This window comes from Halomarina ordinaria (assembly GCF_030553305.1).
Taxonomy (GTDB): Archaea; Halobacteriota; Halobacteria; order Halobacteriales; family Haloarculaceae; genus Halomarina; species Halomarina ordinaria.
In genome coordinates this window covers 169,361-224,401 of the sequence record NZ_JARRAH010000003.1, presented here as the reverse complement: position 1 = coordinate 224,401, position 55,041 = coordinate 169,361, and the positions used below count along the sequence as shown (strand labels likewise).

General features: G+C 70.2%; 52 protein-coding genes and 2 pseudogenes (2 of these 54 only partly in view). 23 read left to right on the top strand and 31 right to left on the bottom strand.

Going from position 1 to position 55,041, the window contains the following annotated elements; translation table 11 throughout:
- Positions 1-668, top strand: partial view of an alcohol dehydrogenase gene (locus P1Y20_RS17055; protein WP_304449931.1) — the 3' portion only. Its footprint begins 337 nt before the window's first position; the window shows 668 of its 1,005 coding nt (coding positions 338-1,005); the start codon falls outside the window, past its left edge; the stop codon is at positions 666-668.
- 54 nt (positions 669-722) lie between these two features.
- On the opposite strand, the gene P1Y20_RS17050 is transcribed toward P1Y20_RS17055, so the two are convergent.
- Positions 723-2,768, bottom strand: a complete 2,046-nt coding sequence (locus P1Y20_RS17050) for a primary-amine oxidase (RefSeq protein ID WP_304449913.1) — start codon at positions 2,766-2,768, stop codon at positions 723-725.
- Between the two features lie 226 nt (positions 2,769-2,994).
- Here P1Y20_RS17050 and P1Y20_RS17045 point away from each other — a divergent pair, with 226 nt between their 5' ends.
- Both P1Y20_RS17045 and P1Y20_RS17040 read left to right on the top strand, forming a co-directional pair.
- A complete protein-coding gene (locus tag P1Y20_RS17045) occupies positions 2,995-3,597 on the top strand; it encodes a plastocyanin/azurin family copper-binding protein (RefSeq protein WP_304449912.1) in 603 nt (200 codons plus the stop codon).
- Between the two features lie 160 nt (positions 3,598-3,757).
- Positions 3,758-4,156, top strand: a complete 399-nt coding sequence (locus P1Y20_RS17040) for a hypothetical protein (protein WP_304449911.1) — start codon at positions 3,758-3,760, stop codon at positions 4,154-4,156.
- Positions 4,157-4,162: 6 nt separating this feature from the next.
- Here the strand turns inward: P1Y20_RS17040 and P1Y20_RS17035 are convergent, their stop codons facing one another.
- Complete coding sequence (locus P1Y20_RS17035) at positions 4,163-4,327, bottom strand: hypothetical protein (protein WP_304449910.1); 165 nt, start codon at positions 4,325-4,327, stop codon at positions 4,163-4,165.
- Between P1Y20_RS17035 and P1Y20_RS17030 the strand changes: the two genes are divergently transcribed.
- Complete coding sequence (locus tag P1Y20_RS17030; protein ID WP_304449909.1) at positions 4,317-4,757, top strand: pyridoxamine 5'-phosphate oxidase family protein; 441 nt, start codon at positions 4,317-4,319, stop codon at positions 4,755-4,757. The genes P1Y20_RS17035 and P1Y20_RS17030 overlap by 11 nt on opposite strands.
- Positions 4,758-4,761: 4 nt before the next feature.
- Here P1Y20_RS17030 and P1Y20_RS17025 read toward each other — a convergent pair whose 3' ends face one another.
- The 5 genes from P1Y20_RS17025 to P1Y20_RS17005 form a co-directional block, all read right to left on the bottom strand.
- Positions 4,762-5,634, bottom strand: a complete 873-nt coding sequence (locus P1Y20_RS17025) for a universal stress protein (protein ID WP_304449908.1) — start codon at positions 5,632-5,634, stop codon at positions 4,762-4,764.
- Positions 5,635-5,777: 143 nt separating this feature from the next.
- Positions 5,778-6,326 carry a hypothetical protein gene (locus P1Y20_RS17020; RefSeq protein ID WP_304449907.1) on the bottom strand — a complete coding sequence of 183 codons (549 nt, stop codon included), beginning with the start codon at positions 6,324-6,326 and terminating at the stop codon, positions 5,778-5,780.
- 71 nt (positions 6,327-6,397) lie between these two features.
- Positions 6,398-6,673, bottom strand: a complete 276-nt coding sequence (locus P1Y20_RS17015) for a hypothetical protein (RefSeq protein ID WP_304449906.1) — start codon at positions 6,671-6,673, stop codon at positions 6,398-6,400.
- 59 nt (positions 6,674-6,732) lie between these two features.
- Entirely contained in the window at positions 6,733-8,283 is a 1,551-nt protein-coding gene (locus P1Y20_RS17010) for an FAD-dependent oxidoreductase (RefSeq protein ID WP_304449905.1), read from the bottom strand.
- A 96-nt stretch (positions 8,284-8,379) separates the two neighbouring features.
- Positions 8,380-8,517, bottom strand: coding sequence for a hypothetical protein (locus P1Y20_RS17005; RefSeq protein ID WP_304449904.1), 138 nt, complete (start codon positions 8,515-8,517; stop codon positions 8,380-8,382).
- A gap of 255 nt (positions 8,518-8,772) precedes the next feature.
- On the opposite strand from P1Y20_RS17005, the gene P1Y20_RS17000 reads away from it, so the two are divergent.
- Complete coding sequence (locus P1Y20_RS17000) at positions 8,773-9,687, top strand: DUF4399 domain-containing protein (RefSeq protein WP_304449903.1); 915 nt, start codon at positions 8,773-8,775, stop codon at positions 9,685-9,687.
- 305 nt (positions 9,688-9,992) lie between these two features.
- Here the strand turns inward: P1Y20_RS17000 and P1Y20_RS16995 are convergent, their stop codons facing one another.
- Entirely contained in the window at positions 9,993-10,412 is a 420-nt protein-coding gene (locus P1Y20_RS16995) for a Rieske (2Fe-2S) protein (protein WP_304449902.1), read from the bottom strand.
- Between the two features lie 27 nt (positions 10,413-10,439).
- Between P1Y20_RS16995 and P1Y20_RS16990 the strand changes: the two genes are divergently transcribed.
- The 4 genes from P1Y20_RS16990 to P1Y20_RS16975 all read left to right on the top strand — a co-directional run bounded on the left by P1Y20_RS16990 (position 10,440) and on the right by P1Y20_RS16975 (position 15,190).
- The gene (locus P1Y20_RS16990) at positions 10,440-10,589 is read left to right on the top strand and encodes a hypothetical protein (RefSeq protein WP_304449901.1); all 150 of its coding nucleotides are present in this window, start codon (positions 10,440-10,442) and stop codon (positions 10,587-10,589) included.
- 87 nt (positions 10,590-10,676) lie between these two features.
- Positions 10,677-12,857, top strand: a complete 2,181-nt coding sequence (gene katG, locus P1Y20_RS16985) for a catalase/peroxidase HPI (RefSeq protein ID WP_304449900.1) — start codon at positions 10,677-10,679, stop codon at positions 12,855-12,857.
- Positions 12,858-12,925: 68 nt separating this feature from the next.
- Positions 12,926-14,098 (top strand): MFS transporter, encoded by a 1,173-nt coding sequence (locus P1Y20_RS16980; RefSeq protein ID WP_304449899.1) that lies wholly within the window; start codon positions 12,926-12,928, stop codon positions 14,096-14,098.
- Positions 14,099-14,131: 33 nt separating this feature from the next.
- Positions 14,132-15,190, top strand: coding sequence for a zinc-dependent alcohol dehydrogenase family protein (locus tag P1Y20_RS16975; RefSeq protein WP_304449898.1), 1,059 nt, complete (start codon positions 14,132-14,134; stop codon positions 15,188-15,190).
- 1 nt (position 15,191) lies between these two features.
- Here the strand turns inward: P1Y20_RS16975 and P1Y20_RS16970 are convergent, their stop codons facing one another.
- The 3 genes from P1Y20_RS16970 to P1Y20_RS16960 form a co-directional block, all read right to left on the bottom strand.
- A complete protein-coding gene (locus P1Y20_RS16970; protein ID WP_304449897.1) occupies positions 15,192-16,103 on the bottom strand; it encodes an MBL fold metallo-hydrolase in 912 nt (303 codons plus the stop codon).
- Positions 16,104-16,170: 67 nt separating this feature from the next.
- Positions 16,171-18,774: a heavy metal translocating P-type ATPase gene (locus P1Y20_RS16965; protein WP_304449896.1), complete on the bottom strand. Its 2,604-nt coding sequence runs from the start codon at positions 18,772-18,774 to the stop codon at positions 16,171-16,173.
- Positions 18,775-18,840: 66 nt separating this feature from the next.
- Positions 18,841-19,650, bottom strand: a complete 810-nt coding sequence (locus P1Y20_RS16960) for a hypothetical protein (RefSeq protein WP_304449895.1) — start codon at positions 19,648-19,650, stop codon at positions 18,841-18,843.
- Positions 19,651-19,760: 110 nt separating this feature from the next.
- Between P1Y20_RS16960 and P1Y20_RS16955 the strand changes: the two genes are divergently transcribed.
- The gene (locus P1Y20_RS16955) at positions 19,761-20,684 is read left to right on the top strand and encodes a hypothetical protein (RefSeq protein ID WP_304449894.1); all 924 of its coding nucleotides are present in this window, start codon (positions 19,761-19,763) and stop codon (positions 20,682-20,684) included.
- A gap of 346 nt (positions 20,685-21,030) precedes the next feature.
- On the opposite strand, the gene P1Y20_RS16950 is transcribed toward P1Y20_RS16955, so the two are convergent.
- The 4 genes from P1Y20_RS16950 to P1Y20_RS16935 all read right to left on the bottom strand — a co-directional run bounded on the left by P1Y20_RS16950 (position 21,031) and on the right by P1Y20_RS16935 (position 25,693).
- A complete protein-coding gene (locus tag P1Y20_RS16950; RefSeq protein WP_304449893.1) occupies positions 21,031-22,467 on the bottom strand; it encodes an MATE family efflux transporter in 1,437 nt (478 codons plus the stop codon).
- 203 nt (positions 22,468-22,670) lie between these two features.
- A complete protein-coding gene (locus P1Y20_RS16945; RefSeq protein ID WP_304449892.1) occupies positions 22,671-24,101 on the bottom strand; it encodes an aldehyde dehydrogenase family protein in 1,431 nt (476 codons plus the stop codon).
- Positions 24,102-24,432: 331 nt separating this feature from the next.
- A complete protein-coding gene (locus P1Y20_RS16940; RefSeq protein WP_304449891.1) occupies positions 24,433-24,642 on the bottom strand; it encodes a hypothetical protein in 210 nt (69 codons plus the stop codon).
- A gap of 73 nt (positions 24,643-24,715) precedes the next feature.
- Entirely contained in the window at positions 24,716-25,693 is a 978-nt protein-coding gene (locus P1Y20_RS16935) for an aldo/keto reductase (RefSeq protein ID WP_304449890.1), read from the bottom strand.
- A 170-nt stretch (positions 25,694-25,863) separates the two neighbouring features.
- On the opposite strand from P1Y20_RS16935, the gene P1Y20_RS16930 reads away from it, so the two are divergent.
- The 3 genes and pseudogenes from P1Y20_RS16930 to P1Y20_RS16920 form a co-directional block, all read left to right on the top strand.
- The gene (locus tag P1Y20_RS16930; RefSeq protein ID WP_304449889.1) at positions 25,864-27,264 is read left to right on the top strand and encodes an MATE family efflux transporter; all 1,401 of its coding nucleotides are present in this window, start codon (positions 25,864-25,866) and stop codon (positions 27,262-27,264) included.
- A gap of 194 nt (positions 27,265-27,458) precedes the next feature.
- The gene (locus P1Y20_RS16925) at positions 27,459-27,689 is read left to right on the top strand and encodes a hypothetical protein (RefSeq protein WP_304449888.1); all 231 of its coding nucleotides are present in this window, start codon (positions 27,459-27,461) and stop codon (positions 27,687-27,689) included.
- A gap of 72 nt (positions 27,690-27,761) precedes the next feature.
- Positions 27,762-28,124, top strand: a pseudogene (locus P1Y20_RS16920) (methylglyoxal synthase); the annotation flags it as partial.
- Positions 28,125-28,227: 103 nt separating this feature from the next.
- On the opposite strand, the gene P1Y20_RS16915 reads toward P1Y20_RS16920, so the two are convergent.
- Both P1Y20_RS16915 and P1Y20_RS16910 read right to left on the bottom strand, forming a co-directional pair.
- Entirely contained in the window at positions 28,228-28,386 is a 159-nt protein-coding gene (locus P1Y20_RS16915) for a hypothetical protein (protein ID WP_304449887.1), read from the bottom strand.
- Between the two features lie 44 nt (positions 28,387-28,430).
- On the bottom strand, positions 28,431-29,153 hold the full coding sequence (locus P1Y20_RS16910) for a helix-turn-helix domain-containing protein (RefSeq protein ID WP_304449886.1): 723 nt from the start codon (positions 29,151-29,153) through the stop codon (positions 28,431-28,433).
- A gap of 261 nt (positions 29,154-29,414) precedes the next feature.
- On the opposite strand from P1Y20_RS16910, the gene P1Y20_RS16905 reads away from it, so the two are divergent.
- Both P1Y20_RS16905 and P1Y20_RS16900 read left to right on the top strand, forming a co-directional pair.
- Complete coding sequence (locus tag P1Y20_RS16905) at positions 29,415-30,362, top strand: transcription initiation factor IIB (protein ID WP_304449930.1); 948 nt, start codon at positions 29,415-29,417, stop codon at positions 30,360-30,362.
- The gene (locus tag P1Y20_RS16900) at positions 30,359-30,766 is read left to right on the top strand and encodes a hypothetical protein (protein ID WP_304449885.1); all 408 of its coding nucleotides are present in this window, start codon (positions 30,359-30,361) and stop codon (positions 30,764-30,766) included. Before P1Y20_RS16905 ends, P1Y20_RS16900 begins: the two co-directional genes overlap by 4 nt.
- 466 nt (positions 30,767-31,232) lie before the next feature.
- Here the strand turns inward: P1Y20_RS16900 and P1Y20_RS16895 are convergent, their stop codons facing one another.
- The 3 genes from P1Y20_RS16895 to P1Y20_RS16885 form a co-directional block, all read right to left on the bottom strand.
- Positions 31,233-32,078: a VOC family protein gene (locus P1Y20_RS16895; RefSeq protein WP_304449884.1), complete on the bottom strand. Its 846-nt coding sequence runs from the start codon at positions 32,076-32,078 to the stop codon at positions 31,233-31,235.
- 46 nt (positions 32,079-32,124) lie between these two features.
- A complete protein-coding gene (locus P1Y20_RS16890; RefSeq protein ID WP_304449883.1) occupies positions 32,125-32,403 on the bottom strand; it encodes a hypothetical protein in 279 nt (92 codons plus the stop codon).
- A gap of 290 nt (positions 32,404-32,693) precedes the next feature.
- Positions 32,694-33,911, bottom strand: a complete 1,218-nt coding sequence (locus P1Y20_RS16885) for a Cdc6/Cdc18 family protein (protein ID WP_304449882.1) — start codon at positions 33,909-33,911, stop codon at positions 32,694-32,696.
- 1,687 nt (positions 33,912-35,598) lie between these two features.
- Between P1Y20_RS16885 and P1Y20_RS16880 the strand changes: the two genes are divergently transcribed.
- The gene (locus tag P1Y20_RS16880; RefSeq protein ID WP_304449881.1) at positions 35,599-35,961 is read left to right on the top strand and encodes a hypothetical protein; all 363 of its coding nucleotides are present in this window, start codon (positions 35,599-35,601) and stop codon (positions 35,959-35,961) included.
- An 18-nt stretch (positions 35,962-35,979) separates the two neighbouring features.
- On the opposite strand, the gene P1Y20_RS16875 is transcribed toward P1Y20_RS16880, so the two are convergent.
- Complete coding sequence (locus P1Y20_RS16875) at positions 35,980-36,636, bottom strand: helix-turn-helix domain-containing protein (protein ID WP_304449880.1); 657 nt, start codon at positions 36,634-36,636, stop codon at positions 35,980-35,982.
- A 149-nt stretch (positions 36,637-36,785) separates the two neighbouring features.
- Here P1Y20_RS16875 and P1Y20_RS16870 point away from each other — a divergent pair, with 149 nt between their 5' ends.
- Positions 36,786-37,742, top strand: coding sequence for a TIGR03557 family F420-dependent LLM class oxidoreductase (locus P1Y20_RS16870; protein ID WP_304449879.1), 957 nt, complete (start codon positions 36,786-36,788; stop codon positions 37,740-37,742).
- Positions 37,743-37,822: 80 nt separating this feature from the next.
- On the top strand, positions 37,823-38,353 hold the full coding sequence (locus P1Y20_RS16865; RefSeq protein ID WP_304449878.1) for a hypothetical protein: 531 nt from the start codon (positions 37,823-37,825) through the stop codon (positions 38,351-38,353).
- Positions 38,354-38,538: 185 nt separating this feature from the next.
- Here P1Y20_RS16865 and P1Y20_RS16860 read toward each other — a convergent pair whose 3' ends face one another.
- Positions 38,539-39,948 carry an FAD-dependent oxidoreductase gene (locus P1Y20_RS16860; protein WP_304449877.1) on the bottom strand — a complete coding sequence of 470 codons (1,410 nt, stop codon included), beginning with the start codon at positions 39,946-39,948 and terminating at the stop codon, positions 38,539-38,541.
- A gap of 101 nt (positions 39,949-40,049) precedes the next feature.
- On the opposite strand from P1Y20_RS16860, the gene P1Y20_RS16855 reads away from it, so the two are divergent.
- Positions 40,050-41,006 (top strand): YncE family protein, encoded by a 957-nt coding sequence (locus P1Y20_RS16855; RefSeq protein WP_304449876.1) that lies wholly within the window; start codon positions 40,050-40,052, stop codon positions 41,004-41,006.
- A 69-nt stretch (positions 41,007-41,075) separates the two neighbouring features.
- Here P1Y20_RS16855 and P1Y20_RS16850 read toward each other — a convergent pair whose 3' ends face one another.
- Both P1Y20_RS16850 and P1Y20_RS16845 read right to left on the bottom strand, forming a co-directional pair.
- Positions 41,076-41,645, bottom strand: a complete 570-nt coding sequence (locus P1Y20_RS16850) for a MaoC family dehydratase (RefSeq protein WP_304449875.1) — start codon at positions 41,643-41,645, stop codon at positions 41,076-41,078.
- A gap of 60 nt (positions 41,646-41,705) precedes the next feature.
- A complete protein-coding gene (locus tag P1Y20_RS16845) occupies positions 41,706-42,884 on the bottom strand; it encodes a CaiB/BaiF CoA transferase family protein (protein WP_304449874.1) in 1,179 nt (392 codons plus the stop codon).
- Between the two features lie 153 nt (positions 42,885-43,037).
- Here P1Y20_RS16845 and P1Y20_RS16840 point away from each other — a divergent pair, with 153 nt between their 5' ends.
- Entirely contained in the window at positions 43,038-43,427 is a 390-nt protein-coding gene (locus tag P1Y20_RS16840; RefSeq protein WP_304449873.1) for an acyl-CoA thioesterase, read from the top strand.
- A gap of 171 nt (positions 43,428-43,598) precedes the next feature.
- On the opposite strand, the gene P1Y20_RS16835 is transcribed toward P1Y20_RS16840, so the two are convergent.
- The 5 genes from P1Y20_RS16835 to P1Y20_RS16815 form a co-directional block, all read right to left on the bottom strand.
- Positions 43,599-44,738, bottom strand: a complete 1,140-nt coding sequence (locus P1Y20_RS16835; protein ID WP_304449872.1) for an acyl-CoA dehydrogenase family protein — start codon at positions 44,736-44,738, stop codon at positions 43,599-43,601.
- Positions 44,739-44,780: 42 nt separating this feature from the next.
- Entirely contained in the window at positions 44,781-46,136 is a 1,356-nt protein-coding gene (locus P1Y20_RS16830) for an MmgE/PrpD family protein (RefSeq protein ID WP_304449871.1), read from the bottom strand.
- 91 nt (positions 46,137-46,227) lie between these two features.
- A complete protein-coding gene (locus P1Y20_RS16825) occupies positions 46,228-47,433 on the bottom strand; it encodes an acyl-CoA dehydrogenase family protein (RefSeq protein ID WP_304449870.1) in 1,206 nt (401 codons plus the stop codon).
- Positions 47,434-47,972: 539 nt separating this feature from the next.
- A complete protein-coding gene (locus tag P1Y20_RS16820) occupies positions 47,973-48,761 on the bottom strand; it encodes an IclR family transcriptional regulator (RefSeq protein WP_304449869.1) in 789 nt (262 codons plus the stop codon).
- Between the two features lie 131 nt (positions 48,762-48,892).
- Positions 48,893-49,774, bottom strand: coding sequence for a 3-hydroxyacyl-CoA dehydrogenase family protein (locus P1Y20_RS16815; protein ID WP_304449868.1), 882 nt, complete (start codon positions 49,772-49,774; stop codon positions 48,893-48,895).
- Between the two features lie 127 nt (positions 49,775-49,901).
- Here P1Y20_RS16815 and P1Y20_RS16810 point away from each other — a divergent pair, with 127 nt between their 5' ends.
- The 3 genes from P1Y20_RS16810 to P1Y20_RS16800 are packed head-to-tail and all read left to right on the top strand — an operon-like array spanning position 49,902 to position 52,437.
- Complete coding sequence (locus tag P1Y20_RS16810; RefSeq protein ID WP_304449867.1) at positions 49,902-51,071, top strand: thiolase domain-containing protein; 1,170 nt, start codon at positions 49,902-49,904, stop codon at positions 51,069-51,071.
- Entirely contained in the window at positions 51,068-52,024 is a 957-nt protein-coding gene (locus P1Y20_RS16805; RefSeq protein WP_304449866.1) for a hypothetical protein, read from the top strand. Before P1Y20_RS16810 ends, P1Y20_RS16805 begins: the two co-directional genes overlap by 4 nt.
- A complete protein-coding gene (locus P1Y20_RS16800; protein WP_304449865.1) occupies positions 52,024-52,437 on the top strand; it encodes a Zn-ribbon domain-containing OB-fold protein in 414 nt (137 codons plus the stop codon). Before P1Y20_RS16805 ends, P1Y20_RS16800 begins: the two co-directional genes overlap by 1 nt.
- A 94-nt stretch (positions 52,438-52,531) precedes the next feature.
- On the opposite strand, the pseudogene P1Y20_RS16795 reads toward P1Y20_RS16800, so the two are convergent.
- Positions 52,532-54,420: pseudogene (locus P1Y20_RS16795) on the bottom strand (archaea-specific SMC-related protein).
- 75 nt (positions 54,421-54,495) lie between these two features.
- A protein-coding gene (gene rdfA / locus P1Y20_RS16790) for a rod-determining factor RdfA (RefSeq protein ID WP_304449864.1) crosses the window boundary here: on the bottom strand, positions 54,496-55,041 show its 3' portion. 90 nt of this gene lie beyond the right edge of the window; the window shows 546 of its 636 coding nt (coding positions 91-636); its start codon lies off the right edge, out of view; the stop codon is at positions 54,496-54,498.

Below are 55,041 nucleotides of genomic sequence, written 5' to 3'. Positions count from 1 at the left end.
TCACCTTCGACGGCGGCTACGCCGAGTACGCCGCCGTCCCGGCCGAGGCGCTCGCGCGCATCCCCGACGACCTCGCGGCCGTCGACGCCGCGCCGCTGCTCTGTGCCGGTATCACCACCTACAACGCGCTGCGCAACAGCGGCGCGCACGCCGGTGACCTCGTCGCCGTCCAGGGTATCGGTGGTCTGGGCCACCTCGCGCTCCAGTACGCCCACGCCGCGGGCTTCGAGACGGTCGCCCTCTCGCACAGCCCCGACAAGCGCGACCTGGCGCTCGACCTCGGCGCGGACCACTTCGTCGACACCGCCGAGGAGGACCCCGCGGCAGCCCTGCAGGACCTCGGCGGCGCGCGCGTCGTCCTCGGGACGGCGCCGTCGAGCGACGCCATCGAGTCCGTCGTCGGCGGCCTCGGCAACGACGGCGAACTGGTGGTCGTCGGCGTCCCCGGCGACCCGGTGAGCGTCGACGTCCAGTACCTCGTCGGTACGCGCGGCGACGTCGGCGGGTGGGGGTCGGGCCACGCCCGCGACTCGCAGGACACCCTGGAGTTCAGCGACCTGCGCGGAATCGCCCCCCGGACGGAGACGTACCCGCTGGCGGAGGTCTCCGCGGCGTACGACCGGATGCTCTCGAACGACGCCCGGTTCCGCGTCGTCCTCGAACCCTAACCCGGGTCGTCGAACGACGCCGGGTCGGGCGCGACGCCGGAAGGGGTGTCGCGGTCAGTCGTCCTCGGCGCGCTGTCTGGAGACGCTGTCGGGGTCCTCGTACTTCGCGGCGCGGCGCTCGTGGATGTCCTTGATGGCGTGTTCGGGCGGGACGTCCATCGCGGGGTTCTCGTCGAAGAAGTTCACCGGCTCCAGTTTGAAACTGGCGAGGTGGGCGGGGAGGATGGGCCAGTCCTCGGGGCGGTCGACGTGGTTCACGCCGAGGGTGTACCAGAGGACGATGTCCTCGCCGTCGAGCGAGCGGTCGGCCTCGGTCCACTCGGGGAGGCCCGCGCCGCCGGCGTGCTGGTTGGGGTACTCGCCGGCCGGGAAGCGCTCGTCGGGTCGGTAGGGAGTCGCCCACAGGTGCTTCGAGATGAACGTCGCGCGCTCGTTGACGCTCGAATCCAGTTGCGCGCACGACTCGACGTTCTCGCCGGGGACGAGGCGGTAGCCAACGGGGCGGTCGAGGGAGTTCGTCCGTTCGGGGTTCTCTATCTGCCAGTACCGTCCCTTGCGCGAGTCGATGAGGTCCTGGGCCTCCTGTTCGCTCGCCAGTTGCACCTTCTCGGCGTAGAAGGCGGCGCCGGTCGGGTTCACCTCGCCGGTGTCCTCGACGCCGTTCCACGTGATGTCCGCGTTCGGCCCCTTCGGGATGGGCCGGTTCTGCCGCCGGTAGAGTTCGTTCGTCCGGCCGTCGATATCCACGTCGAGACGGAAGTTGAAGAAGTGCTGGTGGACCATCCCCTTCACGTGGGGGGCCATCATCTCGTAGTAGCCGGGCGGTTGCTCCTCGCCGGGCGCGACGAGGCCGTTGCTGTTGATGCCCGTGAGTCGGACTTGCGGTTGCATCGAGCCGTCCTGGTAGAAGTACCAGTTGAACTCGTAGTCGTAGTTGCCGACGGTGGCGACGAAGGAGACGACGAGCCGTCGCGAGCGGCGCACCTCCGTGTTCTCGGTCCGCCAGTCGGTGTGCTTCCAGAGCGTACCGAAGTCCTCCTCGTGGACGCAGACGGCGTTGGGGACGACGTTCACCTCGCCGGAGGCGTCGTTCATCACCGCGTCGAAGTAGTGCATGTAACCGAGGCAGTCACAGCCCTCCATGAGCGGGTTCGCCAGGCGGCCGATGTTGTACTCGCCGACGTCGAAGGCGTTCTTCCAGTTGTGGTTCGGGTCCGGGTCGCCGTAGGGAACGGACATCTCGACGCAGGAGGCGCGGTTGACGACCGAGCGCACCTCGCCGTCGTCCTCGTAGCCGATGTCGTGGAGGACGAGGCCCTCGCGCTGGGTCCACCCCACCCGCAGGTGCCACTTCTGCCACTCTATCTTCCGGCCGTCGACCTCCCAGCTCGGCCCCTCCGGCTGGTCGACGTTGTACGGCTTCAGGTCCGTCCGCAGGTCGCGCTCGGACTCGCGGTAGGGGGCGTCCTCCAGGTCGTTCACCACGTCGTCTATCTTCGTCCCCCGGTCGAGCACCTTCACCACGGTCATCTCGTCCAGGTCGACCCAGGCGTGGATACCGTCGAGGGGGCGGGCGTAGCCGTTGTCCTCCTCGCTCGTGCGAATCCACGACATCGCGTGGGCGAGCCTGCGCTCCCGGTCGACGTCGTCGGGAACGAGGTGGTGGCCGGCCGACCAGGGGTCGACGATGGCGAGGTCGAAGTCCTCGACGCCGCGCTTCGCCGCCGCCTCCCGCCACTCCTCGTTCGCCTTGACCACCCGCTCGCACTCGTCGAACTCCTCCAGGGTGATGGAGGGCTGGACGCCGGGGACCTCCTCCCACGAGACGACCGTCTCCCCGTCGAGCGAGACGACCGCCTCGTACGTCGTCCGCGCCTCGCGGTCGCGGACGATGACGAACGCCCGGCGGTCGACGGACTCGTCCTCGGCTTCGTACGCCGCGAGGTCGTCCTTCGCGGGTTCGTCGAGGACGATCTTCACGTACCGACTCTCCGGTGCGACGTCGCGCGCGTCCTCGAGGAGTTCGCGCGCGGCGGTTATCTCCTCGCGCGTCAACGGGTCCAGCGGATGGTCGACGCGGCTTCGAGTTTCTGTCGCCATGACGTCCAGATACGTGGATGGTTCCCACAAGTAACTTCGCCTCCTGTTAACAGGTACCGTGAATTATCGTCAGCCCGGGCCGTTCGCACGGGGGCCGACCCAGAAGCGGGGGTCGATGTCCCGGAGCCATCGCTTCGCCGACCGGACTCTTCCGTTCACCGGGACAGTACCCGTTCGTGACCGTTCGTCGACACGTTTTCGGGCCGGGGGGTGGTAGGTCCGGGGCATGGCCGTTCGAGAGCGGGGAGGCGACGGACTGTCGCGACGCGCGTTCGTCCGGGGGACGCTGGGCGTGGGAGCACTCGGCGGGGCGGCGAGCGCGAGTGCGACGGGAGAAGCGAGCGCCCAGGCGGGCAGCGAGACCGTCGACATGACCGACGAACTCGTCTTCGACCCCGAGGAACTCAGCGTCGCACCCGGGACGACCGTCACCTGGGAGAACGTCGGGACCGTGGGCCACTCGGTGACGGCGTACGAGGACGAGATACCGCCGGCGGCGACCTACTTCGCGAGCGGCGGCTTCGAGGGCGAGGAGGCGGCGCGGGACGCCTATCCGGAGGGTGACGTCCCGGGCGGCGAGCGTTACGAGTACACGTTCGAGGTCGAGGGGGTGTACGACTACTTCTGCATCCCGCACGAGTCGGTGGGGATGGTGGCGACGGTGGAGGTGACGGCGGGGGGTGGGGGCGGTGACGAGGAAGAAGGGGTCATCCCCGGCGTCCCGAACGCCGCGCGGACCATCGGCCTCGCGCTCGCCGCCCTCGTCGCGGGGTTCGTCGGTCTGGCCTACTTCTTCCTCAAGTACGGCGACGACTACGAGGGCGAGTGACGGTCCACAACGAGGGACGCACGCGCGCGGTGACGTCGCCGCAGGGCTATTTGCCGTCGAGGCCCACCCACCCACCGATGACCGACGTCACCACCACACGTCTCGACGAGGACCGAACGCGGAGGAACGGCCGCGAACGGGCCGCCGCCGGAGGACGACGATGACCGACGAGCGCACGCGAACACTCGAACTCCCGGTCGAGGAGGCGTTGCTCGACGCCCTCGCGACGGAGGCGCGGACGCTCGGGTTCGACGACCGCGAGGCGTACGTCCGCTGGCTGCTCGGCCGCCGCGACGAGGTCGTCGAGAACGCGGACCGGGAGGGGACCAGGGAGGTCGTCGAGGGCCTGACCCCGACGGAGAGCGAGTTCGTCGAGGAGTACGTCGAGGGCCACGACGCGCCCGGCGGGGAGTACACCGACGAGTACGCCCGCGCCGAAGGGTGGTCCTCGCCGCTCGACGCCCGGGTCAGCGCCCTGGAGAAACGGGTGAAGGCGCTCGAAGCGCGACGCGACCGGCCGTCGGACCCGAGCGACGGGGAGGCGAACCAGGGGGAGTGAGCCCGGTCACGACTCCTCTCGGGACGTCGTGAGCCGTTCGGCGCCGCGCTCGAAGTGCGAGAAGTCGGGGTGGTCGACGACGAGTTCGTCGAGTCCACGGAGACGTGACGCCGCGGCCCGGGCCATCACTTGATTTCGGTGCGCGACGAACGCTCGGACGATGGAGCACATCGAATTCGTGTACACGATGGGGATGGACGAGGCCGACGTCGAGCGACGACTCCGCGACGCCGAGGCCGGCGTCCTCTCGCTCGCCGACGGGGACGACGCCTACGCCGTCCCCGTCTCGCACCACTACGAGGACGGCTCGGTGTTCTTCCGGTTGAGCGACGACGCGCACAGCGAGAAACTGGCGTTCGTCGAGACCACCCGGCGAGCGTGCTTCGTGGTCTACGGCGTCGAGGGGGCTGACGAGTCGTGGAGCGTCGTGGCGACCGGCACGCTCCGTCCGGTGGAGGGGGCGGCCGCCGAGCGCTTCGACGCGGCCGGCATCAACGACCGCTTCGGCCCGCTGCGCGTGTTCGACGAGGCCATCGACGAGGTGGACGTCGTCGTCCTCGAACTCGACGTCGAGGAGGTGACGGGCCGCCGGACGACCTGAGCCGTCACGCGTCGAGCGTCCGCACCGTCAACACGGGCAGGTCCGACGCCTGGACGACGCGCATCGCGACGCTCCCGACGGCGAGGCGTTCGACGCCGCTGCGGCCGTGCGTCCCGACGACGACGAGGTCGACCCCCTCGCCCGCCGCGTGCGCGAGCAGTTCCTCGTGGGGGACGCCGTCGAGGAGCGCCGTCGAACAGCGGACCCCCTCGCCCGCCGCGCGCGCCCGGACCCGGTCGAGTTCGCGCTCCCCCTGCTGACCGAGGAACTCGCGCAGCGCGACCGAGCGGGCGTGGCGCGTCTCGACGACGTAGGCAACGTGGAGCGTCGCCCCGTAGGCCGCCGCGATGTCCACCGCCTGCGCGGTCGCTCGCGTCGACCCGGGGGTGCCGTCGGTCGCGACGAGGACGTCCTCGTACGCCGTCCGCGGCGTCTCTGTCCCCCGCCGGAGCGTCAGGACAGGGGCAGGCGAGGCACGAACCACGCCGTCGGTCGTGCTCCCGAGGAAGAACCGACGGAGCCGTGAGCGCCCGTGGGTACCCATCGCCACGAGGTCGACGTCGTTGTCGTCGACGTACTCGAGGATGACCCGGGTCGGCGAGCCGTGGGGCACCGCCGAGACGACCCGGAGGTCGGCGTCGGTCTCGCGCGCGCGGGTCTCGACGGCCTCGACGGCCCGCTCGGCCTCGCGCTCTTCGACCTCGTAGACGTCGGCCCACGCCGACTCGTCCCGGAAGTCCTCGCGCGCGTACGGCAGGTCGACGACCGAGAGCGCGTGGACCGTCGCGCCGAAGCGCGACGCGAGCGCGAGGCCGTGGTCGATAGCCGGTACCGCCTCCTCGCTCCCGTCAGTGGGGAGTAACACGTTCTCGTACACGGGCGTCCCTCGCTTGGTACTCAGCCGACGGACGTTTAGTTATGGAGCGGGGCGGCCGGCGGTGACGGTCGGTCTCCATCGCACGGCGCGCGTAATCGGGCCTGAATCGAGGCTGTCTCGACGTGGACGACGACCGCTCGGCCTCACGTCCGCGACCCTCGCGGGGTGTTCGACCCGAACCAGGTACCGAGCGTGAGGCCGTAGACGACGTGCCCGAGGTGGAAGACGAACGCCTCGTCGTCGTCGAGGTCGAGGTGGAGGAGACGGTCCATCAGTACGACGCTCCCGAACGCGGAGAGCAGGAGGCCGTAGCACAGGCCGAGGAGCGACCCGCGCCGCTCGCGCTCGTAGTCGGACTCCGCCTCGATGGCGGGCGCGAGCGCACCGAAGGCGCCCCCCGCGAGGACGCCGTAGACGAGGTGGAGGGCGAACCCCTCGATGGGGTAGTCCTCGGGGGCACCCTCCCCGGCGACGTACAGCGCCCACAGGCGGGCGGGCGGCGGCGGTGCCCGCGAGAGCGGAACGCGAAAGCACGACATCACGACCGTCGCGATGGCCCCCGCGACGAGGCCCGTCACCACGCGCCGGACCGGTCGCCGGTCGAACAGTGCCGCCACGAGCGTCTCGTCGCCGGGGGGTGACGCCGCCCCCGTTCGCGGTTCGGTCCGTGTCGTGGAGAGGAAGTGTCGCACGGGAGGCCGTTTCCCGGGAGCGCCGATAAGGGTTCACCGGGCACGTGCACCGTCCGGGGAGGTGAACCGGCTCAGGACTCGATGTCGTCGACGATGTCGCGGGCGCGGGCCGTCGCCTCGTCCTCGTCGTCGACGGCGTCGACCGGGACGAGCACGCTCTGTAGCTCCCAGTCGTCGTCGCCCGACTCGCGGCCGGTCCGGACCTCGCTGCCGTCGACGACGGACCCCGCGGCGTTCCCGGCCCAGTCGGGCGTTCGAATCTCGTCGAACTCGTCCGGGTCGCGGAACCGCACGTGGTAGTAGTCGTCGCCGCGCTCCGTCCCCTCGACGGTGGGTTCGTCTGTCATCGTCGGACGCTGGACGTCGAGGGACGAAAGGCGAGCGCCGGCGACCGCAAGGGGCCGGGTCACTCCTCGTCCGGCCGCCGCGGGAGGTCCTCGACCGCCGGGCCGTCGAGGACGCGCCCGTCGGGCGCGAAGCGCGAGCCGTGACAGGGACAGTCCCACGACTCCTCCGCCGGGTTCCAGTCGACGACGCAGTCCATGTGGGTACAGACCGCGGAGACGGCGTGTAACTCGCCGCCGCGGTCGCGGGAGACGGCGACGGGCGTCGCGCCGCGCCTGACCACCCGACCCTCGCCGGGCGCCGGCGTCGGCCCCGACCCGGTCACGCCCGCCGCCCACCCGCCGACGAACTCCCGCGTCGTCTCGGCGTTGTGCGAGAGGAGGGTCCGGAGCGCCGAGAGCGAGAGTCGGCGTGGGTCGTACAGCTCCCGGTAGGGGTTCGGGCGGTCGAGGACGAGGTCCGCGAGCAGTCGGCCCGCGGCCGTCCCGTTGCTCATCCCCCATCCGCCGAAGCCGGTGGCGATGTACACCTCGTCGGTGACCGGCCCGGCGCGACCGACGAACGGCACCCCGTCGGGCGTCGAGAGGTCCTGCGTCGACCAGCGGTAGGGGACCGCCTCGACGTCGAAGCGGTCGCGGGCGTAGTGCGCGAGCCGTCGGTAGCTCGCCTCGGGGTCGCCCTGACCCGTCCGGTGGCCCTCGCCGCCGACGATGAGGGAGTTCTCCCGATCCGTGACGCCCGTCCGGAGCGAGCGGGTCGCGTTGCCGCCGACCCGGTAGTACATCCCCTCGGTCGGCGCGTCGCTCGCCTCGACGACGAGCGCGTACGAGCGGTGGGGGGTCAGCCGCGCGAAGAGGAAGCGCCGGTCGCGGACGGGGAAGTGCGTCGCGACGACGACGGCGTCGGCCCGCACCGTCCCGCGGTCGGTGACGACCCGCGGGCGTCCGCCGGGGGCGACGTCGGTCGCCCGGGTGTGCTCGAAGACGCGCCCGCCGGTGTCGACGACGTGCTCGGCCAGCGCGAGCAGGTACGCGCGCGGGTGGAACCGTGCCTGCTCGTCGACCCGGACGGCGGCCTCCACGTCGAAGGGGAGGGGCGTCTCGTCGCCCTCGACGTGGTGGGCCGGGAGGCCGAATCGCCGTGCGGCCTCGACCTCGGCCTCGATAGCGTCGCGCTTCTCCGGGGTCTGGGTGTACGTGTAGGCCGGCGTCCGCGCGAAGTCGCAGACCACGTCGAGGCGGTCGACGCGCTCGGCGACGTCGGCGATGGCCTGCTGGTTCGCCTCGGCGTAGCGCCGGGCCAGTTCGTCGCCGAGGGTGTCGGCCAGGTCGGCGTAGACGAGTCCGTGCTGTGCGGTGAGCTTCGCGGTCGTGTTGCCGGTGACGCCCTCGACGATGCGGTCGCGTTCGACGATGGCGACGCGCTCGCCGGCGTCGACCAGTTCGGCCGCCGCCGTCACTCCGACGATACCGCCCCCGACGACGCAGACGTCGACGTCCGTGTCGCCGGGGAGCGGGTCGTAGGCCGTCTCGGGCGTCGTGTCCAGCCAGACCGACTCGGTCGGTGGCAGTACGTCCCCCTCGCTCGTCGCGCGCGTGGTGTCGTCGGTCATGGGAGCGTCCCGGTGGGTGCTCGGAACAGGTCGTGGTCAACGGCTCCGAGAATAAACACACGGGCGGCAGACGCAAGACGGGCGCCGGGCGCGCGGTCAGTCGTACATCGGCGTCACGGCGTCGAGCGCGTCCAGCAGCCCGTTCGACCCGTTCAGTGCCCGCATCGTCTTCCGGGCCGTCCCGTAGTCGAGGACGATGTCCCGCTCGACGGGAGTGGGGTCCTCACCCGGCATGGTTGGAGGCGACCGGTTGCGTCCCCGGGTCGGGGCGACCACCCGTGACGAAGGACTCGTCGTTCTGACATCGGTGCATATCACGAACGACACGGGCGTTCCCCTTACACGGTCTGCTTGCACGTGTCACGTACCTCGTCGCCGCGCCGAACGGTCACGACGTCGACATGGTTCGTGGAGGGAGATGTCGGAACACCCGGCGACGGGGACCCGTCCGGAGGCGTTATCCGCTCGACCGGACTACGGGTCGACGACATGGGACAGTCACGACGACGATACCTGACGCTCCTCGGAACCGTCGGGCTGGGAACGCTCGCCGGGTGCTCGGGCGTCGACGACGGCACGTCGGGCGGGAACGGGAGCGCGGACGACGGGGAGACCCCGGCGGAGAACGCGTCGTCCGGGAGTGGGTCGGCGGGCGCGTCGGACGCGCCGGGCGAGAACGGGTCGGACGCGAACGAGACGGGGAACGAGACGACACCGGAGGAGCCGCCGGTGGCGCGCTACGACGAGGCGGCGAGCGTCTCGTTCGTCCTCCCGAACGATGGCGGGACGGCCCACACCTCACCGACGGTGCTCGTCGACGCGTCGGGGTTCGCCGTCGAGGCGGCCGGCGAGCGCGTCGACGGGGAGGGTCACCTCCACCTGCTCGTCGACGCCGACCCCGTCCCCGCGGGCGAGCCGATGCCCGAGGACGACGCGCACGTCCACCTCGACGACGGGAGCGTCGAGACGGTGCTCGACCTCGACGAGGGCGACCACGAACTCGTCGCGCAGGTCGCCGACGGCACCGAGCGCGCGACCGACATCACCGACCGGGTCTCGCTCGTCGTGGCGAACGACGCCACGGTCACCGTCGAGACGCCCCCCGACGGCGCCTACCTCGGCCGGCGCGTCGGCGTCGAGTGGGCCGTGAGCGAGGGTGTCTCGCTCGCACCGGCCGGGGGACTCGCACCCAACACCGGGTACGCACACCTCCTCGTGGACGCCGACGCCGTCCCCGTCGGCGACCCCATGCCCGACGGCGAGGACGTCTACCCCGCCGACGACGGCGGGACTCGCCGGACGGTCGACCTCTCCCCGGGGGAACACGAGCTGCGCGTCCAGGTGAGCAACGGTCACGGCCTCGCGACGGCGCTCACGGACAGCGTCACGGTCAGCGTCGACTGAGTGGTGCTCCCGGTCTCGTTCGCGACCGCTCGTGCCACGTCGACGCAGGTTCGATAGCTGTCACGACAGCCAGTCCCGGCGAGAGACGGCACCAGCGACGGTGGCCGTCGTTCGTTACGTCCGTCCAGAACCACCAGAAAACTCATTACAGCGGGGTCGAACGGACTATCCGTCGGTGGCACACGACGACGTGCGAAACGCCCCCGACGGCCCCAAGACAGGTACGGAAGACATCGCAACATCCGCCCGGCCGGCGAGTCGTAGCGTCTCGCCGGCCCTCCGGTTCGCAGGTTCTGACGCCCCCGTCAGAACGAGAGGTGCGACGACGTTCCTGGCATACCGTCGTCCTCCTCGATTCCTCCCTCGTGGAGGAACTCGCAGCGCTCGTCCGTGAGAGAGACGACCCCCTCCTCGACCGTGACCTCGACTTCGACGAGCGTCGCGCCCGCCGCCTTCCCGTCGTCGCAGTAGCCGGTCCGGGCGTCGAACATCGACCCGTGTTTCGGACAGAGTATCTCGCCGTCGCGCATCGCCGCCCCGGACCCGCGGTCGAGGCGCTGGTCGGTCTCGTGCTGGCAAAAGTTCTTCCACGCCGCCACCCCGTCGGCGAGGCGCACGAGGATGACCTCCTCGCGTCCGCCGTCGGCCTCGCGGACGGTGAACAGGTACGACCCGGTCTCCGGGACGTCACTCACGTCGGCCAGTCGCGTCGGGCCAGTCGTCATTCACCCGGGACGACGGGTGGCGGGTGGATGAGTGTTCGGGACGGCGACGGGTCGGCCATCGGTCTCGGGCGACCCACCAGCACGGACCGGCGCGAACACCGGCGAACACGGTCGATTCGAACCGTTCTCCCGCAGGTGCCGGCGTCGAACGCGACCCCCGACGCCAACGAAAGTTAGCGAACACGATAGATTGCTTTGGTGATAGCGAAGATTTCCTCACCCAATTAGACACTCTTAACACGCGACGGCCGTAATTGGTGGGTGATGAGAAAGTCCAACCAGGACTGGTGGCCGAACCGGTTGAGTCTGGATGTCCTCGACCAGAACGGCCGGCCAGTCGACCCGATGGGCGAGGAGTTCGACTACGCCGAGGAGTTCGAGAAACTCGACTTCGAGGCCGTGAAGGCGGACCTCGAGGAGGTCATGACGACCTCCCAGGAGTGGTGGCCGGCCGACTACGGCCACTACGGACCGCTGTTCATCCGGATGGCGTGGCACAGCGCCGGCACGTACCGCACCACCGACGGCCGCGGCGGCGCGTCCGGCGGGACCCAGCGCTTCGCGCCCCTCAACAGCTGGCCCGACAACGCGAACCTCGACAAGGCGCGCCGACTGCTCTGGCCGGTCAAGCAGAAGTACGGCCAGAAGCTCTCGTGGGCCGACCTGATCGTCCTGGCCGGGAACGTCGCCCTGGAGTCGATGGGGTTCGAGACGTTCGGCTTCGCCGGCGGCCGCGAGGACGCCTACGAACCCGACGAGGCCGTCGACTGGGGGCCCGAAGACGAGTGGGAGGCGTCCGAGCGCTTCGAGGCCGAGGGCGAACTCGAGGGGAACCTCGCCGCCACCGTGATGGGGCTCATCTACGTGAACCCCGAGGGACCGGACGGGAACCCGGACCCGGAGGCGTCCGCGACGAACATCCGGGAGTCCTTCGGCAAGATGGCGATGAACGACGAGGAGACGGCCGCGCTCATCGCCGGGGGCCACACCTTCGGGAAGGTCCACGGCGCCGACAACCCCGACGAGCACGTCGGTCCCGAGCCCGAGGCGGCCCCCATCGAGCAGCAGGGCTTCGGCTGGGAGAGCAGCCACGGCTCCGGCAAGGGGGGCGACACCATCACCAGCGGTATCGAAGGGCCGTGGAACACCACGCCGACCCGGTGGGACTCGAGTTACCTCGACAACCTGCTCGACTACGAGTGGGAGCCCGAGAGGGGTCCCGGCGGCGCGTGGCAGTGGACCACGACGAACGACGAACTCGACAACGCCGCGCCGGGCACCGAGGACCCGTCGGAGAAGGAAGACGTGATGATGCTGACGACGGACATCGCGCTGAAGCGTGACCCCGACTACCGCGAGGCCATCGAGCGCTTCCAGGAGGACCCGAGGGCGTTCCAGGAGGCCTTCGCGAAGGCGTGGTACAAGCTCATCCACCGCGACATGGGCCCGCCGACCCGGTTCCTCGGCCCGGAGGTCCCGGACGAGGAGATGCTGTGGCAGGACCCCATCCCCGACGCCGACTACGAACTGGTCGGCGAGGAGGAGGTCGCCGAACTCGAGGAGGCGATCCTCGCCTCCGACCTGTCCGTCTCGCAGCTGGTCAAGACCGCGTGGGCGGCGGCGTCGACGTACCGCGACAGCGACAAGCGCGGCGGCGCGAACGGGGCCCGCATCCGTCTCAGGCCGCAGCGTGACTGGGAGGTGAACGAGCCCGAGCAGCTGGCGACCGTCCTGGACACCCTCGAGGGGATTCAGGAGGAGTTCAACGCGCGCGACGACGACGTGCGGGTCTCGCTCGCCGACCTGATCGTGCTGGGCGGCAACGTCGCCGTCGAGCAGGCGGCGGCGGACGCCGGCTACGACGTCGACGTGCCGTTCGAACCGGGGCGCACCGACGCCTCGCAGGAACAGACCGACGTCGAGTCCTTCGAGGTCCTCGAACCGGCGTCCGACGGGTTCCGGAACTACCTCGGCGGCGAGGACGACCGGTCGGCCGAGGAGCAACTGGTCGACAGGGCCGACCTCCTCGACCTGACGACCGACCAGATGACGGTGCTCGTCGGCGGCATGCGCGCGCTGAACGCGAACTACCAGGGGTCCGACCTCGGCGTCTTCACCGACGAGCCGGAGACGCTGACCAACGACTTCTTCGTGACCCTGCTCGACATGAGCTACGAGTGGGAGCCGCTCTCGGAGTCGGACGCCAAGGACGTCATGGAGTGGGCATCGCCGTCGGACGCCCAGGAGGTCTACGAGCTGCGCGACCGCGAGACGGGTGAGCGCGAGTGGACGGGCAGCCGCGTGGACCTCGTCTTCGGGTCGAACGCCCGGCTTCGCGCCATCGCGGACGTGTACGGGGCCGACGACGCGGAGGAGAAGTTCGTCCACGACTTCGTCGACACCTGGCACAAGGTGATGACGCTCGACCGCTTCGACCTCGAGTGACCTGAACCGCGAGGAGCCGCCGGAACCTCCGACGTTTTGGTCTCCGAGTGTGTCTCTCGGGACGTTGGATGTCCCCGCAGTACCGTCACACCGTTCTCACCCTCTGTACCCTCGCGTTCTTCGCCACGATGGTCGCCCGCCTCACCATCAGCCCCGTCCTGCCGGACATCACCGGCTGGTACGGCGTCTCCGACAGCGCCGCCGGCCTCGCGCTCACCGGCATGTGGGCGTCGTACGCCCTCACGCAGTTCCCGAGCGGCCTGCTCGGCGACCGCTTCGGCGAGCGACGCGTCATCCTGCTCGCGCTGGGGCTGACGGCGACCGCCGCGGTCCTGCTCGCGTTCGCGGGGTCGTTCGCCCTGTTCGTCCTCTTCGCCGTCGCGCTGGGCGCGGGCGCGGGGCTCCACTACAGCGTCGCCACCACCCTGCTGTCGAAGCAGTTCGACCAGCTGGGCCGGGCCATCGGCGTCCACATCGCGGGCGGGCCGCTCGCCGGGCTGGTGACGCCGGTCGTGGCCGTCGCGCTCGCCACGCGCTTCGGCTGGCGGGTGGCCGTCCTCTCGGGGGCGCTCGTCGCGCTCTCCCTGTTCGCCCTGTTCGCCCACTACGTCCGCCCGACGGCCCCGACGCACCCCGGGCGCCCCGTGCGGGCGGGACTCGACCTCGACGCGATCGGTCCCGTCCTCTCGCGCCCGGAGATACGCTACTCGGCGTTCCTCGCGGCCTGCGGCGCGTTCTCCTGGCAGGCGACCGCCTCCTTCCTCCCGACGTTCCTCATCGAGTATCGGGGGCTCACGCAGGCGTCCGCGGGCGTGCTCTTCTCGCTCTACTTCGTCGTCCACGGGGCGACCCAGCCGGTGATGGGGTGGCTCTCCGACCGCCTCACGCGCGACGCGGCCGCCGCCCTCACCATGGGCCTCGGCGTGGTGGGGTTCGGCTGGCTGGTCGCCGGGTCGTCCCTCCTCGCGGCCGTCGGCGCCGTCCTCTGTCTCGGCCCGGCGATGAGCTGGGGCGCGCCCGTCCAGTCGCGCGTCATGGACAACCTCACGCTCGCCGAGCGCGGCAGCGGGTTCGGCCTCGTCCGGACGATGTACATGAGCGTCGGCGCGCTCGGGAGCGTCGCGGTCGGGGTCGTCGCCGACACCGGCGGGTGGGCGCTCGCGTTCGTCGGCCTCGCGTTCCTCCTGCTCGTCGCGCTCGCGAGCCTCGGGGCGAACCGCCTGTTCGCGCTCGGTTACTGAACACTTTACTCCCCGCCCCGTCGAACGATGCGCATGCGCGCAGCAGTCCTGAAGGAGTACGGCGAACCGCTCGTCGTCGAGGAGGTCCCGTCGCCCGACCCCGCCCCCCACGGCGCCGTCGTCGAGGTGGAAGCCTGCGGCGTCTGTCGCTCGGACTGGCACGCCTGGATGGGCCACGGCGAGTGGGCCGACGACGCCGTCGAGCGTGGGCAGATACTCGGCCACGAACCGGTCGGCCGGGTGGTCGAGTGCGGCGACCGCGTCGAGCGCGTGCGCGTCGGCGACCGCGTCGCGCTCCCGTTCAACCTCGGCGACGGCACCTGCTCGTACTGCCTGAACGGCCGCGGCAACGTCTGTCCGAACGGGCTGGGACTGGGCTTCCACCCCGACGCCCCCGGCGCGTTCGCGGAGGAGGTCCACCTCCCGTGGGCCGATTACAACGCGATGGCGCTCCCCGAGGACGTCTCCCCGAACGCGATGGCCGCGCTCGGCTGTCGGTTCATGACCGCCTACCACGCGCTCGCCCACCGCGCGAGTCCGACCCCCGGCGACTGGGTGGCCGTCCACGGCTGCGGCGGCGTCGGCCTCTCCGCCGTCGACGTGGCGAGCGCCCTCGGCCTCCGCGTCGTCGCCGTCGACGTCCGCGAGGCGGCGCTGGAGCGCGCCCGCGACCTCGGCGCGCGCGCGACGGTGAACGCCCGCGAGGAGGGCGTGCCAGAGCGTATCAGCGCGCTGACCGACGGCGGCGCGCACGTCTCGCTCGACGCGCTCGGTCGGGCGGAGACGTGCCGGAACTCGGTGGCCTGCCTGCGACCGACGGGCGAACACGTCCAGGTGGGGCTGACGACCGACGAGGAGCGCGGGGAGGTGTCGCTGCCGACCGACCGGATGGCGATGGCGGAGCTCTCCTTTCACGGCTCGCGGGGGATGCCGCCCACGAGGTACGACGAACTGCTCGGCCTGCTCGCGGCGGGCGACGTCGACCCCGGGAGCCTGGTGAGCCGGGAGGTGTCGCTCGAGGAGGTGCCGGCGCGCCTCGCGGCGATGACCGACTACGCCACCGAGGGCGTCGAGGTCGTCACCGAGTTCTGATTCACGGTCGCTCGTCCAGGTAGTCGAGGACGCCCCGGACGTCGACGGCCGCGACGGGGCGGGCCATCGCCTCCCCCCAGGCGTCGACGCAGGGCGTCGTCCCAACGAAGTGGTCGACGACCGCCTCGTCGTCCTCGGCGTCGGCGCGCCTCGCCCTGACGGCCTCGACCCACTCGACGAGCGCGGTCCGCGCCGCGTCGAGGGCGGTCCCGGGGTCCGGGTGCGGCCCGAAGTGCGAGTACAGGAGCGTCGTCGGGTCGACGTCGCCGATGGTGTGGAGGTCCGCGAGACACTGCTCGAGGTCGAAACTCCACGGCGGCGTCGTCGCCCGGACCGCCCCGCGCTCGGGCAGCCAGACGCCGGCGGCGTCCCCGGTGAAGGTCGCGTCGTTCGCCGGGTCGTGGTACACCACCTGGTGGGGCGCGTGACCGGGCGCGTGAGCGACGCGGAGTTCGTGGTCGCCGAGGTCGACGCGCTCGCCGTCCGCGACGGGGCGGAGTCGCTCCTCGGGGACGGGTTCGGGTGACGTGTAGAACGGCCAGAGGTCGCCGACGGCCGCCTCCGTCCCCCTGACGAGGCGCTCGGGGTCGGCGAGGTGGGGCGCGCCCCGCTCGTGGACGACCACCTCGGCGTTCGGACACGCCTCGGCGAGGAACCCCACACCGCCGGCGTGGTCGAGGTGGACGTGCGTGACGGCGATCACCTCGACGGCCCTCCGGTCGATGCCCACGACGTCGAGCGCGTCGAGGACGCGGTCGTGTTCGGTGCCGAGGCCGCTCTCGACGACCGCGGGGCGCTCGGCGTCGAGCAGGTAGACCGACCCGTAGCCGGTGGTGTCGTACATCCCCGTGTCGACGAACGAGAGGTCGGTACAGTCGCCGGTCGTGACCGCCCGGACGTCTCCGATAGCCATGACGGGGGCACGGGCGAGAGCGACAACAGCGTTCCGCCGAGGGGGGACGGACCGCGTCGAGCACCCCTTACCGCCGGAGGAAGCCGAGCAGGTGGTAGTCGTGGTCGGGGGTGTAGCGACGGAACAGCAGGCTGTTGGTCAGCACGCTGACGCTCGAGAAGGCCATCGCCCCGGCGGCGAGCACCGGCTGGAGCAGGCCCAGCGAGGCCAGCGGAATCATCGCCGTGTTGTAGCCGAGCGCCCAGAAGAGGTTCTGGCGGATCTTCGCTAGCGTCCCCTCCCCGACGCGGATGGCCTTCACGACGTCCCGTGGGTCGTCGCGCATGAGCGTGACGTCGGCCGCCTCGATGGCGACGTCGGTGCCGCTGCCGAGGGCCACCCCGACGAAGGCGGTGGCGAGCGCCGGGGCGTCGTTCACCCCGTCGCCGACCATCATCGCGCGCGCGCCGTCGGCCTGGATGGCCTCGACGGCGTCGGCCTTGTCCTCGGGGAGCACCTCGGCGCGGACGAACTCGGCGGGGATACCCACCTCCTCGGCGACGGCGCGGGCGGTCCGCTCGTTGTCGCCGGTCACGAGGTGGACCGTCACGCCCCGGTCACGGAGTGTCCGCACCGCGTCCTCGGCACCCTCCTTCAGCGTGTCGGCGGCCGCGACGACCCCGACGGGTTCGTCGGCGACGGCGACGAACATGGCGGTCTTGCCCTCGCGTTCGAGGCGCTCGGCGGCCTCATCGGCCGAACGCACGTCGACGCCCGCCTCGCGCAGGAGGGTCCGGTTGCCGACCAGCACCGTCGCCTCGTCGCCGTCGAGGGCGACCGTCGCGCGGACGCCCTGGCCGGGGACGTTCTCGAAGGCCTCGACGGACGCGAGGTCGACGTCCCGCTCGCGGGCGCCGTCGACGATGGCCGCCGCCAGCGGGTGTTCGCTGTCGCGCTCGGCGGTCGCCGCGAGGCGGAGGACGGCCCGCTCGTCGAGCGCGTCTGGGACGGGCGCTTCGAGTCGCCCCCCGTCGGTCGCCGTCCCGGTGTCGGCGTTGAGCGCGACGACGTCGGTGAGGCGCATCTCCCCCTTCGTGAGGGTGCCCGTCTTGTCGAAGACGACGGTGTCGATGTCGGTGACGCGTTCGATGACGTCGCCGCCCTTGAACAGGACGCCGTTCTGCGCGCCGATGGACGTCCCCACCATCGTCGCGGCGGGCGTCGCCAGTCCCAGCGCGCAGGGACAGGCGATGAGCACCGCGCTGGCGAAGACGACGACGGCGAACTCGAACGCCGACACCGACCCGCCCGCGACGGCCGGGCCGCCGGCGACCAGCCCCCACGTCGGGAGGAAGTCGACGAGGCCGGCGAGCGCCGCGGGGAAGAGCAGCCAGACGACCCCCCAGAACAGCGCGTTGGCGATGACCGCCGGGACGAAGTAGGCGCTGATGCGGTCGGCGAGGTTCTGGATGTCGGGCTGGCGCGACTGGGCCTCCTTGACGGTGCGGACGATCTGCTGGAGCGCCGTGTCCTCGCCGACCTTCGTCGCACGGACGACGAGCGCGCCGTTCTCGTTGACCGTCGAGCCGACCACCTCGTCGCCCTCGCCCTTCTCGACGGGGACGGACTCGCCGGTGACCATCGACTCGTCGACCGCCGACTGCCCCTCGACGACGACCCCGTCGGTCGGGATGCGCTCGCCGGGGCGCACCTTCAGGCGGTCGCCGACCGCGACGTCCTCGAGGGGCACCTCGCGCTCGGTGCCGTCCTCCTCGACGACGGTGGCGGTGTCCGCCTCCAGTTCGAGCAGCGAGCGCAGCGCCTCGCCGGCTTGCCCCTTCGAGCGGGCCTCGAGGTAGTTCCCGAGGGTGATGAACACCAGGATGAGCGCCGCCGTGTCGAAGTAGAGCCCGCCGGCGACGAGTCCCACGAGGACGGCCACGGAGTAGAGGTAGGCCGTCGAGGACCCCAGCGCGATGAGCACGTCCATGTTCGCCCGGCGGTTCACGACGAGCGCCTTGTAGGAGTTGACGTAGAACGGCTTGCCGAGGACGTACTGGACGGGCGTGGCCAGCGCGAAGGCGGCCCACCCGAGCGCGACCCCCGTACCGGGAACCGTCTCCGGGAGGACGCCCGGCGCGAACAGTTCGAAGACGAGCATGACGAGCAGCGGTGCCGAGAGGGCCGCGCCGAACAGCGTCCGGGTGCGTTCTTTCCGAATCTCGTCCGTCCGGGCGCGCTCGCGGCGCTCGTCGCCGTCCCCCTCTCCCTCCTCGCGGACGGGGGTGTAGCCCGCCCGCTCGATGGCGTCGTAGAGGCGCTCGCGCGAGACGTCGTTCGGGTTGTAGGTGACCGACGCCTCGTCGGTAGCGTAGTTGACGTCGGCGCGGACGACGCCGGGGACGCCCTCGAGCGCCTCCTGGTTCGTCTCGGCGCAGTTGGCGCAGGTCATGTCGGTGATGCCGAGGCTCACCGTCTCGGCGACGGGCGCGTAGCCCGCGTCCTCGACGGCCCCGTACACCGACGCGAGCGACGTGCGCTCGGGGTCGTACTCGACGGTCCCCTCGTCGGTGGCGTAGTTGACCGACACCGACTCGACGCCGTCGAGCGCCCGCAGCGCCTGCTCGATGGTCTGCGAGCAGTTCGCACAGCTCATCCCGCTGATGTCGAGATGGGTGGTTCGGTGACTCATTGGTGGGAGATAGGGGACGACGCTTTACGCGGTTTGCGCTTTCGAAAGTGAAGATGAATAGAAATCTCACCGAACGTTCGAAAGCAGCGCGTCGGCGTCGAGCGCGAACCGTTCGGGTCGGGGACCGTCGAGGAGCCACTCGTGTCCCGACGACTGCTCTCGGGCGGCGTCCGCGAGCGGTGCGAACAGCGTCCAGCCGTCGGCGGCGTCGGGTGCGACGACGGCGAGCGGACCGCCATCGAGCAGTCGCATCGACGGGCGCAACGGAGTGTCGGAGGCGGGCCCGTCGAACGGGCGGTCGAGGACGAGCCACGAGAGCGCGTCGAGGTCCACCGCGGGGACGAGCGTCGCGGCGCTCGCGCCCGCGCTCTCGACGCGGACCGTCGGTATCGCGTCGCGTTCGACCTGGAGGGTCGGTCCCGCTCGCAGCGCGGCGGCGCGGGGCCACTCGGTCCAGGGGTCGGGCGACGACGGCCGCGAGTGGACGGGACGGCCGGCGACCAGCCAGTCGCCGTGGGTCCGATAGCGGGTCGTCCGGGCCGCGCTCGCGCTCTCGAAGCCGTTCGGACCGAGTCGGCGCCCGCCGAAGGCCGTCCAGAGTTGCTGGAGGCGGGCCGACGCCGCGTCGGGGACGCGCAGGTCAGCGGGCGAGAGCGTCGCCGCACAGACGGCCTGCGCGGCCGTCGGCACGCGGGCCGACGGCATCACGCCGGGGACCGTGAGCGCCCCGCGGACGAAGGTGGCGACCGAATCGACGCCCGCCTCGACGCGCAACTGGTCGGCCGTCGCCTCGTCGACGCCCGCGAGCGCCGTCAGCGGGTCGGACGCACGGGCGGCGCGGATCGGACGGTCTGGCGACGGACGGACCGGCAGCATCGTCCCGCCCTTTCGCGGGGACGCGCAAAGCCTTGCGGTATCCACGTCGACGGCCTCGGCCGCCGAGGAAACGGGAACCCTTATTCGATGCACATTCATCGGTCGTGATAATGCCGACACAACGACGCGGGGCGCGGGCGGCCGACGGCGGGCCGCCGGAGACCCCCGCGGGGCACGTCAAGGGCGCCATCGTGATACTGGTGCTGTTCGTCGTCCCGCTGACGCTCGTCATCGGCTTCTCCGTCGTCGCGGGACCCTCCCTGTACACGTTCCTCGACGAGAACTCGACGGAGCTCACCAACGACTCCGACGTCGACGAGAGCGCCGGCGGCGGCGGTCTGCTCGGCGGCGCCGGTGCCGGTGGCGGGGACGATGCGAACGATACCGGGGCGAACACGACCGGGGCGAACGACACCGACCGCGCCGCGGCGGGGGCGGACGCGGACGGCGGGACCGCCACGCGGACGGGGCCGGACGACGCGACCGACGACGGGGAGGGAACCGACGCCTCCACCGACGAGTCGGCTGACGACGGCGGCGAGGAGACGCCCGAGGACGCGGGGACGCCCGACGGGTCCGACGACAGCGACGGCGATGGCGACGGTGACGAGTCGACGGACGACTCCACCGACGAGTCGACGAGTGCCTCCGATGAGGGGACGTCGACGGACGACGGAACCGACGAACGCGAGCACGACGACGAGGCGACGGACGACCGGGGGACGACGGACGACAGCGACGACGACTCGTCCGGCGACGAAAACGCGACGGACGACGAGGACTCGGCCGAAGAGGACGAGACGGCGGGCGGCGGGAACGAGACGAGTGACGACAGCGACGACGGCACGTCGTCGGACGCGAACGGGTCGGACGCGAACGCGACCGACGGTGAGAGTGCGAACACCACCGACGAGAACGCTACCAGCGGGAACACCACCGACGGGAACACGACAGTGGGGAACGCTACCGACGGGAACGCGACCACGGCGAACGCGACGGCCGACGGGACCGAACCGAACGCGACCGGCGGCTGAGACCCTGTTCGAGTTTCGATTGGGTTGTTTTAAGTAGATTGTAGCGACCAGAAAACTCATTACGGACACCCCGAATGGACAATCCGTCGGCGGCACACGAACTGCGGCGCCCCGACACACCCCCCTGGTAGGCCGTGGGACGAGACCGGCCAGAGTCCCCCCCTCTGGTTCGCCGTTACCCCCCTGGCGCGTCCCGCCGCCTCCTCTCCTGCTACTGTCCTTTGCTCCCCCGACGCCGAGAGAGGGGCACGTATCGGAGCCGACGCTGCGAGGTGACGATCGTCGGTGCGACACGTGTCGCCGGAGCGGTCGCTAGACGTGTCGCCGGGGACGATGGTACCCCCACTCAGTCGTCGGCCGCGGCCGGTCGGTAGGCGCGGCTGATGGACTTCCAGCGGCCGCTCCGGTAGCGGTAGTAGACGACGGCGGCGGGGACGGCCGTCTCGAGGACGAGCGCGAGGTAGAGGGCGGTGACGCCGAGGTCGGTCGTCGTCCCGAGGGAGGCGACGGGGAGCGCGACGCCGTAGAGGCCGAGGACCTGCCCGTAGAGGGGCCAGCGGGTGTCGCCGCTCGCGCGGAGGGGCCCCGTCGCGCCGTTGGTCACGCCGTAGAAGACGACGCTGACGCAGACGGCGGAGACGAACCCGCCGACCAGCGGGACGACGGCGGGGTCGGCGACGAACAGGCGGCCGACCCAGTCGGCGACGGCGAAGACGCTCGCCGCGGCCACGAGGTAGACCGCGAGCGCGAACCGGAGGACGTCCTGTGCGTACGACGCGGCGTCGTCCTCCGCGCCGACGCCGAGCGACTGGCCGACGAGGCTGCTGGAGGCGAGGCCGAACCCCCACCCGGGCGTGTCCAGCAGGTCGCGCACCCGGAGCGCGATGACGAACGCCGCGGCGACCTCCTCCCCGAAGAGGCCGACGACGGCGAGGAAGGGGAACTGCCCGCCGATGCGCGCGAGGTTCGTCAGCACCAGGGGCGTCGCGATATCGGTCAGGTCGCGCGCGAGCGACCAGTCGAGGTGGGGACCGCGCACGTCGAGCGTGACCGGGAACGCCCCGACCAGGGGGAGGCCGCCGCGCAGGAGCCCCCACGCGAAGGCGAGCGTCACCAGCACGTTCGCGAGCACCGTCCCCATCGCCGCGCCGAAGACCCCGAGACCCAGGCCGAAGACGAGCAGCGCGTTCACGCCGACGTTGGCGACGGCCCCGCCGGCGCGCACCAGCATGGGCGTTCGCGCGTCGTCACAGCCGACGAGCGTCCGACTGGCGACGAGGTTGAGCGCGGCGAACGGGACGCCGAGGGCGACCACCCGGAGGTACGTCGCGCCGTAGGCGACCGCCGCCTCGCCGGTCCCGACGAGCGCGACGAGTTCGGTCGGGAACGCGGCGAACAGTGCCGAGACGGGGAGGGTGAGACAGAGAGCGACGACGACGCTCGCCTTCACCGACCGGTCGAGTTCGTCGAATCGGTCGGCGCCGTAGCGCTGGGAGACGAGGCTGATGGTGCCGCCGGCGACGCCGCCGCCGAGCGCGAACGCCAGCCCCCAGTAGGGGGTGGCGAAGCCGACGCCGGCGATGGCGCTCGACCCCAGCGCGAGGCCCACCATCGCGACGTCGACCGCCGACTTCGACATCCGCGCGAGGCCGGTGACCACCCGCGGCCAGGCGAGGTCGGTCGTCCGGACGACCCGCGTGCGGTCGAGGAGGCCGAGTCGCGCGAGCACCAGCCCCACCCACAGGAGCGCGCCACGGACCGGGTTCGACGGGAGCGAAGGCACGGAGGGACGGACGTACGGTCATTCGGGGGTAAACCCCTTCGGTTACGAGCACTCGGCGCAGCACCCACGCGAACAGACACGGCAGCGTAAAATTCGTTTTATAGATATTACATTAAGTTTTCAACTTTGATTTAGAGACATAGAAGGTTCTGCTCGACCTCGGCGAGCGAAACACTGGCGCGTGGGCGGTCCCGCCGCCCCACTCAGAGAACGATGCTCTTCGTCTGGACGAACGACTCGATGGTGACGCCGAGACCCTCGCGGCCGATACCGGAGGCTTTCTCGCCGCCGAAGGGGATGTCGCCGAGACCGTGGCTCGGTGCACCATTGATGCGGACCGCGCCGGCGTCGACGCGTTCGGCCACCCGGAGCGCGCGGTCGTAGTCGCTCGTGAAGACGGCGGCGTCGAGCGCGAGGTCGCCGCCGTTGGCCAGCGCGAGTGCCTCCGCCTCGTCCGCGAAGGGGACGAGGGCGACGACGGGACCGAACTGCTCCTCGTGGACGATGCGGGCGTCGTGGGGGACGTTCGTCAGCAGGGTGGGTTCGAAGTGTGCGCCGTCGCGCTCGCCGCCGCGGACGAGCGTCGCGCCGCGGGCGACGGCGTCCTCGACGAGTTCCTCGACCCACTCGGCCTGCGACTCGTCGATGAGCGGGCCGAGCGCGGTCCCCTCGTCGAAGAGGTCGCCGAGCTGCCAGTCGTCCATCGCCGCGTCGACGCGGGCGGCGAGGCCGTCGTGGACGTCCTCGTGGACGAGGGCGCGGCTCACCGCCGAGCAGCGCTGGCCGGCGTACTTGAGCGACCCCTTCGCGCAGGCGGCGGCCGCCGCCTCGACGTCCGCGTCGGGGAACACGACTGCGGGGGCGTTCCCCCCGAGTTCCATGTGCAGGTGGACCATCCCGCTCGCGCGCGCGACGTGCTCGCCGGCGCCCGACGACCCGGTCATGGCGATGGCGTCGACCCGGGCGTCGCTCACGAGTTCGTCGCCGACCTCGCTGCTGCGCCCCGAGACGTAGTTGAGCGCGCCGTCGGGGAGCCCCACCTCCTCGACGATTTCGGCGAGGAGGCGGGCGCTGACTGGCGTCTGGCTCGCCGGCTTGAGGACGACGCTGTTACCGGCGGCGAGCGCCGGGGCGACCTGCAGCGCCGTCGTCGCCAGCGGGTAGTTGTACGGCGCGATACAGAGCACCGTCCCGACGGGGACCGGTTTGACGAGCGCGCGCCACCCCTCGTGGCCCTCGGTCGTCCCCTCGCGGTACTCGCCCTGCAGCGAACGCGCCTCCTCGACCGCGCGCCGGAAGCGCTCCGTGGCCGCGTCCACCTCGTTGCGGGCGCTGGCGATGGGCTTGCCCGCCTCGCGGACGATGGTGTCGGCGAGGCGGTCACGGCGCGCCTCGATGCCGTCGGCGATGGCGGCCAGCCACTCCGCGCGCTGGACGATGGTGCTCTCGCGCATCGCCTCGGCCCCGCGCTCGGCGGCCGTCAGCGCCGCGTCCGCCTGTTCGGCGCTCGCGGCTCCGACCGTCGCGAACGTCCCCCCGTCCGCGAGGTCCCGCACCGTGAGCGTTCCCTCCGCCGGTACCCACTCCCCACCGACGTAGAGGCGGTCGAAGGACTCGACGTGTCTCGTAGCCATGTCTGTGAGTAACAGCCGGTTGGATAAATATTTTACTCAATATCGAATAAATAGTTCGAGGGTCGGACGGTCACGGGCGTCGGTGGCGTCCGCCCGGGAAGCGATATTATATCGACGTGAAATTAATAAATTCATAAAGTATTTCAGTGATAACTACCAAGGGGTAGTCGTTGGATACCACCCCCAACACCCCCCTCGGGCGTCGTTCCCCCCCACGACTCCCACGCTTTTCAACGATGGTAGCGCCTCGCTACCGAGACGGGAGGAAGCGACGACGGACGGAGCGGCCGCTCCCCGGACGGCGAGTCGGTCGGAGAAGGTGGCCGCCGCGCTAGCGCGCCGGCGACTCGGGACCGCCCATCGCGTCGAGCAGGTGCTTGAACAGGCCGCCCAGACAGCCGAGCGTGAACAGGAGCATCAGGGCGGCGGTGACCGTCAGCGGGATGAGGCCGGTCATCCAGACGGCGAGCACTGCGACCGCGCCGATCGCGCCGACCCCGAACAGGAGGAAGCCGACGTCCTCTAGGAGCGCCTCGAACATACCTCGAACGTGGAACGAGGTCCGTATTATCGGTTCTGTTCCCGGCCGGCCGCGGTCGGCGGGTCCAGCGCGCTCACGTATCGCCGATGTCGGGGTTCCAGACGGGGGTTATCGGGGCTTGCAGGCGGTCGCGGTCGGCCGCCGAGAGGTCGACGTCGAACGCGCCGAGGGCGTCCGCCAGGTGCTCCTCCGTGCGCGGGCCGACGATGGGCGCGTCGACGACGTCCGACCCGAGCAGCCACGCGAGGCTCACCTGCGTCGGCGTGGCGCCCTCGCGCTCTGCGACGTCGCGCACGGCGTCGAGGACCGCCCAGTTCTCCTCGGTGAAGCGCTTGTCCATGAACTCGTCGTCGGCCGCGCGGCCGTGCTCGCGCGACCCGCCGCGCTCGTACTTCCCCGTGAGGAAGCCGCCGGCCAGCGGCGACCACGGGACGACGCCGACGTCCTGGTCGCGACAGAGCGGCAGGACGTTCGCCTCCTCGTGGCGGTCGACGAGGTTGTACTCCGCCTGCATCGAGACGAAGCGCTCTCCCCCCTCGCGGTCGGCCGTGAACAGCGCCTTCGCGAACTGCCAGGCCGCCATCGTGCTCGCCCCCACGTAGCGGACCACGCCCGTCTCCACGAGGTGGGTGAGCGCCGCGAGCGTCTCCTCTATCGGCGTCTCGTCGTCCCAGCGGTGTATCTGGTAGAGGTCGATGTAGTCGGTGTCGAGGCGGTCGAGGCTCGCGTGCGCCTGGTCGATGATGTGCTTGCGCGACAGCCCCTGTCCGTTCGGACCGTCGAACATCGGGCCGTACACCTTCGTGGCGATAACGCACTCCTCCCGGTCGTAGCTCGAGAGCGCCTCCCCCAGGATGGCCTCGCTCTCGCCGTGCGAGTAGATGTTCGCCGTGTCGAAGAAGTTGATGCCGGCGTCGAGCGCACGTTCGACGAGGGCGATACTCGCCTCGCGGTCGTTCATCATCCACGGCTCGCCGCTCCCGAAGTTCATGCAGCCGAGGCAGAGTCGGGACACCTCCAGTCCGGTCGAACCGAGTCGCGTGTACTCCATACGCCGTGACTCACGCCGTGGGGTGTAAGCGTCTTCGGCCCCGCCGACGCGGGCCGTGCACGAGAACCACACGCACGGGAGCGACAGCTACAAACGGGTCTCCGACCCAGTACTGTCGTGTTCCCCGGACCTCCACGTATCGCCGCCGATTCGGGTCGCCGGACCGGCCGATGAGGCGACTGTTCCCCCGGCGGGACGAGTTCGACCTCACCGACGGCGACATCGGCCGTCCTCTCCTCTACCTCTCGCTCCCGCTGGTCGTCTCGAACCTGCTCCAGACGGCGTACAACCTCGCCGACACCTTCTGGCTCGGGCAGTACGGCACGGAGGAGCTGGCGGCCATCACGTTCGCCTTCCCGCTCGTCTGGCTGTTCATCTCCCTCGGCCTGGGGCTGTCGGTGGCGGGCGCCATCCTCGTCGCACAGCACACCGGTGCCGACGACCCCGAGGCGGCGTCGTTCGCGGCGGGACAGACCCTCACGGCGACGTTCCTCGTCTCGGCGATGCTCGGCGTCGCCACCTACTTCCTCGTCGACCCGGTGCTCGCGCTGCTCGGCGCGAGCGACGCGGTCCGGCCGCTGGCGACGGGGTACATGCGACTCATCGGGCTGGCGATGCCGCTGCTGTTCGGGTTCAGCGTCTTCGTCTCGCTGATGCGCGGCTACGGCGACACCGTGACGCCGATGGTCGTCATGTTCGGCACCGTCGTGCTGAACATGGCGCTCGACCCCGTGTTCATCTTCGGGTGGGGGCCGGTCCCGGAACTCGGCATCGTCGGCGCCGCCTACGCGACGGTCGGTGCGCGGGCCCTCGCCATGGCCGTCGGCCTGTGGATACTGTTCCGGGGGGCGCAGGGACCCCAGCTGAAGGGGTGGCAGCTGCGCCCACACCTCCCCACCTTCGGGCGCCTCGCCCGCCTCGGCCTCCCCGCCTCGTTCGACGGGATGGGCAGCGCCATCTCCGTCAACCTGATGCTCGCCGTCGTGTCGCTGTTCGCGACGCCCGTCGTCGCCGGCTACGGCATCGCCGTCCGCATCTTCTCCCTCGTGTTCCTCCCGGCGATAGCGGTCGAACAGGGCGTCGAGACGATGACCGGCCAGAACATCGGTGCCGGCAAGCCCGACCGGGCCGCCCGCACCGCCGCCGTCGCCGCCCGGACGATGGGTGTCGCGCTCTCGGCGCTCGGCGTCGTCGTCTGGGTCGCCGCCCAGCCCATCGCCTCGGTGTTCTCCGGCGACCCCGAGGTGGTCGCCGTCGCCGTCGAGTTCCTCCGCGTGGTCGCCGTCTCGTTCGGCGGCATCGGTATCGCGCGCGCCTACACCGGCGCCTTCCGCGGCGCGGGCAAGACGCTCAACGCGGCCGTCGTCTCCATCGTCGTCCTCGGGGTGTTGCGCCTCCCCATCGCCGTCGCCGGCGCGTTCGCCATCGGTCGCGTCGGCATCTGGGTCGGCTTCGCCGTCTCGAACCTGCTGGGTGCGCTCCTCGCCTACGGCTGGTACCGCCGGGGGACGTGGCGCGGGGGGACGGTGACCGGCGACCGGGCGGCCGTCGATACGCTCGCGGAGGACTGACCACGCGAGGAGGCTCGTGACAACGGAAAGTCACTACACGGTGTATTGACCGAATTACGACGCGTATAACGGTCGAGACGGTCGTTCCGTGGGATTTCAAAGGGCCCATTTGAGTGCGATGGCGTCGCGTATGCCATTCCTTACCAGCGGAACTATCTCCTCGAATTAAGCCACCTTCTGTCTACGTGAACAGTATGTCCCTCGACTTCGACCCCGGTGCCACCTCCCGCGACCGACCACGACTGGTCGTGACCAACCGCGACGAACCCGAGGTCCCCTCGGAGGACGTCGTCGACGTGGGCGTGGGCGCGCACCTCCGACGGACCGTCCGCGGCGTCTTCGGCTCCCGACGCATCGTCGGCACCGGCCACGGCATCACCTTCACGCGCGCGACGTACCCCCCCGAACCGCCCCGCGAGGAGTGACCCCCCTCGCTCGCCGACGGACGCGTCGCTCGCGACACGCACACTCTTGTCACACCGGGCGGTAGCCAGGGTATGCCACGCATCGCGCTCATCGCCCACGACGAGAAGAAACCGGACCTCGTCGCGTTCGCGAACGAACACGCGGAGACGTTCGCCCAGTGCGACCTCATCGCCACCGGGACCACCGGCAAGCGTCTCGACGAGGAGACCGAGTTGACCGTCGAGCCGATGGCCTCCGGGCCGCTCGGCGGCGACATGATGATCGGCGGGGAGGTGGCGCGGGACGCCCTCGACGGCATCGTCTTCCTGCGCGACCCGCTGCGCGCCCAGCCCCACGAACCGGACATCACGGCCCTGTTGCGCATCTGTGACGTCCACGACACGCCGCTCGCGACGAACCTCGCGAGCGCCGCCTACCTCGTCGCCGGACTGGCGCGCGCCGTCGGGACCGACGCGGGCGACGTGACGGAGGTCGAGACGGCCGACTCGGCGGTCGACCAGTTCGGGACCGAGGAGGGAGACGAGACCGAGTGAGCGCTCAGGCCGACGCGTCGGCGTCGACGGTGTCGGTGTCGACCCCCTCCTCGTCGAGCACCTGGGGCTTGCCGAGCGGGAGCGCGCCGAACAGCGCGTAGTGGACGCCGAAGAGGACGGCGACGGTCAGGAACAGCGCGGCGAGGAGCCGTTTCGGGTTCATACTTTCGGGGAGGAGCGCACGCCCCAAGAGCGTACCGCTCGGGCTCAGGGTTCGAGGCACTCGGCGACGAAGTTGTTGGCGAGCCAGGACTCCGCGCGCTGGAGGCGGTACTGTAGCGTCGACTGGGGGACGTCGATGCGCTCGGCGATCTCGTTGAGGTTCGCCTCCCGCGGGGTGGCGTAGTAGCCGTGGGCGACGGCGACCTCGAGCGCCTCGCGCTGTTCGTAGGGGAGGTCGGCGATGGAGATGGCTTCGTCGCCCCAGTGGGTGGGCGAACGGAGGTGCGAGAGCGACACCGTCACCCCCTCCGGGTACGCCCCCTGCAGCGCGTCGAAGAGCCGCCCCACGTTCGCGTCCTTTCGGACGAGGACGCGCCAGGTGTAGCCGTCGCCGCGGCGCAGCGCCTCGTAGAGGACGCCGTCGCCGAGGTGCTCGGCGGCGAGCGACGGCAGGGAGGGACAGCGGTCGATGTCGGTCCGGTAGGTGTAGTAGGTACAGCTCGTGGCGTCGCGCGAGAGCACCTCGTGCTCGCGGTGGGAGGGACAGCCCGCCCCGGGGCACTCGTTGCACTGTTCGGGGTCGAGCGCGCACGCCTCGATGGCGTCGACGGCCGGTTCCGGCCCGGTCATCCGGTCGACGCGCCACATCGAGTCGTCGCTGACCACGCACGCGATGGTCTTCGACATCGCGTCCGGGTGCTCGATGAAGACGTCCGAGAGCGCCCCCGCACCCGTGGGGTACTCGACGGTGAACACGTACTCCTTCACGAGCCTCAATTCGGCTCATACCAAGTAACTGTTTCGTCGGGCGCGTACCTGACGTGCTCGTTCGGTTCCGAATCAGTCGACGTCTCGTCCACGAACGACGGGTCGAGATACGGCAATCGGTGGCACGACACCGTGCATCGTTCGTGAACATTGGTATTGACCAACTCAAACTATACGGAGGCTGGCTGTGTCCTCCACAGTGAGGAAAGCGAGGCGTCGGGACGGCTCCCGGCGGTGGTCTACGTGCAAACAGTACACCGAATCAATCGGGACGACGGGACGGAGCGACACCGAGCGGGTGAACACGAGGCGGAGGCGTGTCCGGAGTGCGGCGGACGACTGGTCGCCGACGCGGAGCGGGGCGAACGCGCCTGCACCGAGTGCGGCCTCGTGGTCGAGGAAGGGAGCATCGACCGCGGCCCGGAGTGGCGCGCGTTCGACTCGGCCGAACGGGACCAGAAGTCGCGCGTCGGCGCCCCCACTTCGGAGATGATGCACGACAAGGGGCTCTCGACGAACATCGACTGGCAGAACCGCGACGCCAACGGGAACGCCCTTTCCTCGCGCCAGCGCCAGAAGATGCAGCGGCTGCGCACGTGGAACGAGCGCTTCCGCACCCGCGACTCCAAGGAGCGCAACCTCAAGCAGGCGCTCGGGGAAATCGACCGCATGGCCAGCGCCCTCGGCCTCCCCGAGAACGTCAGGGAGACCGCCAGCGTCATCTACCGCCGCGCGCTCGACGCGGGCCTCCTGCCCGGCCGGTCCATCGAGGGCGTCGCGACCGGCGCGCTCTACGCCGCCAGTCGCCTCGCCGGCGTCCCGCGTTCGACGGGTGACCTCGCGGCGGTCAGCCGCGTCGAACGACTGGAGTTCGAGCGGACCTACCGCTACCTCCTGCGCGAACTCGAACTCGGCGTGCCGCCGGCCGACCCGAGCGACTACCTCCCGCGGGTGGCGAGCGACGTCGGCGTCTCGAACGAGACCGAACAGACCGCCCGGCGAGTGCTGGCGGCGGGCATCGACGAGGGCGTCCACGTCGGGAAGACCCCCGTCGGCCTCGCGGCCGCCGCCGTCTACGCCGCCGGCCTGCTCACCGGCGCGGAGCTCACACAGGCGGACATCACCGACGTCGTCGACGTGAGCGCGGTGACCATCCGCAACCGCTACCGCGAACTGCTGGAAGCCGCCCACGAGCACGGGGTGGCGTGACGGTGCGGTCGAACGGCGACGGCGGCCCCCTCGGGTGTCACGACTGCGGCCACGACTACGCCTACATCGGGGTCGACCCCCACCCCGGGTACTGTCCGGCCTGCGGGTCGCGCGCCGTCTCGCCCGCCGGCGCGGTCCGACTGCACCGACACGACCTGGAGGCCGCCGCGCCACCCGGCGGCGAAGTCCACGTCACCGCCACCGACGAGAGCGGTCGCGACTTCCGCTACGGGTTCCGCCTGCTGGACCGACACCACGCCACACTCGTCTCGGTTCGCGTCGCCGGACGACCGGTCCGACGGCCGCCTCAGGGCTGGTCGACCGACCTCCTCCCGCCAGTCGTGCGCGAGGTCCTCGACGAGAACGGCCTCTCGTCGACCGGGGCGGCCGAGTCGCTCGACTGAGGTCGGGCGTCGAACCAGAAGACCCATTGCGAACTCGGGGCGACCCCGGCACGTCGGCCACGGGGACGAGGTACGGCCGACGACCGGCCGCTCGAGGCGAGCGGTCGACTCCCGACGAACTGGCACGCACTCAGACTCGGTACGGGGCGGCCGCTCGCCGCCCCGGGGTGCACGACCGCCGCGACACACGCGACCCCGCGACCTCGCGACGGACCCGTCGGGCACGCTGACTCACACCGTTTCCGACCTGAAACCACCGGCTAACCAAACCACAGCGGGTCATAGCTGGGATACCGGTGAAACGGCGTTCCCCGACGCACACCGGCAACCACCGTGGATGCATCCCCACCTGCATTCCTTTTCGAGGACAGTCACCACCGAACCGCGAGCGTCGGCGTCATGTACCGGTGAGTGAGGCGCGGACGAGGTGAGGCGATACAGGCTGCCGGGACAGGCCGGAGAGGGCCTACGGGGTCCGGAGTTTGAGGCCCACCCCGTCGGGGGCTCGTACGTCGAGGCCGCCGTCGACGGGGTCCACGGCGACGTCGTCGGCCGCGAGTCGGCGTTCGACCGCGTCGAGCGTCGCCGGCGGGACGAGCAGTTCGAACCAGTCGAGTCCGCGACCCGTGCGTGGGACCGACCGGCCGTTCCACGTGTTGAGTCCGATATGGTGGTGGTAGTCGCCGGCGGCGACGAACAGCGCCTCGTCGCCGTAGCGCTGGCGGACCCGCAGACCGAGCGCGTCGACGTAGAACGCGCGGGCCGACGCGAGCGACGTGACCTCGAGGTGGACGTGCCCTACGTCCGTCCCCGCCGGTACGACGGCCGCGGGCGTGTCGGCGGCGGCCGAGAGCGCCTCGAGGTCCAGCGGGAGCGTCGACATCCGGACGGAGCCGTCGGGCGCGTGGGGCCACTCCGTCCGGGGCCGGTCGCGGTACACCTCGATGCCGTTTCCCTCCGGGTCGGTGAGGTAGAGCGCCTCGCTCACCTCGTGGTCCGAGGCACCGTCGAGGCGCCACTCGTCACGGACGCGTGCGAGCGCGGCGGCGAGCGCGGCGCGCGAGGGGACGCGAAACGCCGTGTGGAAGAGGCCCGCCTCGTCGTCCCCCCGTGGCGAGTCGTCGGGGGCGGCGACCAGTTCCAGCAGTGGCGCGTCGCCGGCGCCGAGCGTGGCCCGGTCGTCGTGGCGGGTCAGGACGTCGAGGCCGACGACGGTCCGGTAGAACGCGGTCAGGCGGTCGAGGTCGGCGACCCGGAGCGCGACGCGGCCGACGCGCGTCTCCGGGGGCAGGTCGGATGGGGTGTCGGTCATACCCCGGAGTAGTGCGACCGTGCTGATAAACGTAGAGCGGTCGCGCTCAGTCCATCGGGGTCGGTCGCTTCGGGGCGTCGTAGACGAGCGTGTCGGTCAGGACGTGGACCCGCCGACCGTAGCTGTTGTAGACGTTGAGACTTCGGCGGTCGGGGATGTAGAGGGCGTATCCCCGCGGCGGGCCGCCCTCGATGGAGTAGAGGACGCTCCCGACTCCGCCGTGGGCGTCGGGACGGGCGACCCGGACGATTCGCTGCTCGCACCCTGCGGGGTTGCAGTGACGACGGAGCAGGTCGAACACGTCGGCCTCTGAGAGTTCGTCCATCTCCCGACCGTTCGGGGAGTGTTGGGATGGACGTTCGGCAAGCACGTGACGGGTCGGTGGCGAGTCGAAGCGAGCGGCGGACACGAGAGCGTCGAGGACGAGGAGGGGAGAACGACGTAGCGAAAGAGGAGGGGCGTGGATAATGAGGAGAGACGGGAAGTAGGGAGAGAAATGGGGGGAGTGAGGGAAGACGGAAAGTAGGGAGAGAAATAGGGGAGTGGGGAGAGACGGAAAGTAGGAGAAGAGACGGAAAGTAGGAGAAGAGACGTGAGAAGTGGGTAGCGGGCGACTCAGACGGTCGTGTTCCGGCACGCCGAGATGACGAGGTCGGGGTCGTCGACGAGGCGGTTGACCATCCGGTTGCCCTTCCCGCGGCCCTCCCACTGGCGTTGCTGTTCGATGACCGAGAGGAACTCGAGTTCCGAGAGCAGGTCGCGGACGCGCCGACGTTTCAGCGGTTCGGACTGCTCGCGCTTGCAGACCTGCTTGTACATCTCGTAGACGTCGTTCGAGGCGACGTCGACCTCGGTGGCGTCGGTGTCCTCGCCCGCCGTCTGCACGGTGAGGTACGCGAGCGCGAGGAGGACGTACTTCGAGTGGGGGGTCGCCTTCGAGATGAGTTCCGAGAGGCGGTTCTGCTCCTCGCGCTCCTGGGCGTGCCGGACGTGGTCCTCCATCACCCGGTCTGCGCCCTCGTCCTCGGCGATCTCGCCGGCGTAGCGCAGGATGTCGATGGCCTTGCGCGCGTCGCCGTGTTCCCGCGCCGCGAGCGCCGCGACACGGGGGACGACCGAATCGTCGAGCACGCCGCGCTTGAACGCGTCGCGACGCGACGCGAGGATGTCCTGGAGTTGCTGGGCGTCGTAGGGCGGGAAGACGAACTCGCGCTCGCAGAGGCTCGACTTCACCCGCTCGTTGAGGCTGTCCTTGTACCGGACCTTGTTGCTGATGCCGATGATGCCGAGCGTGCTGTCGTCGAGTTTGCCGGATTCGACGGCGCGCGAGAGTTGCATGAGGATGTCGTCGCTGTCGAGTTTGTCGATCTCGTCGAGAATGACGACGGCCACGTCGTGCCGGGCGTCGAGGATGGTCCAGAGGCGCTTGTAGTACTCGGAGGTGCTGAGCCCGGAGGCGGGAATCGAGACGTCGGTCTCGGCGGGCCGGTTCAACTGGTCCGCGATGGACTGGACGGCCTGCGTCTCGGTGGTGTCCTGCAGACAGTCGACGTAGGCGGTCCCGACGCTCACGTCGTTCTGGTCGGCCGTCTCGACGAGCTGTCGGGTGATGAACTTCGAGCAGAGCGACTTTCCCGTCCCCGTCTTCCCGTAGACGAAGACGTTGTTCGGGGTGTACCCCTTCGTCGCCTGCTTCAGCGCGTTCGCGAGGTTGTCGAGTTCCTCGCTGCGACCGATGATCCGGTCGCCGTCCGGCAGGTGCGTGACCTGGAGGAGTTCCTTGTTCCGGAAGATGGGGTCGAAGCCATCGAAGTAGTTTTTCGAACCCGACATTGCCGTTGTACGTCGCCTCTCTGTGAAAGGGTATCAACCTTCCTATCGCGACACCCCACGTTGCCGCTGTAACGGGGACCCCGGTACCGCTGTATCCACACCGCGTTGCCGCTGTAAGGGGCACCACGTTGCCGCTGTATTCGGTTCCCGATTCGTTGAATACCCTGTTGAAGCCAGCGTAGGAACGTTTGCCGGTGACATCCCGAACGCTCGTCGGAGGCCTGGAAAGTATTGCCGACCGCGTTTCCGGAGTACACTCACCGTGGTGCCGCTGTAACGGTCACCACGGTACCGCTGTAATCGTCACTACGCTGCCGCTGTAAGTGGGTCGAGCCCTCGGTGTCCGGACCCCCGAGACGTCGACAACGAGACGGGGATATCACACGGGAACGGAAAAATCGGTGAAGGACCGTCAGGAGCGAGACGAGGAAACCATTGGAGGAGGAGCGAGACGACGGCCACGAGAGTGACGGTGTCAGACGGAGGTCAGACACCCCGCATTGCCGCTGTAAGACCAGGTTAGAGACGGTGTGTGGTCCGAGAGAGGCAATCGACCGGTGTGGCGACGATGTCCGGACAGTGCCGTCGACGCCGTTCCGGTCTCACACTCACGACACTCACGATCTCATGACTCTCACGACTCTCACGACCTTCACGGCATTCTCGACGACTTGGGGGCCGCGCCGGGGACGCGTGCAACCGTCACGACTCGAACGGACGAGAGACGTCGAGTACACCGAGTGAATCGAGACGAACAGAGCGTCGGACCGACCTCGGACGCGACGCGATGAGCTGATGTCGCACCGACATGATATCCGGAGCTCGTCGTGTTAACGAATAGCACTGAGACACACACCCCACGTTGCCGCTGTAAGTCTGCGAAGGAGGGGTGGAAGAGAAGCGCTGCCGGTGGTGTAGGATTCGGTGAACGAGCGCGAGAACCACCGCAGATGACGTGATTCGGCGAGAGAGGACGAACCGCTACTTCGACTGGACACTTCGTAACTACCGTTACTACGTAAGTTACTGTAACTTACTTAGTGGACTATTAGCACTATTACTATTTATAGATTTGCTTGTGTACGTTTCTCCGTTCTAGTCGTATGAGTTCGTATGAGCGTTTTGGCGTGCCCGTCGTCACGATGGCGTGCGGCCCCACTTTCACCGTCCGATCCGAACGGCGACGTCCTCATCGCCGCTCTCGCCCTCTCTCCTCGTTCCTTCGGTCGAATTCCTCAGAGACAGAACTGCCGATTCTAGAACCGTCGACCCCTCTCCCTCCGACTTACAGCGGCAACGTGGGGTGTGTGTGTCCGTCGTTTCTCGCTCTGGGTCGTTTCCCACTTTGGGTGGTCTCTCTTTCGTTCTCGTGCTCCCACACCCGCGCCTCCTCCCTCCGACTTACAGCGGCAACGTGGGGTGTGGGGGTAGTGACGAGTGATGAGTGACGAGTGACGAGCAACGAGCGATGAGCGTAGTTCGGGGTCGACGTCCGTGACTCTCGACCGACTCCGGCGGCGAACCGTTCCATCGTCCCTCACCTCAGAGGACCGAACGAGAACGTTCGAGAGACGACGGCTCCGTGCCGACACTACACCCTGATGACTTTCTCTCGCGATTGATTGTCTGACACGTGCAGGACGTACGCCTGACTGACATTTATGTATCGCCGCGTCGCATCCCCCGTATGGTGGGTCGAACGCGTCGGGACGAGCGGGGTACTCCGGACGATGGGAGGGAGGCGGTGGTGGTGACGGACGGGGGCGTGGACATCGAGTTGCTCGTCGCCGACGAGTCGGAGGAGACGCCGTCCGTCGAGTCCGGCACGCGCGTCGACGTCGTGGTGAATGGGCGGATGTACCCGACGGCGAAACTCGCCGACGGCCGGTACGTGGCGTGGTGGTTCGACACGGCCGCCCCCGACCCGGAGTCGTCGGTGAACACGGAGTGGGTGGCGGCTCCGACGCGGTTCCTCGCCGCGGCTACTATCGGTGAACTGTGGGACGACCCGGCGTCGCTCCACGCGCTCGCGCGGTCGACACAGTCCTGACGGTCGGTGCTCGTCCGGTCACTCCTCGCCGGGGCTGGCCCGGAGCGTGTTCCTGATGAGCGCGCGGTGGCCCCGCCGGAGGCGTTCGGAGAGCGCCTGGTGCGAGAGACCGAGGTCCGCCGCGAGCTCGTTCAACTCGGCGCGGCGAGGGACGGAGAAGTACCCCTGCTCGAAGGCAGTCGCCAGCGCCTCGTACTGTTCGTCGGTCAACCCGTAGAGCCCGGAGGGTTCGCCCTCCATCACCTGGATGGAGCGGACCTCGAAGGTGAGTCCCTGCGACTCACAGAAGTCGTGGGTCTTCGACAGCGAGTCGCGGGTCGGATAGAGCACCTTGAACTCCCAGCTGTCGCCCTCACTCCGGGCGTTCAGGATGGTCGCCCGGGAGTTAGTCACCATCTGGACCACGAGCTGTACCTGTCCGGTCCAGTCCATCTGGCAGAGGAGTTCGTCGTCGAACTCCGCGAGGACGTCGACGTTGTCGGTGCTCGGGTCCTCCTCGAGGGCCTGTCGAATCGCCTCCGTGTCCGACCCCCGCGCCCAAACGAGGGGCATCACCACGTCGTCGCCGGTCTCGACGATCTGTTCGGTCTCGAACTCCACCTCCGGAACCGTCGAGAGGGTGTGATGGAGCGCGAACTCCTCGGCTGGGATACGCGCGTTGACTATCGTCGTCATATGAACGACTGGACCGATGCCACGGACCCGTATAGTTCTCCCGTGTCCGCCCGCGTGCGGAAGACGCCGGCAGTCACACGCCTGCAGTACACTTAGACTGACGTCAGGAGAAGCGCTACGGACCGGTCTCGACGACCGGCCGTTCGACTATGACACACATCGGCTACACACTCTCCAGTGAGGAACACGAACCGAACGACCTCGTCGACCACGCCCGTCGCGCGGAGGAGACGGGCTTCGACTTCGTCTCCGTCTCCGACCACTACCACCCGTGGGTGAGCGCCCAGGGTCACTCCCCGTTCGTCTGGGGGACGCTCGGCGGGGTCGCGGCGGCGACCGAGGCGGTGGACGTCGGCGTCGGCGTCGCGGCACCCATCATGCGGATGCACCCCGCCGTCTACGCGCAGGCGGCGGCCACCGCCGCGGCGATGTTCGACGGCCGGGAGTTCTTCTTCGGCGTCGGCACCGGCGAGAACCTCAACGAACACGTCCTCGGGGACCACTGGCCCGAACACGCCGTCCGACTGGAGATGCTCGAGGAGGCCGTCGCGGTCATCAGGAAGCTGTGGAGCGGCGAGGAGGTGAGCCACCACGGCGAGCACTACACCGTCGAGAACGCCCGCCTGTTCACGCTCCCCGAGGAGGAACCACCCATCTGCGTGTCCGCCTACGGCGACCGGACCGCCCGGTCGGCAGCCGAGATGGGCGACGGCTTCTGGTCGGTGGGTCCCCAGGAGACCCTCGAGACGTGGGCGGACCACGGCGGGGAGGGCCCGCGGTTCTGTCAGCTCCACGCCTGCGTCGCCGAGGACGACGAGACGGGCGTCCGCACCGCCCACGAGCAGTGGCCCAACTCCGGGCTCCCGGGCGAACTGAGCTCCGTCCTCCCGACGCCCGCCTTCTTCGAGCAGGCGACGCAGATGGTCTCGGCGGACGACATCCGCGAGGGGAGCATCATGACCGGGCCCGACGCCCAGCAGCACATCGACAGCATCCAGACGGCCATCGACGCCGGCTACGACCACGTCTACGTCCACCAGATCGGCGACGACCAGGAGGCGGTCTTCGACCTCTACCGCGAGGAGGTCCTCCCCTCGTTCTCCTGACGGCGACGCGCCGAACAGACACGAGACAAAACATTCTCTATTTCGAGAAAGTATTTACCACCCTGTCCACCAGTACGGGTATGAACCACCCCACCCGTCGCGCCGTCCTCACGACCGGTGTGGCCGCCGTCGCGGCCGGTCTCGCCGGCTGTAGCGCCCCCCGCTCCGGGTCCGGCGCGACGGATGGGACCGACGACACCGACGGGGATACGGACGGCGAGGCGAGCGAACGGCCCCCCGCCGCCGGACGCGCGGACGCCATCACCGCCGCGGTGGACCCCGCGGGCGACGCAGGCGCGATGGTGGCGAACGACACCTCGTTCTCCGACGGAGACTGCGAGAACCGTGCCATCGTCGTCGTCTCGAACGCGCTCGGCGACCGCCTCGACGCCTCGGTGGAGGAGCTGCAGGTGACTGGCGGCGAGTCGAGCCCGCAGGTGCTGGTCACCCTGACGGTCAGACGGCCGAGTAATCGGAGCGACGCGGACCGGTCGCCCGTCGACTACGAGACCCTCCGCGACGCGACGCCCGCGTCGGTCGACCTCACGAGCGACGACGAGACGGTCTGCACCGTCGACGTGCTGGTCGAACAGGTCGTTCGGGAGGAGTGACGCCGTCTCGGGCCTGGTCTGTTCTCGACATCCCAACATTTCCCGAGGGAACCGCCGATTCGTGATACTGTGTAGTAGGGCACCGGCGGTCCTGTACTCAATGATTCACTGAATCAATGATTCCTTGAGGTAACGACGACACGAGCGGTTCGTGTCACCTCGACGAACGCGTCGGGAACCGAGGCCTACCGCTCTCCCTCGACGACCTTCGCCGCCGTCAGCACGGGGTCCCAGGTCGTGTTGAACGGCGGCGCGTAGGCGAGGTCGTAGTTCGCGAGGTCGGCGACGGTCACCCCTTCGGTCACCGCCCCGACGAGGGCGTGACTCCGGTGGACGGCTCCCTCGCCGTACTCGGAGACGAGACTGCCCCCGAGGACGCGTCCGGACGGCCGGTCGACGGTGAGCGTCACCCGGACCGTCCCGCCCTCGGGGTAGTAGCCCGCCCGGGAGTTCGCGTCGATGGTCCGCGTCAGCGGGTCGAAGCCGGCCGCCCGCGCCGTCTCGTGGTCGAGGATACCCGTCCGGGCCGCCTCGACGTCGAAGGCCTTCACGGCAGCGGTCCCCGCGACCCCGCCGCCCTCGGTCCGTTCGCCGGCGACGGTCTGGCCGACGGCCCGTCCGCGCCGGTTGGCAGTCAGCGCCAGCGGGACGTGCACCGGGTCGCCGGTGACGACGTGGTCGGCCTCCGCGCAGTCGCCGGCCGCGTACACGTTCGGGAGGTTCGTCTCGCAGTAGGCGTCGGTCGCGATGGCCCCCGTCTCGCCGAGTTCGATACCGGCCTCCTCGGCGAGCGCCGTCCGCGGGCGGACGCCCGTCCCGACGAGGACCATCTCGACGGGGACGCGCTCCTCGGCGGTTACGACCGCTTCTACCCTCTCCCCGCCGGCGAGTTCCTCGACTTCCGCGTGCAGGTAGACGGCGACGTCCTGTTCGTCGAGGTGGTCGAGGACGGCCTCGCTGGTCGCCTCGCTGAACGACTTCAGGATTCGGCCGCCGCGCTGGAACAGGTGGACCTCGAAGTCGTTGGCCGCCAGCGCTTCCGCCATCTCGACGCCGATGTACCCCCCGCCGACGACGCCGACGGGACCGGTACACGTCTCCAGGAACTGGCAGGCCGGCCCCCGGTCGGGTTGCTGGAGGTCGCGGTGCTCGCGCGCGCGCCCGACGTACTCGCGGAGGTCCTTCCCGTCGGCCATCGACCCGAGGGTGTAGACGCCCTCGCGGTCCAGGCCGGCGATGGGGGGCGTGACCGCCGCCGCCCCCGTCGCGACGAGCAGGTGGTCGTACGTCTGGACGACCTCCCCGTCGTCGTTCCTCGCGGTCACGGTGCGGTCGTCCGGGTCGATGGCGACGACGTCGTGGCCCGTCCGGAGGTCGATGTCCCGCTCCTCGCGGAACTCCTCGGGCGTCACCGAGACGAGGTCGGTGAGCGACTGTATCTCCCCCTTCACGTAGTAGGGGAGGCCGCACGCCCCGTAGGACACCCACTCGCCGCGCTCGAAGACGACGACGTCGAGGTCGGGGTCGTCGCGCTTCGCCTTGCTCGCGGCCGACATGCCGGCGGCGTCACCACCGACGACGACGAACGTATCCATGGAACCCGCGTCGGCGGCCGTCGACATAAACGCGTCCCGACTGTGCGACCCCGACAGGGACCGTCGGTGCCCCTTACTACCCACGGCTCCTCTCGTCCGTCATGACATCCCCCGACGCCGACCCGCTCTACCCGAACGCCGACGCGCCGGACCGCCCCGCCGGCGACGTCTCCCGCCGTCGACTCCTGCAGGGGAGCGCGGTCGCCGGGGCGGCCGCGACGGCCGGCTGTCTGCGCGACGCGGGTGATTCGGACGGCGGAGACGACCCATCGCGTCGACCCACCGTGTTCGTTTTCAACACCGGTGACGGGACGGTGAGCCTCATCGACCCGGAGCGCGACGAGCGCGTCGGGACGAGGGCGGTCGAACTCTCCTCGTCGTTCCCCTCGAACCAGTACACCCCGACGCTGACGGACGACCGCGAGGACTCGCTGTGGCTCAACGTCGGGCGGGGCGTCCGCGCGCTCGCGGTCGGGTCGCTCTCCGAGACGGCGTCGATGGAGACCGGCTCCGGGGCGAACTGGCTCGAACGGACGCCCGACGGCGCACACGTCGTCGTCAGCGCGCGCGAACCGACCCACGTGCAGTTCCGCCTCGACGCCGACCCCGACTCGGAGACGTTCGGCGAGGTGACCGCCGAGGACGGACTCGGTCGCCGGCCGTTGACGAACGAGATCGGCCCCGACTCCGAGACGGGCTACGTGTTCACTCCGGGGTCGGACGACGTCACCGTCGTCGACCTCGAGGACCGGACGGTCGCGGAGCGACTCGACCTCGGCGGGTCGGCGTTCGTCGGGACGTGGGACCCCTCGCGGACGAAACTGTACGTTCCCGTCCAGACGACCGACGAGGTCGCGGTCGTCGACCACGAGCGACGGGAGGTCGTCGAACGAATCCCGGTCGGACCGAGTCCGTACGGCGCGACGGCGTCGTCGGTGCGGCCGCGCGAGGACGCGACCGCCGCCGTCTCCGTCGCCATGGCGCGACTCGGCCTGCTCTCGGAGACGACGGAGACCACCTACTGCATCGGGAACTGCGCCTGCGGACACCGGCTGTGACCGGTCGGAGCGCCCGATTCGTCCGCCCGCCCCGCCTCCCTCGCCGCGGCTCTCCTCCTCGTCGCTCCACTACTCCCCGTCGAGGTCCGCGTTCAGCGTTCCGACGCCCTCGGGCCACCCCGGGGGCTGCTCGGCGGTGGGTTGTGCGTACTCGCGTTTGAGGACCATGGGGGTGCGTTCGAGCGAGAGGACCTTCGTTCCATCCTGGTTGAACGCCCGGAGTTCGGTGGTGACGATGCCGACGTGGTCGCGCGAACTCGACTCGCGCTTCTCGAGGACCTCGCTCTCGGCGAAGATAGTGTCGCCGTGGTAGACCGGCGCGTGGTGCCTGATTCTATCGTAGCCGAGGTTGGCGGTGGCGTTCACCGAGATGTCGATGACGCTCATGCCCACCGCCAGCGCGATGACGAACGTGCCGTCGACGAGGCGCTCGCCGAACTCGGTCTCGGCGGCGTACGCCTCGTTGAAGTGCATCGGATTGAGGTTCATCGTCAGGTTCGTCAGCCAGACGTTGTCCGTCTCCGTCACGGTCCGACCGAAGGGATGTTTGTACACGTCCCCGACGGTGAAATCCTCGTAGTACCGGCCCTGCCAGCCCGCGACCAGGCGGCGGTCGCCCGCCGCGTCCTCGTCTGTCATACGTCGACCGGCGCGCGAGACGCTACTAAGTGTTACCCACCCCGTCGGCGGTACTCCCGGTCAGGCGTCGCGGACCACGTCCTCCTCGAGGAGGCGGTCGACCTCACTCTCGGCGACGCCGAGGTCGGCGAGCACCTCGCGGGTGTGCTCGCCCAGCGAGGGCGGGTCGGCCAGGTCGGGCAGGCCCTCCCGCGTCCGCAGGGGGTAGGCGGCGGTCCGGACCCTGCGGTCGCGCTCGACGTTCTCCGTCTCGGTCACGAGGTCCCGTGCCGCGAGGTGGTCGTCGTCGAGGAGGTCGGTCACCCCCTGGAGGGGGCCGGTGGGGACGCCGGCGGCGGCGAGGCGCTCGACCAGCGCGTCGCGCTCGTAGCGCGCGAAGGTCTCGGCCAGTTCGGCTTCGAGGACCTCGCGGTTGTCCCACCGGTCGTCGGGCGACCCGAACCGCTCGTCGTCGAGCAGGTCCTCGCGGTCGACGGCGCGACAGACCCGTTCGTAGAGGTGGTCGGAGATGGCGCTCATGTACAGCGCGTCGCCGTCGCCGGCCTCGAAGACGTTGTTCGGGGCGAAGCCGTGGAGTCTGGACCCCGCGCGCCGGGGCGTCTCGCCGACGGAGTCGTAGTACGCGAGCCAGTAGCCCATCCACGAGACGGCGACGTCGAACAGCGACATGTCGATGTACTCGCCCTCGCCGGTGCGCTCGCGCTCGCGGAGCGCGCTCGCCATCATGAAGGCGGCGTTCGCACCCGTCCCGCAGTCGATGACGCTCGCGCCGATGCGGACCGGCGGCCGGTCGGGGTAGCCGATGACCGACATCAGCCCGCTCGCCGCCTGCACCACCGGGTCGTACGCCGGGTAGTCGCGGTAGGGACCGCCCTGACCGAACCCACTCACCGAGCAGTACACCACCCCGGGGTTCTCGGCGCGCGTCGTCTCGTAGTCGAGGCCGAACTTCTCGACGACACCTGGACGAAAGGACTCGACGACCACGTCGGCACGCCGGGCGAGGTCACGGGCCACCGTCGCCCCCTCCTCGGTCTTCAGGTCGACGGCGATACTCCGCTTGCCGCCCCGGTTCGCGTAGGTGAACATCGCGCCGCCGAGCATCCCCCGGAAGGCGTCGCCGTCGGGTGGTTCGAGCTTCACGACGTTCGCCCCCATCGACGCCAGCATCGCCGTACTCACCGGCCCGGCGATGGACTGCGTGAGGTCGAGCACGTCGACCCCCTCGAACGGCTGCATGGACACACCACCACGTCGAACGTTCTTAAAACCCGTGCGTACATTTCACACGCTCCGGCGTCGGTCGACGGCGACGGGACCGCGCGACCGACGGGCGGACCCTCCGGGGACGGACGAACACGTATTTGACGCTGGTGTCCGTCCCTCCGCGCCATGGGAGAGCCGTTCAGCACGGACATCCAGGTCCGGTTCCGGGACATCGACTCGATGAACCACGTCAACAACGCCGTGTACGTCAGCTACCTCGAACAGGCGCGCTCGGAGTTCTTCCGGGAGGTCCTCGACGAACGGCTCGACCGGGTCGACACCGTCATCGCGCGCCAGGACGTCGAGTACCGCCACCCCATCGACCTCGGCGAGGCCGTCCGCGTCGACCTGGAGGTGACCCGGCTCGGCGACTCCAGCCTGACGATGCGCTACGAGGTGTACGCCGGCGACGACCTCGCGGCCACCGCCGAGTCCGTACAGGTGGCCTACGACCGCGAGGCGGGCCGGTCGAAGCCGCTCCCCGACGCCTGGCGCGAGCGCATCGAGAACCGCTAACCGCCGACCGATACCCGGTCTCCGGTCTCCCGCGAGCGAACGGGACCGCGACGCGGCACAGGTGTCCTGCCCGTCTGACGTCCACACACGTGGTCCGAAGACGGGTTTCGTCACACGTCCTCTCGCTCGCGACCCGCGGGAGGGGCGTCCCGGCGACGGACACCGACGTCCTCAGACGACGCCGGGCAACCCGTCGGCGAAGAGGGCGTCCGCGATGGTGTCCTTCATGACCTCGTCGGTGCCGGCGGCGATGCGCCGCCCGCGCTGGAGACGGTAGAGGTACTCGAGCGGGTGGTCGCGCTGGTAGCCCGTCGCGCCGTGTATCTGGAGCGCCTCGCTGACGACGTGTTCGACGGTCTGCCCGGAGACGTACTTCGCGACGCTCGTCTCCAGGCGGTCGGGGACGCGTCCCCGCGCCTCGGCGGTGAGTGCGGCCCGCAGGGCGACGCTCCGGGCACTCTCGATGCGGGCGGCCATGTCGGCGAGTTTCCACCGAATCCCCTGGAAGTCGCCGATTGGCCGGTCGAACTGCTCTCGCTCGCGGGCGTAGTCGAGCGCGTGGTCGAAGGCACAGCGCGCGATGGCGTTGGCGTACGCCGCGCTCCCGCAGCGCTCCCAGTTCAGCGCCTTCAACTGCTCCTTCAGCGCCGACTCCCCGCGTACGAGGACGTTCTCCGCCGGGATTCGAACCTCGTCCATGAAGAAGTGCGTCTGGGTGTGACCGGCCATGTTGCGGTAGTGCTCGTTGACGTCGACGCCGGGCGCGTCGAGGTCGACGACGACCGTCCCGAGGTTGTCGTCGGGGAAGTAGGCCCAGACGACCGCCGCGTCGGACTCGGGGACGTAGCTGACCCATATCTTCTCGCCCGAGAGGTAGAGGTCACCGCCGTCTTCCACGACGTGGGTGTCCATCGCACCGGCGTCGCTCCCGGCGTGCGGTTCGCTGATAGCGATGGCGAGCGCCGACTCCCCCCGGCAGACGGGCGGGAGGTAGCGCTCCTTCGCCGCCTCGCTCCCGAACATGTCGATAGCGCGTGGGGCGACCATCGACTGGCCGTAGAGGGCGTTTGCGGTGTCCGGACAGACCCGGCCGACCGCCTCGATGGCGAGCATCGCCTCGAACTCGCCCATCCCGCCGCCGCCGTACTCCTCGGGAAGGTTGAGACCGACGAGGCCGTGCTCGCCGAGCAGGCGCAGGTTCTCCCACGGGAACGCCCCGTCCCAGGTGCAGGCACGGTCCCTGAACTCCCGCTCAGCGATGTCCGAGAGGAGGCTCATCACCATCCGTTGCTCTTCGTCCAGTGCGAGCATGGCACACGTACCGAGGTGGTCGATATATACGTTCGGCCGCCCTCAGAGCGCGTCCGTGACGTGTGCGACGCTGTCCTGTTCGCCGAGCGCGTCGAGGCGCCGGTAGGCGACGTCCGGGTCGACGTCGACGTCGGCGCGCTCGACGCACATCCGGAACTTCGCCGCCAGTTCCTCGTCGGTCAGTGGGTCCGCGGGCGTTCCGGGGGGGACCTCCTGGACCCGCTCGTGGCGCTCGCCGGCGGTCGTCTCGACGACGACGGTGGTGTGATACGGCTCGTAGGCGAGGTCCGGGTCCACCTCGAAGGCGACCCGCTCGCGGACGGCCTGCACCTCGGGGTCACCCACGTTCTCGTCGTCGAACGCCTCCAGACCGACCCGGTCGCGGACGACGGCCGAGGCCACCGTGTAGGGCATGGAGAACTTCGCCTCCAGCCCCGAGTCCGGGTCGTCGTAGTGGAGCGCGTCCGCGGCACCCCGCGACGCGAGTACCCGGACGGACTCGACGTCGGCCGGGGCGAGGTCGTTGTCCGCGACGAGTCGCTGGGTCGCGTACACGCCCGGGTGGGTGAAGTAACAGCAGGGGTACTTCTTCACCTGGATGCCGTCGCTCGCGAGCGCCCACTCCTCGCCGAGGCGGGCCATCTCCTCGGGGTGCAGGTCGTCGCCGGCGTAGAGGTCGAGGACGCCGCGGTCGGTCCCGAGTGCCCCATCGGCGGCGGTGTGGCCGCGTGCGGCGAGCATCGCGGCCGTCAACCCCGACCGGGCGGCGTGGCCGGCGTGCATGGGCTTGGTCATCGTCCCGAAGTTCTTCTTCAGCCCCGCGGGCATGGAGGCGGCGGCGTTTATCGCACGACGGGTCGCCGTCTCGTCCAGGTCGAGCAGGACGGCGCACGCGACGGCCGCCCCGATGGTACCGAACGTCGCCGTCGCGTGCCACCCCCGCTCGTAGTGCTCGGGGAGGAGCGCGTCGGCGAGGTAACACTGCGTCTCGTAGCCGGCGACGTAGGCGGTGACCGCCCGCTCGCCCGGGAGGTCCTCCGCCTCCGCCAGCGCGAGAACGGGGGCGACCACGGGGACGCTCGGGTGCCACACCCCGCGCGTCACGTCGTCGAAGTCGAGGGCGTGGCCGGCCGTCCCGTTGGCGAACGCCGCGTCCGGGACCGACGCGCTCCCCGGGACGCCGACGAACGAGGCCGGTCCGCCCTCCCCGCCCGCCCGGGTCGTCTCGATGGCGACGGCACCGGCGCCCTCGACGGCCCCGGCGACGGTGACGCCGACCGTGTCGACGAACGCCCGCTCCGCGCTCCGGACGAGTTCCGTGGGAAGGTCGTCGAAGTCGATGTCGGCCGCGAAGGCGGCGAGCTCGCCGTCCGGGTCACGTGGTGACGTGGAACGCATACCTCGTGGTTCGCGGCGACCACCATAATACCGCGCCACGTCGGTCGTCTATCGTCGGTGGTCGGCCGAGACCGTCGGTCCGCTCGTCCCCTCAGTACGAGCGGGGGAGGCCGAGGACGCGCTCGCCGACGTAGTTGAGGACGAGTTGCTGGGTGATGGGCACGAGACGGGTCAGGCGCGCCTCCCGGAAGTAGCGGTCGACGTCGTACTCCGTGGCCACCCCGAACCCGCCGTGAGTCTGGACCGCAGCGTCAGCAGCTTCAAAGGCCGCGTCGGCCGCCAGGAACTTCGCCATGTTCGCGTACGCCCCCAGGTCCGCCTCCTCGTCGCGCGCGCTCGTCTCCGCTGCGGCGTACGTGAGCTGTTTCGCCGCCTGCAGGCGGGCGAACGCCTCGGCGAGCGGGTGCTGGATGGCCTGGTTCTGCCCGATGGGTCGGCCGAACACCTCGCGCTCGTTCGCGTAGGCGACCCCGCGCTCGATTGCGAGGTGGCCGAGTCCGAGACACTCGGCGGCGATGACGAGACGCTCCTCGTTCAGCCCGTCGAGCACCTGGTAGAAGCCCCGCCCCTCCTCGCCGATGAGTGCCGACTCGGGGAGTCGAAGCCCGTCGAAGTAGAGCTGGTAGGAGTGGACGAACTCGCTGGCGGATTTCTCTATCACGTCGAACTCGAGGGCACCCTGCTCGACGGCGTCGTCGAGGTCGACGAGGAACATCGAGATACCCCGCGTCCGCTTCTCGACGTCCGCTTTGGGTGTGGTGCGGGCGACGAGGACGGCGTAGTCGCTGACGTCGACCCGCGAAATCCAGATCTTTTGTCCATCGACGACCCACTCGTCGCCCTCCCGGCGCGCGAACGTCTCGATGCTCGTCGAATCGGACCCGGCGTTCGGTTCCGTGAGACAGAACGTCTGGATGGACGCCTCGCCGCGCGCCACGCGGGGAAGGAGGTCCTCTTTCATCTCCTCGCTGCCGTACTTCACCAGCGGGACGGAGTTGTAGATGCCGCCGTGGACGGCCTGTGCGGCGGCGAACCCCCCGCCACCCGCGGCTATCTCCTCCATCATGACCACCGTCTCTGGGGTGCCCATCCCTGCGCCGCCGAACTCCTCGGGGACGAGCGCACCCATCCACCCCTCCTCGGCGAGCGTGTCGACGAACTCGTGGGGGTAGGTGCCGGTCGTCGAACACTCGCGCCAGTACTCGCGGTCGAAGGTCGCACAGACCTCCCGGATGCTCTTCTGGACGAGGCGCTGACTCTCGGAGAGCCTGAAGCCGTCGTCGAGAAATCGCGTCATACGCTCCCAACCGACGGACCGAGCAAAAGCGTTACCGTCGCGACGCTCGCCCGTACGCGTTCGAGGACGGGTTTCGAGAACGGAAACGAGTGTCTCCCGCCGGTCACTACCCGGTACCTGTGGACGCCGACGAGCGACGCGGAACGAACGATTCCCCGCGAAGGACTCCTCCGCCATTCGATACCGGACGCACCGTAACGTTTCGATGTACGAAACGAGAGTGTGGACGTGGCACGTGACGTGAAAATCGTCCGATATCGACGGACACACAGCCTGAAACCAGATGATAGTCGAGAGATATACTACTTCGCACCTCGAACGTTTCGACGTCGACGACCGAGACACGTTACGAAGGTACGGTTGTCACTACTGGCCGACGCCCGCTACGACGAGGGGCCACTCTCGTCGGGTCTATTACCTCCCGAGAGCCTCTGGGGACGGCGTTCGCCGTTCGGACGAATCCCTCTGAGAACAGAGCCGAGCACGTTTCGTGCCGGTCGCTTCGGACGACGTTTCTACTGGCGAAACCACGCCGCGAATCACGCCACGCCGGAGTGGGCGATGTTGAGTTCGAGTTCGTTGACGACGCTCAGCAGGAGGTCGGGGACCTCGCGAGCCATCGGGTCGCCGGACATGCGGTGGCTCGGGCCCGAAACCACGCAGGCACCGAGGACGTCGTCGTCGGGGGCCATGAGCGGCGTCGCGACGCTGTACAGGCCTCTGGTGCTCTCGCCGTAACTGAACGCGATACCGCGCTCGCGGACCGCCTCGAGTTCGGCGTACAGCGCGTCGGGGTCGGTAATCGTCTCCTCCGTCGCTCGCGGGAGGCCACGTCCTTCGACGATGTCGACGACCCGCGCCTCGGGGAGCCGCGAGAGGATGGCCTTCCCGGCGGCGACCTGGTGGAGCGGGAGGCGCATCCCGGGGCGGGTCCGGCTGGCGACGCCGTTGCGTCCCGCCTCGCGGTAGAGGACGACCGCGAGGCCGCGTTCCTCGGCCATGAACTGGGCCACCTCGCCGGTCTCGTCCGCGAGTTCCCGGACCTTCGCCTTCACGAGCGTCGCGCCGGGCAGGCGGTCCCGGGCGTACCCCCCGACGTCGAGACAGCGCAGGCCGAGGCGATACGCCTCCCCGTCGCGGACCACGTAGTCGCGCGCCGAGAGCGTGCTCAGGTGCTTGTGGACGGTGCTCTTCGAGACGCCCACTTCCTCCGCGAGCGTCGTCACGCGCGCGCCGTCGAGGTCCATCAGCGCCTCGACCAGCGCGAGCGTCGTGTCGACGCTCTTAACCGTCTCGCTCCCCCCGCCGGTCCGCCCGTCCCGTGCCATGGCTACGGTCTGCCACCCCGTGCTACATCAATGTTCGCGCTAGAGAAACTATACGTTGGAACTGTTTCCACGAAACGAACGGTTCGTTCGTCAGGCGGCTGACAGTGAACGTGACGGCGCACTCGGTGCGCTCAACGACTCGCCTCGTCGCTGGGGCCGACGGCCTCGCCGTCCTCCCAGACGTAGAACCCCTCCCCGGATTTCTTCCCGAGGTGGCCGGCGGCGACCTTCCGCCGGAGCACCTGCGGGGGCCGGAAGCGCTCGCCGAACGACTCGCGGAGGTACTCCGCGATGTCGAGGCGGACGTCGAGGCCGACGAGGTCGGTGAGCATGAGCGGGCCCATCGGGTGGTTGTACCCCTCTCGCATCGCGGTGTCGATGTCGGGGACGCTCGCGACGCCCTCGTCGACCATCCGCATCGCCTCCAGTCCGAGCGCGATGCCCAGCCGGGAGGAGGCGAAGCCGGGGCTGTCGCGCACCACGACGGCGTCCTTCTCCAGCCCCTCGACGTACTCGACGGCGCGGCGTTCGGTCCGCTCGGCGGTCTGTTCCGCCAGCACTACCTCGACCAGCGGCATGATGTGCGGCGGGTTGAAGAAGTGGACGCCCACCACGCGGGCCGGGTCGGGGAGCGCGCTCGCCAGTTCCGTCAGCGACAGGGAGGACGTGTTCGACGCGAGCAGCGCGTCCTCGGCGGCGACCGCCGCCGCCTCGCCCAGCACCTCCGTCTTCAGGTCCATCACCTCCGGGACCGCCTCTATCACGAGGTCGGCCCCCGCGGCCGCGGCGGTCAGGTCGCTCTCGCCCGTGAGGTTCGCGAGCGTCGCCTCGCGCTCCGCCTCGGTCACCTTCCCCCGCTCGACGCCCCCCGCCAGGTTGGCTTCGACGCCCTCGAGTCCGGCCCGGACCCGCTCGTCGTCCACGTCGTTCAGCGTCACCTCGTGGCCGGCCATCGCCGACACCTGGGCGATGCCGTGGCCCATGCTCCCCGCTCCGATAACCGTGACGTGCATACGGGGAGAGGCGTTCGAGCGGTGGAATAAGCGTTCCGCTCCGCTTTCGCGGGCACGGCGCGCCCGCGAGGACCTGTCGACCTCGTACAATGGAAACAGGTTTCACGCCCCGAGCGGACTCACGCGTATGCGAGACGTCTACGTCGTCGGGGCCGCCCAGTCGGACTTCGGGGCGTTCCCGGACGAATCCTATCGCTCGCTGTTCAAGACCGCGTTCGACGGCGCGGTCGACGCCGTGGACGGCGAGTTCGAGCGAGACCGTATCGACGAGGCCTACGTCGGCACCCTCGGCGTCGGCGGCCGACAGTTGGGACTGAGCGGGCCGGCCGTCACCGAGCACGTCGGCCTCGACGGCACCTCCTGTACGCGCGTCGAGAACGCCTGCGCCGCGAGCGGCGTCGCCCTCCGACAGGCCGTCCTCGCCGTCAGGGCGGGCGTCGCGGACGTCGCCCTCGCCGGCGGCGTCGAGGTGATGACCGACATGAGCGGCGAGCAGACGCGCTACTGGCTCGGCGTCAGCGGCGAGACGGAGTGGGAGCGCATGGCCGGCACCACCTTCTCGGGCGTGTACGCCCAGATGGCCTCCGCGCACATGGCCGAGTTCGGGACGACGCGCGAACAGCTCTCGCACGTCGCCGTGAAGAACCACGGCAACGGCGCGAAGAACCCCCACGCGCACCTCCGCTTCGAGTGCTCGCTGGAGGACGCGGTCGCCGGACCGTCGGTCGCCGACCCGCTCAACCTCTACGACTGCTGTCCGACCTCCGACGGGGCGAGCGCCGTCATCGTCGCCAGCCGCGAGGCGGCCGAGGACCTGACCGACCGGCCCGTGCGAATCACCGGAACCGGACAGGCGAGCGGCCGGGTCGGCCTCTTCCAGCGCCCGACGCTGACGGGCATCCCGGCGACCGAGCAGGCCGCACGGCAGGCCTACGACGAGGCCGACTGTGGCCCCGAGGACATCGAGTTCGCGGAGGTCCACGACTGCTTCTCCATCGCGGAACTGCTGGCGTACGAGGACCTCGGCTTCTGCGAGAAGGGCGAGGCCGGCGCGTACGTCGAGCGTCGCGCGACGTTCCCCGACGGCGAGCGTCCGGTGAACCTCTCGGGGGGGCTGAAGTCGAAGGGCCACCCCATCGGCGCCACCGGCACGGGCCAGGTGGTCGAGGTGTTCAAGCAGCTGCGCGGGGAGGCGGGCGACCGGCAGGTCGACGGCCTCTCGCGCGGCCTCACGCACAACGTGGGTGGGTCCGGCGGTTCCGTCGTCGTCCACGTCTACGAGGGGGGATGGGCGTGAGTGCGCTCGTGAGCGCGGGCGCGTACCTCCCGCGCGCCCGTATCGACGCCGCGACCGTCGGCGAGGCGTGGGACGGCTTCAAGGCCGGCGGCGTCCGCGAGAAGCGCGTCGCGGGGTACGACGAGGACGCCGTCACGATGGGCGTCGAGGCGGCGCGCGCGGCGCTCGGTGACCTCGACACGGACGACGTCGGGGCGCTCGCGTTCGCCACGACCACCCCGCCGCTCGACGAGGGCGACGTCGGCGTCCGCCTCGCTGAAATCCTCGGCCTCCCGCGGTCGACCGACGTGACGACGTTCACCCAGTCGACGCGCGCCGGCACGCGCGCCCTCCTGTCGGCGCTCTCCACGCCCGTCCGAACGCTCGTCGTCGTCGCCGACTGTCCCGTCGGGGCGACCGACGACGCGGTCGACCACGCCGCGGGCGCCGGTGCCGTCGCCCTCGTGGTCGGTGCGGACGGGCCGGCGACGGTCGCCGAGCACGCCACCTACGCCCGGGAGTACCCCGGGACGCGCTTCCGTCGACGCGGCGGCGAGGGCGTCGAGACGTACGGCGCGACGGCCTACGGGCGCGACGCGTTCACGAGCGTCGTCGCCGGCGCCGTCGAGGGACTGGAGACGGTCCCCGGCGCGCTCGCGCCGACGGCGACCGACGGCAAACTGCCCGGTCGCGCCGCGAGGGGAATCGACGCCGACGTGGAAGTGTACCACCGCGCGGCGGACCTCGGCGACACGGGGGCCGCGAGCCCCTTCTTCGGCCTGTTCGCGGCGTGGGCGGCCGGCGAGTCAGCCGTCGCGGTCGTCGGCTTCGGCGACGGCGCGGGGGCCGACGCCCTCCGCATCGAGGGGTCGCTCGACGTCGCCTCGAACGAGGACCGTCCCACCGAGGACCTCACCTACGCGGAGTACCTCCGGAAGCGTGGTCGCGTCCTCTCCGAGGGGGGTGAGCGCTGATGGGGGCGTACCTCAGCGTCCCGACGTGGTGGCAGCGCCTCGACAGCCGCTACCGCCTCGTCCTCGGCCGGTGTACCGAGTGCGGCGCCCACACGTTCCCGGCCGACGGCCCGTGCGTCGAGTGCGCGGCCGTCGACGCCTTCGAGGAGGTCGAACCCGAGGGCACGGGGGAAATCGTCGCCCACACGGTCATCGAGAACGGCGCGCCGCCGGAGTTCGCCGGCCTGCTCGACGCGGAGGGGGCCATCGGCGCGGTGCTCGTCGAACTCGACGAGGGGGCGCGCGTCCCGGCGATGCTCACCGACTGCGACCCCCACGAACACGGCCGCGGCGACCGCGTCGAGGCCGTCGTCCGACGCATCTACGAGGGCGAGGGCGTCGTCCGCTACGGCGCGAAGTTCCGCCCGCTCTGAGGGCGTCCCTCTCCGACCGGTGCCCCGAGGGAACGGTCCCGATGGCAGGTGTCGTGGGGCTTCGGTGTCGCTACTCGCCCTCCGACGGCAGGGTTCAGATGTCGTCGACGCGGTCGTACGCGTCGTCGAGCGCCCGGGCGTCCTCGGGCAGGAGCGCCGTGACGAGGAACGGCGCCTCCTGGGCGAGGTCGTCGACGAGGTGGGCGATGCGGTCGGGACCTCGTGGACCAGGTATCCCGCCAGCGCGAACACCAGCCCCGTCACCTCCCGTTCGGACTCGCTCAGGTGGTCCACCGTGTCCTCGTACGCCGTCCCCGACGCCGTCGTCCGTACCACGTGCAACTCGAACGTGGCGTCGTCGACGCTCGACCGGTCCTCGTCGACCGAGCGTTCGAGCCAGATGCGGTCGAGGTTCTCGTACTCGAGGAGGTCGAGGACCGTCGCCATCCGGTCGTTGAACCGCTCGACGGCCTCGGTCTCGAGACGGTCGACGCGCGTGCGCAGGTCCGTCAGCGACTCCGTGACGGTCTCGCGCTCGCGTTCGAGGTCGGCGCGCTCCGCGAGGCGCCCGTCGATGCGGGCGATGCGCTCCCCGACCTCGTCGACGTCGTCGTCCAGCCGGCCGAGTTCGAACTCCAGTTCGTTCGCCTCCCGGTGGAGTGCGAGGACGGCGGCGTGGTCGTCGTGTTCGCGCGCTTCCACTTCGGCTTCGAGGCGTTCGATGCGTGCCGTTCGCTCCTCGCGCCGTCGTTCGAGCGTCTCGATTCGCTCGCGCCGCCGCTCGAGTTCGTCGACGACGCGCTCCAGCCGTGTTCGCGCGCGCGCTCTGCGGTCGCGCTCCGTCCGGTGCTCGTCGAGGGTCGCCTTCACCGTCGCCTGTCGCTCGCGTATCTCGTTTCGCTCGGCCAGTTTCGTCCGGCGGAGCGACTGCAGGCGGTCGACGGTCGTCGCTATCTGGTCGACGTCGACGTCCGACCCGCAGGTCCAGCACGTCGTCGTCTCGCCGTCGAGCAGGCGGTCCGTCACGGCCCCGTCCGTCGCGTCGGCCGCCGCGTCCGCCGCGAGCGCGTCCGCGACGTCCGGTGCGCTCCCCTCCAGCATCTCGCGGTTGAACTGGACGATGCTCTGGAGTTCGCTCACCGTCCCGTCGAGCGAGCGTCGGCGCGCCCGGAGGTGTTCGAGCCGCGCCTCAAGGTCCTCCGTCTCGTCCGTCGCCGCCGGGAGGGCGTCGAGGTCCGCCCGCAGGTCGGCGCGCTCGCGTTCCAGCGCGTCGACGCTCTCGCGCTCCGAGTCGAGGTCGAGCCGCGTGTTCTCGAGCGCCGCCCGCACCTCGCCGAGGTCGGTCAATGTCGACTCGAGACTCGCGGGCTCGCCGTCGGCGTCGGCGGCGTCGACCTCGGCTTCCTTCTCGGCCAGCGCCTCGCGCGTCGCCTCGCGTTCACGCCGGAGGGCCGCCCGCTCGCGTTCGAGCGTTTCGCGCTCGGCCTCGAGGTCGTCGAGCTCGGCCAGCTCCCGGGTCAGCGCTCGCTTCTCGCGTTCCAGACGGTCGATTTCGGCCTCGATTTCGGCCGTGTCGACCGGTCGCATGATGATGTCGTGGAGGTCGTCGCCGCGGGCGACCGCCCGTCGCCCCTCGTTGTCCTCGAGCAGGAACGCGAACACCTCCGCGGTCTCCGCCTCCTCGCCGTCGAGGTAGGGGTCGCCGTCGAAGCGGACCGACCCCCCCTCGCGCCGGAGCGTCCGGGTGTACGTCTCCCCGTTCAGGTCGAGTTCGACGCGTCCCTCGTCGGCGTCACCCTTCAGCGAGGCGCTCGACCCGCCGAGGCCGGCCATGACCGCCTGGAGGAGCGAGGTACGGTTCGTCGCGTTCCGCCCCCGGAGGATCGTCACGCCGGGCGAGAACGTCACCGCCGTCTCGTCGATCCCCCCGACGTTCCGCACGCGGACCGTCGAGTCCCCACGGACGGCCTGCTTCGAGCACATGGACCGTTCGACGACCGCGCACGGTATAGAGCTTTATCAGGTTCGCGGGCGTGTCGGCCTCCAGAGGACGCGTTCTCACCGGCAGTCGCAGCCGCCGGCCTCGATGAGGTCGCTCACCTCGTACTGGCGCCCGCAGCCCTCACAGAGCACCTGGACGTCGACGAACGCGGAGAACGTCCCGAGCGTGAGGCGGTCGGTGCGCTGCAGGCGGTCGACGGTCTCCTCGGTGACGGCGACCGCCCGACTCCGGAGGCGTTCGAGGCGCTCGCGGTCACGGGCCAGTTGCTCCTCGTCGCTCACCGACGGCGCCGACGCGCCGCGGTGCTTGCGCAGGTAGGTGTGGACCGCCTGGTGGCTCACGAACTCGTCGCGAAGTGTCTCGACGTCGACGCCGTCGCGCACCAGTCGCGCCTCGACCTCCCGCCGTTCGCCCTCCGTGGCGTCCTCGTCGGTGAGCCGACGGTACGTCTCGCCGGGGTCGCGTCGCGTGTGCGGGACGCCGGCCTCGTCGAGGTGCGCCCCGACGAGCGCCGTGTTGAACCACGTCGCCAGGCCGCGGAGGCTCCAGTCGTCCTCCGGGTCGGTCCAGCGCGCCTCCAGGTCGGCGCCGTACCCGACGAG

What these genes read in the sequence shown, in the direction of transcription:
- P1Y20_RS16925 (WP_304449888.1), top strand. Translation starts at nt 27,459, where the DNA reads ATGTCCCTCGACTTCGACCCCGGTGCCACCTCCCGCGACCGACCACGA.
- P1Y20_RS16935 (WP_304449890.1), bottom strand. Translation starts at nt 25,693, where the DNA reads ATGGAGTACACGCGACTCGGTTCGACCGGACTGGAGGTGTCCCGACTC.
- P1Y20_RS16840 (WP_304449873.1), top strand. Translation starts at nt 43,038, where the DNA reads ATGGGAGAGCCGTTCAGCACGGACATCCAGGTCCGGTTCCGGGACATC.
- P1Y20_RS16980 (WP_304449899.1), top strand. Translation starts at nt 12,926, where the DNA reads ATGTCCCCGCAGTACCGTCACACCGTTCTCACCCTCTGTACCCTCGCG.
- P1Y20_RS16930 (WP_304449889.1), top strand. Translation starts at nt 25,864, where the DNA reads ATGAGGCGACTGTTCCCCCGGCGGGACGAGTTCGACCTCACCGACGGC.
- P1Y20_RS17000 (WP_304449903.1), top strand. Translation starts at nt 8,773, where the DNA reads ATGGGACAGTCACGACGACGATACCTGACGCTCCTCGGAACCGTCGGG.
- P1Y20_RS16895 (WP_304449884.1), bottom strand. Translation starts at nt 32,078, where the DNA reads ATGACCGACACCCCATCCGACCTGCCCCCGGAGACGCGCGTCGGCCGC.
- P1Y20_RS16890 (WP_304449883.1), bottom strand. Translation starts at nt 32,403, where the DNA reads ATGGACGAACTCTCAGAGGCCGACGTGTTCGACCTGCTCCGTCGTCAC.
- P1Y20_RS16855 (WP_304449876.1), top strand. Translation starts at nt 40,050, where the DNA reads ATGACATCCCCCGACGCCGACCCGCTCTACCCGAACGCCGACGCGCCG.
- P1Y20_RS17030 (WP_304449909.1), top strand. Translation starts at nt 4,317, where the DNA reads ATGGAGCACATCGAATTCGTGTACACGATGGGGATGGACGAGGCCGAC.
- P1Y20_RS16990 (WP_304449901.1), top strand. Translation starts at nt 10,440, where the DNA reads ATGAGTGTTCGGGACGGCGACGGGTCGGCCATCGGTCTCGGGCGACCC.
- P1Y20_RS17010 (WP_304449905.1), bottom strand. Translation starts at nt 8,283, where the DNA reads ATGACCGACGACACCACGCGCGCGACGAGCGAGGGGGACGTACTGCCA.
- P1Y20_RS17035 (WP_304449910.1), bottom strand. Translation starts at nt 4,327, where the DNA reads ATGTGCTCCATCGTCCGAGCGTTCGTCGCGCACCGAAATCAAGTGATG.
- P1Y20_RS16810 (WP_304449867.1), top strand. Translation starts at nt 49,902, where the DNA reads ATGCGAGACGTCTACGTCGTCGGGGCCGCCCAGTCGGACTTCGGGGCG.
- P1Y20_RS17005 (WP_304449904.1), bottom strand. Translation starts at nt 8,517, where the DNA reads ATGCCGGGTGAGGACCCCACTCCCGTCGAGCGGGACATCGTCCTCGAC.
- P1Y20_RS17045 (WP_304449912.1), top strand. Translation starts at nt 2,995, where the DNA reads ATGGCCGTTCGAGAGCGGGGAGGCGACGGACTGTCGCGACGCGCGTTC.
- P1Y20_RS16945 (WP_304449892.1), bottom strand. Translation starts at nt 24,101, where the DNA reads ATGGCTACGAGACACGTCGAGTCCTTCGACCGCCTCTACGTCGGTGGG.
- P1Y20_RS16875 (WP_304449880.1), bottom strand. Translation starts at nt 36,636, where the DNA reads ATGACGACGATAGTCAACGCGCGTATCCCAGCCGAGGAGTTCGCGCTC.
- P1Y20_RS16825 (WP_304449870.1), bottom strand. Translation starts at nt 47,433, where the DNA reads ATGACGCGATTTCTCGACGACGGCTTCAGGCTCTCCGAGAGTCAGCGC.
- P1Y20_RS16850 (WP_304449875.1), bottom strand. Translation starts at nt 41,645, where the DNA reads ATGACAGACGAGGACGCGGCGGGCGACCGCCGCCTGGTCGCGGGCTGG.
- P1Y20_RS17050 (WP_304449913.1), bottom strand. Translation starts at nt 2,768, where the DNA reads ATGGCGACAGAAACTCGAAGCCGCGTCGACCATCCGCTGGACCCGTTG.
- P1Y20_RS17040 (WP_304449911.1), top strand. Translation starts at nt 3,758, where the DNA reads ATGACCGACGAGCGCACGCGAACACTCGAACTCCCGGTCGAGGAGGCG.
- P1Y20_RS16965 (WP_304449896.1), bottom strand. Translation starts at nt 18,774, where the DNA reads ATGAGTCACCGAACCACCCATCTCGACATCAGCGGGATGAGCTGTGCG.
- P1Y20_RS16995 (WP_304449902.1), bottom strand. Translation starts at nt 10,412, where the DNA reads ATGACGACTGGCCCGACGCGACTGGCCGACGTGAGTGACGTCCCGGAG.
- P1Y20_RS16830 (WP_304449871.1), bottom strand. Translation starts at nt 46,136, where the DNA reads ATGCGTTCCACGTCACCACGTGACCCGGACGGCGAGCTCGCCGCCTTC.
- katG (WP_304449900.1), top strand. Translation starts at nt 10,677, where the DNA reads ATGAGAAAGTCCAACCAGGACTGGTGGCCGAACCGGTTGAGTCTGGAT.
- P1Y20_RS16820 (WP_304449869.1), bottom strand. Translation starts at nt 48,761, where the DNA reads ATGGCACGGGACGGGCGGACCGGCGGGGGGAGCGAGACGGTTAAGAGC.
- P1Y20_RS16845 (WP_304449874.1), bottom strand. Translation starts at nt 42,884, where the DNA reads ATGCAGCCGTTCGAGGGGGTCGACGTGCTCGACCTCACGCAGTCCATC.
- P1Y20_RS16940 (WP_304449891.1), bottom strand. Translation starts at nt 24,642, where the DNA reads ATGTTCGAGGCGCTCCTAGAGGACGTCGGCTTCCTCCTGTTCGGGGTC.
- P1Y20_RS17015 (WP_304449906.1), bottom strand. Translation starts at nt 6,673, where the DNA reads ATGACAGACGAACCCACCGTCGAGGGGACGGAGCGCGGCGACGACTAC.
- P1Y20_RS16815 (WP_304449868.1), bottom strand. Translation starts at nt 49,774, where the DNA reads ATGCACGTCACGGTTATCGGAGCGGGGAGCATGGGCCACGGCATCGCC.
- P1Y20_RS16975 (WP_304449898.1), top strand. Translation starts at nt 14,132, where the DNA reads ATGCGCGCAGCAGTCCTGAAGGAGTACGGCGAACCGCTCGTCGTCGAG.
- P1Y20_RS16865 (WP_304449878.1), top strand. Translation starts at nt 37,823, where the DNA reads ATGAACCACCCCACCCGTCGCGCCGTCCTCACGACCGGTGTGGCCGCC.
- P1Y20_RS16915 (WP_304449887.1), bottom strand. Translation starts at nt 28,386, where the DNA reads ATGAACCCGAAACGGCTCCTCGCCGCGCTGTTCCTGACCGTCGCCGTC.
- P1Y20_RS16800 (WP_304449865.1), top strand. Translation starts at nt 52,024, where the DNA reads ATGGGGGCGTACCTCAGCGTCCCGACGTGGTGGCAGCGCCTCGACAGC.
- P1Y20_RS16970 (WP_304449897.1), bottom strand. Translation starts at nt 16,103, where the DNA reads ATGGCTATCGGAGACGTCCGGGCGGTCACGACCGGCGACTGTACCGAC.
- P1Y20_RS16835 (WP_304449872.1), bottom strand. Translation starts at nt 44,738, where the DNA reads ATGCTCGCACTGGACGAAGAGCAACGGATGGTGATGAGCCTCCTCTCG.
- P1Y20_RS16955 (WP_304449894.1), top strand. Translation starts at nt 19,761, where the DNA reads ATGCCGACACAACGACGCGGGGCGCGGGCGGCCGACGGCGGGCCGCCG.
- P1Y20_RS16880 (WP_304449881.1), top strand. Translation starts at nt 35,599, where the DNA reads ATGGTGGGTCGAACGCGTCGGGACGAGCGGGGTACTCCGGACGATGGG.
- P1Y20_RS16885 (WP_304449882.1), bottom strand. Translation starts at nt 33,911, where the DNA reads ATGTCGGGTTCGAAAAACTACTTCGATGGCTTCGACCCCATCTTCCGG.
- P1Y20_RS16870 (WP_304449879.1), top strand. Translation starts at nt 36,786, where the DNA reads ATGACACACATCGGCTACACACTCTCCAGTGAGGAACACGAACCGAAC.
- P1Y20_RS16860 (WP_304449877.1), bottom strand. Translation starts at nt 39,948, where the DNA reads ATGGATACGTTCGTCGTCGTCGGTGGTGACGCCGCCGGCATGTCGGCC.
- P1Y20_RS16960 (WP_304449895.1), bottom strand. Translation starts at nt 19,650, where the DNA reads ATGCTGCCGGTCCGTCCGTCGCCAGACCGTCCGATCCGCGCCGCCCGT.